At 39.4% G+C, this 57,671-nt stretch carries 48 protein-coding genes (1 of these 48 running past the window's edge); 25 read left to right on the top strand and 23 right to left on the bottom strand.

The features are described from left to right. The 3 genes from JCM15074_RS16040 to JCM15074_RS16050 all read left to right on the top strand — a co-directional run. The coding region (locus JCM15074_RS16040) for a GEVED domain-containing protein (protein ID WP_025822397.1) at positions 1–8,337 on the top strand (8,337 nt) is incomplete at its 5' end. 145 nt (positions 8,338–8,482) lie between these two features. After that, positions 8,483–11,302, top strand: coding sequence for an Ig-like domain-containing protein (locus tag JCM15074_RS16045; protein ID WP_025822399.1), 2,820 nt, complete (start codon positions 8,483–8,485; stop codon positions 11,300–11,302). Continuing rightward, entirely contained in the window at positions 11,269–13,575 is a 2,307-nt protein-coding gene (locus JCM15074_RS16050) for an Ig-like domain-containing protein (protein ID WP_037469869.1), read from the top strand. The genes JCM15074_RS16045 and JCM15074_RS16050 overlap by 34 nt, the downstream gene beginning before the upstream one ends. Before the next feature lie 47 nt (positions 13,576–13,622). On the opposite strand, the gene JCM15074_RS16055 is transcribed toward JCM15074_RS16050, so the two are convergent. Next, entirely contained in the window at positions 13,623–14,087 is a 465-nt protein-coding gene (locus JCM15074_RS16055) for a GNAT family N-acetyltransferase (protein ID WP_025822403.1), read from the bottom strand. A 470-nt stretch (positions 14,088–14,557) separates the two neighbouring features. On the opposite strand from JCM15074_RS16055, the gene JCM15074_RS16060 reads away from it, so the two are divergent. Continuing rightward, on the top strand, positions 14,558–15,223 hold the full coding sequence (locus tag JCM15074_RS16060) for a DedA family protein (RefSeq protein WP_025822405.1): 666 nt from the start codon (positions 14,558–14,560) through the stop codon (positions 15,221–15,223). A gap of 81 nt (positions 15,224–15,304) precedes the next feature. Here JCM15074_RS16060 and arsJ read toward each other — a convergent pair whose 3' ends face one another. The 8 genes from arsJ to cadB form a co-directional block, all read right to left on the bottom strand. After that, positions 15,305–16,522, bottom strand: a complete 1,218-nt coding sequence (gene arsJ, locus JCM15074_RS16065) for an organoarsenical effux MFS transporter ArsJ (RefSeq protein WP_025822407.1) — start codon at positions 16,520–16,522, stop codon at positions 15,305–15,307. 4 nt (positions 16,523–16,526) lie between these two features. Then, entirely contained in the window at positions 16,527–17,540 is a 1,014-nt protein-coding gene (locus tag JCM15074_RS16070) for an ArsJ-associated glyceraldehyde-3-phosphate dehydrogenase (protein ID WP_025822409.1), read from the bottom strand. Between the two features lie 21 nt (positions 17,541–17,561). After that, positions 17,562–17,906 (bottom strand): metalloregulator ArsR/SmtB family transcription factor, encoded by a 345-nt coding sequence (locus tag JCM15074_RS16075; RefSeq protein WP_025822411.1) that lies wholly within the window; start codon positions 17,904–17,906, stop codon positions 17,562–17,564. Between the two features lie 95 nt (positions 17,907–18,001). Further along, on the bottom strand, positions 18,002–19,129 hold the full coding sequence (locus tag JCM15074_RS16080) for a GGDEF domain-containing protein (protein ID WP_025822413.1): 1,128 nt from the start codon (positions 19,127–19,129) through the stop codon (positions 18,002–18,004). Positions 19,130–19,342: 213 nt separating this feature from the next. Then, positions 19,343–20,794 carry a winged helix-turn-helix domain-containing protein gene (locus JCM15074_RS16085; RefSeq protein ID WP_025822415.1) on the bottom strand — a complete coding sequence of 484 codons (1,452 nt, stop codon included), beginning with the start codon at positions 20,792–20,794 and terminating at the stop codon, positions 19,343–19,345. A gap of 213 nt (positions 20,795–21,007) precedes the next feature. After that, a complete protein-coding gene (gene lysS, locus JCM15074_RS16090; protein WP_025822417.1) occupies positions 21,008–22,510 on the bottom strand; it encodes a lysine--tRNA ligase in 1,503 nt (500 codons plus the stop codon). A gap of 379 nt (positions 22,511–22,889) precedes the next feature. Then, positions 22,890–25,037: a lysine decarboxylase gene (gene cadA, locus JCM15074_RS16095; protein ID WP_025822419.1), complete on the bottom strand. Its 2,148-nt coding sequence runs from the start codon at positions 25,035–25,037 to the stop codon at positions 22,890–22,892. A 100-nt stretch (positions 25,038–25,137) separates the two neighbouring features. Continuing rightward, positions 25,138–26,532, bottom strand: a complete 1,395-nt coding sequence (cadB, locus tag JCM15074_RS16100; protein WP_025822421.1) for a cadaverine/lysine antiporter — start codon at positions 26,530–26,532, stop codon at positions 25,138–25,140. Positions 26,533–27,091: 559 nt separating this feature from the next. Here cadB and JCM15074_RS24065 point away from each other — a divergent pair. Together JCM15074_RS24065 and JCM15074_RS16115 are read left to right on the top strand one after the other, a co-directional pair. Further along, a complete protein-coding gene (locus JCM15074_RS24065) occupies positions 27,092–28,168 on the top strand; it encodes a CDGSH iron-sulfur domain-containing protein (protein WP_084267045.1) in 1,077 nt (358 codons plus the stop codon). Positions 28,169–28,194: 26 nt separating this feature from the next. After that, entirely contained in the window at positions 28,195–28,503 is a 309-nt protein-coding gene (locus tag JCM15074_RS16115; protein WP_025822423.1) for a hypothetical protein, read from the top strand. A gap of 29 nt (positions 28,504–28,532) precedes the next feature. Here JCM15074_RS16115 and JCM15074_RS16120 read toward each other — a convergent pair whose 3' ends face one another. Beyond that, positions 28,533–28,991 (bottom strand): GNAT family N-acetyltransferase, encoded by a 459-nt coding sequence (locus JCM15074_RS16120; RefSeq protein ID WP_051536932.1) that lies wholly within the window; start codon positions 28,989–28,991, stop codon positions 28,533–28,535. A gap of 394 nt (positions 28,992–29,385) precedes the next feature. After that, the gene (locus tag JCM15074_RS16125) at positions 29,386–30,414 is read right to left on the bottom strand and encodes a YncE family protein (protein WP_025822427.1); all 1,029 of its coding nucleotides are present in this window, start codon (positions 30,412–30,414) and stop codon (positions 29,386–29,388) included. 171 nt (positions 30,415–30,585) lie between these two features. Here JCM15074_RS16125 and JCM15074_RS16130 point away from each other — a divergent pair, with 171 nt between their 5' ends. Continuing rightward, positions 30,586–31,155: a cytochrome b gene (locus JCM15074_RS16130; protein WP_025822429.1), complete on the top strand. Its 570-nt coding sequence runs from the start codon at positions 30,586–30,588 to the stop codon at positions 31,153–31,155. A 71-nt stretch (positions 31,156–31,226) separates the two neighbouring features. Here the strand turns inward: JCM15074_RS16130 and JCM15074_RS16135 are convergent, their stop codons facing one another. Continuing rightward, the gene (locus JCM15074_RS16135; RefSeq protein WP_025822431.1) at positions 31,227–33,002 is read right to left on the bottom strand and encodes a flavocytochrome c; all 1,776 of its coding nucleotides are present in this window, start codon (positions 33,000–33,002) and stop codon (positions 31,227–31,229) included. A gap of 118 nt (positions 33,003–33,120) precedes the next feature. On the opposite strand from JCM15074_RS16135, the gene JCM15074_RS16140 reads away from it, so the two are divergent. Next, on the top strand, positions 33,121–34,047 hold the full coding sequence (locus JCM15074_RS16140) for a LysR substrate-binding domain-containing protein (protein ID WP_025822433.1): 927 nt from the start codon (positions 33,121–33,123) through the stop codon (positions 34,045–34,047). Between the two features lie 71 nt (positions 34,048–34,118). Here the strand turns inward: JCM15074_RS16140 and JCM15074_RS16145 are convergent, their stop codons facing one another. The 4 genes from JCM15074_RS16145 to JCM15074_RS16160 form a co-directional block, all read right to left on the bottom strand. Then, positions 34,119–36,587, bottom strand: a complete 2,469-nt coding sequence (locus JCM15074_RS16145) for a molybdopterin guanine dinucleotide-containing S/N-oxide reductase (RefSeq protein WP_025822435.1) — start codon at positions 36,585–36,587, stop codon at positions 34,119–34,121. Positions 36,588–36,599: 12 nt separating this feature from the next. Then, positions 36,600–36,995: a hypothetical protein gene (locus tag JCM15074_RS22670; protein ID WP_506344840.1), complete on the bottom strand. Its 396-nt coding sequence runs from the start codon at positions 36,993–36,995 to the stop codon at positions 36,600–36,602. A gap of 32 nt (positions 36,996–37,027) precedes the next feature. Further along, positions 37,028–37,159: a hypothetical protein gene (locus tag JCM15074_RS25310; protein ID WP_267880194.1), complete on the bottom strand. Its 132-nt coding sequence runs from the start codon at positions 37,157–37,159 to the stop codon at positions 37,028–37,030. A gap of 269 nt (positions 37,160–37,428) precedes the next feature. After that, positions 37,429–38,271 (bottom strand): LysR family transcriptional regulator, encoded by an 843-nt coding sequence (locus JCM15074_RS16160; RefSeq protein WP_025822439.1) that lies wholly within the window; start codon positions 38,269–38,271, stop codon positions 37,429–37,431. 153 nt (positions 38,272–38,424) lie between these two features. Here JCM15074_RS16160 and JCM15074_RS16165 point away from each other — a divergent pair, with 153 nt between their 5' ends. The 8 genes from JCM15074_RS16165 to JCM15074_RS22680 all read left to right on the top strand — a co-directional run bounded on the left by JCM15074_RS16165 (position 38,425) and on the right by JCM15074_RS22680 (position 46,880). Continuing rightward, positions 38,425–40,023 (top strand): hypothetical protein, encoded by a 1,599-nt coding sequence (locus JCM15074_RS16165; protein ID WP_025822441.1) that lies wholly within the window; start codon positions 38,425–38,427, stop codon positions 40,021–40,023. Positions 40,024–40,035: 12 nt separating this feature from the next. Next, complete coding sequence (locus tag JCM15074_RS16170; protein ID WP_025822443.1) at positions 40,036–40,746, top strand: 3-oxoacid CoA-transferase subunit A; 711 nt, start codon at positions 40,036–40,038, stop codon at positions 40,744–40,746. Next, the gene (locus JCM15074_RS16175; protein ID WP_025822445.1) at positions 40,743–41,396 is read left to right on the top strand and encodes a 3-oxoacid CoA-transferase subunit B; all 654 of its coding nucleotides are present in this window, start codon (positions 40,743–40,745) and stop codon (positions 41,394–41,396) included. Before JCM15074_RS16170 ends, JCM15074_RS16175 begins: the two co-directional genes overlap by 4 nt. A gap of 11 nt (positions 41,397–41,407) precedes the next feature. After that, positions 41,408–42,736, top strand: coding sequence for an aspartate aminotransferase family protein (locus tag JCM15074_RS16180; RefSeq protein ID WP_025822447.1), 1,329 nt, complete (start codon positions 41,408–41,410; stop codon positions 42,734–42,736). Next, on the top strand, positions 42,736–43,941 hold the full coding sequence (pcaF, locus tag JCM15074_RS16185) for a 3-oxoadipyl-CoA thiolase (RefSeq protein WP_025822449.1): 1,206 nt from the start codon (positions 42,736–42,738) through the stop codon (positions 43,939–43,941). The genes JCM15074_RS16180 and pcaF overlap by 1 nt, the downstream gene beginning before the upstream one ends. Before the next feature lie 218 nt (positions 43,942–44,159). Further along, on the top strand, positions 44,160–45,893 hold the full coding sequence (locus JCM15074_RS22675) for an ExeM/NucH family extracellular endonuclease (RefSeq protein ID WP_051536933.1): 1,734 nt from the start codon (positions 44,160–44,162) through the stop codon (positions 45,891–45,893). A gap of 131 nt (positions 45,894–46,024) precedes the next feature. Next, positions 46,025–46,270 carry a GlyGly-CTERM sorting domain-containing protein gene (locus tag JCM15074_RS25030; RefSeq protein WP_051536934.1) on the top strand — a complete coding sequence of 82 codons (246 nt, stop codon included), beginning with the start codon at positions 46,025–46,027 and terminating at the stop codon, positions 46,268–46,270. A gap of 208 nt (positions 46,271–46,478) precedes the next feature. After that, the gene (locus JCM15074_RS22680) at positions 46,479–46,880 is read left to right on the top strand and encodes a hypothetical protein (RefSeq protein WP_234400258.1); all 402 of its coding nucleotides are present in this window, start codon (positions 46,479–46,481) and stop codon (positions 46,878–46,880) included. A gap of 627 nt (positions 46,881–47,507) precedes the next feature. On the opposite strand, the gene JCM15074_RS16200 is transcribed toward JCM15074_RS22680, so the two are convergent. Together JCM15074_RS16200 and JCM15074_RS16205 are read right to left on the bottom strand one after the other, a co-directional pair. Then, complete coding sequence (locus JCM15074_RS16200) at positions 47,508–48,200, bottom strand: hypothetical protein (RefSeq protein WP_025822451.1); 693 nt, start codon at positions 48,198–48,200, stop codon at positions 47,508–47,510. Between the two features lie 219 nt (positions 48,201–48,419). Beyond that, the gene (locus JCM15074_RS16205) at positions 48,420–49,334 is read right to left on the bottom strand and encodes an HNH endonuclease (protein ID WP_025822453.1); all 915 of its coding nucleotides are present in this window, start codon (positions 49,332–49,334) and stop codon (positions 48,420–48,422) included. Between the two features lie 636 nt (positions 49,335–49,970). On the opposite strand from JCM15074_RS16205, the gene JCM15074_RS16210 reads away from it, so the two are divergent. Next, positions 49,971–50,915, top strand: coding sequence for an abortive infection family protein (locus JCM15074_RS16210; RefSeq protein ID WP_025822455.1), 945 nt, complete (start codon positions 49,971–49,973; stop codon positions 50,913–50,915). 542 nt (positions 50,916–51,457) lie between these two features. Here the strand turns inward: JCM15074_RS16210 and JCM15074_RS16220 are convergent. Genes JCM15074_RS16220 through JCM15074_RS16235 form a run of 5 tightly spaced genes read right to left on the bottom strand, consistent with a single transcriptional unit; the run spans position 51,458 to position 54,908 of the window. Continuing rightward, entirely contained in the window at positions 51,458–52,243 is a 786-nt protein-coding gene (locus JCM15074_RS16220) for a cytochrome c family protein (RefSeq protein ID WP_025822459.1), read from the bottom strand. Positions 52,244–52,250: 7 nt separating this feature from the next. Beyond that, on the bottom strand, positions 52,251–53,114 hold the full coding sequence (locus JCM15074_RS25680) for a phage integrase (protein ID WP_444544580.1): 864 nt from the start codon (positions 53,112–53,114) through the stop codon (positions 52,251–52,253). Continuing rightward, positions 53,003–53,275 (bottom strand): hypothetical protein, encoded by a 273-nt coding sequence (locus tag JCM15074_RS25685; RefSeq protein ID WP_234400260.1) that lies wholly within the window; start codon positions 53,273–53,275, stop codon positions 53,003–53,005. The genes JCM15074_RS25680 and JCM15074_RS25685 overlap by 112 nt, the downstream gene beginning before the upstream one ends. Positions 53,276–53,280: 5 nt before the next feature. Beyond that, entirely contained in the window at positions 53,281–54,267 is a 987-nt protein-coding gene (locus JCM15074_RS24070; protein ID WP_025822461.1) for an FRG domain-containing protein, read from the bottom strand. Then, positions 54,267–54,908 (bottom strand): helix-turn-helix transcriptional regulator, encoded by a 642-nt coding sequence (locus JCM15074_RS16235; protein WP_159105307.1) that lies wholly within the window; start codon positions 54,906–54,908, stop codon positions 54,267–54,269. Before JCM15074_RS16235 ends, JCM15074_RS24070 begins: the two co-directional genes overlap by 1 nt. Before the next feature lie 130 nt (positions 54,909–55,038). Here JCM15074_RS16235 and JCM15074_RS16240 point away from each other — a divergent pair, with 130 nt between their 5' ends. The 8 genes in view from JCM15074_RS16240 to JCM15074_RS22690 are tightly spaced (at most 57 nt apart) and all read left to right on the top strand, a layout consistent with a single transcriptional unit that may run on beyond the window. Next, positions 55,039–55,263: a hypothetical protein gene (locus tag JCM15074_RS16240; RefSeq protein ID WP_025822465.1), complete on the top strand. Its 225-nt coding sequence runs from the start codon at positions 55,039–55,041 to the stop codon at positions 55,261–55,263. 57 nt (positions 55,264–55,320) lie between these two features. Continuing rightward, positions 55,321–55,854, top strand: a complete 534-nt coding sequence (locus JCM15074_RS16245) for a phage regulatory CII family protein (RefSeq protein WP_025822467.1) — start codon at positions 55,321–55,323, stop codon at positions 55,852–55,854. Between the two features lie 33 nt (positions 55,855–55,887). Continuing rightward, positions 55,888–56,370 carry a hypothetical protein gene (locus JCM15074_RS16250; RefSeq protein ID WP_025822469.1) on the top strand — a complete coding sequence of 161 codons (483 nt, stop codon included), beginning with the start codon at positions 55,888–55,890 and terminating at the stop codon, positions 56,368–56,370. Then, positions 56,357–56,593, top strand: a complete 237-nt coding sequence (locus JCM15074_RS16255; RefSeq protein ID WP_025822471.1) for a hypothetical protein — start codon at positions 56,357–56,359, stop codon at positions 56,591–56,593. The genes JCM15074_RS16250 and JCM15074_RS16255 overlap by 14 nt, the downstream gene beginning before the upstream one ends. Further along, a complete protein-coding gene (locus JCM15074_RS16260) occupies positions 56,590–56,796 on the top strand; it encodes a hypothetical protein (protein WP_025822473.1) in 207 nt (68 codons plus the stop codon). The genes JCM15074_RS16255 and JCM15074_RS16260 overlap by 4 nt, the downstream gene beginning before the upstream one ends. Then, positions 56,789–56,974, top strand: a complete 186-nt coding sequence (locus JCM15074_RS16265; RefSeq protein ID WP_025822475.1) for a hypothetical protein — start codon at positions 56,789–56,791, stop codon at positions 56,972–56,974. Before JCM15074_RS16260 ends, JCM15074_RS16265 begins: the two co-directional genes overlap by 8 nt. Then, positions 56,965–57,228, top strand: a complete 264-nt coding sequence (locus JCM15074_RS16270; RefSeq protein WP_025822476.1) for a hypothetical protein — start codon at positions 56,965–56,967, stop codon at positions 57,226–57,228. Before JCM15074_RS16265 ends, JCM15074_RS16270 begins: the two co-directional genes overlap by 10 nt. After that, positions 57,228–57,671, top strand: partial view of a replication endonuclease gene (locus JCM15074_RS22690; protein ID WP_025822479.1) — the 5' portion only. 1,740 nt of this gene lie beyond the right edge of the window; the window shows 444 of its 2,184 coding nt (coding positions 1–444); its start codon is at positions 57,228–57,230; its stop codon lies beyond the right edge, outside the window. Before JCM15074_RS16270 ends, JCM15074_RS22690 begins: the two co-directional genes overlap by 1 nt.

Below are 57,671 nucleotides of genomic sequence, written 5' to 3' on the forward strand. Positions count from 1 at the left end.
TCAACGAGTTTCGCCGAAGCAATCGTCGCAGATTGGGGCTGGCATGATAATGGCACCAGTTGTGGTATTGAAAGGCAGGGCTTTATAGAGGTTAAAGATAACTCTGCTAATGGTAATGATAAAAAATTCGATTTTAATATTAATTTACCTGTTGGTATAACTATTTCATCTTGTTGGGATGCAAGTGGAAGTGGCGCAATCCAACAAGTAAACTGTTCGGGTAATAAAATTAAAGGTCGGATAAAAAATGATGTAATTAATGCGACACTTGATTTTGAATTAACGGCTTCTAATAGTAGCCAAAATAATTTTGATTCATATTTATATAATATTGGTGGTAATACAAGCGCTAATAATTGGTCTTCTTTTTGTGATGATTTTGGTGATGCTCCAGCGAGTTACGGTAATTCAAGACATACTTATAATAATGAATCAATTACCATGTGGTTTGGTTCAACTAAACCAGATTATGAGGGAGAGCAGCAATATAGTGATTTAGCTGACCAAGATGATCTTACTGGATCTGATGATGAAAGTGGTATTAATTTACAGCCTTGGCAAGCCGGATTATCTTGTACAGGTTTAACTCAAGATTTAAGTTCAGGTGCTTTATCTAGTCATACCATCATTATGGATGCATCAACATATTGTATTACAATCCCTGTTACTAATGAATCCGATACTGATGCATTGGCTGCGGCATGGTTAGATTGGAATAATAATGGTCAATTTGATAATACTGAGTTAGCTAGAATTGCAACAGGCTTTGCAAATGTGAATGCAGGAGAAACTAATTCGCTCGTCTTTTATTGGGATGATATAACTGCTGCTCAGTTGAATAGTTATATTCGTTTAAGAATAACTAACCAGTCTCAATTTATAAACTCACCTAATCCCACAACTACCTATGAGCTAGGTGAAGCTGAAGATCATTTTTTTGAACGTGCCGATTATGGTGATGCGCCAGACACCTCTATAGGGACTAGCCCCAATAATTATCAAACGATAAACAGTGATAGTGGTGCTAAGCATTTAGCCTCATTTGTTAATAATGTTTATTTAGGCTCACAAAAACCAGATTTTGATTCGGGTATTTTACAATCAATATCAGCTTCGGCTGATAATAATAATGATGTTAATGATGAAGATGGTTTGGTAAGTGCCCCGCCATTGAGTTTATCGAGTGATAGTTATCAGCTAACAGTGATCTGTAATGATTATGACAGTGGTAATGGTGGCGATCAAAATGCAGTTGTTTATGGTTGGGTTGATGCTAATGTCGATGGTGTTTTTGATTCTACCGAAAGAGCCAGTGCAGAATGTATTGATACTTCAGATAATGCGGATGGTAGCGCATCGCTAAGCTTCTCTGGTTTATCTATGACCACAGAAACGGCGACGAGTTATGTTAGGTTACGAATTTGCTCAACGAATGATTGTGATACTGCTATTGGTCGTGCTGAAAATGGTGAAGTTGAAGATTATGCGATGCTTATTAGTGAAGTCGATTATGGCGATGCGCCGGATGATGGTGGCCAACAAAGTTATCATACATTAGCCAGTAATTTAGGAGCTTCACACATATTGGTGGATGATATTTACCTAGGAAATATCGCTCCTGATGCTGATGAAGGAATCTACCAAAGTATTGCGGCAGATTTAGATGATGATAATGAGAATAATGATGAAGATAGTATCACTGCTAATTTAACCTTTCCAAGTTCACGCTCAACTTATACTGTCAATGTAATATGTAATGATAATAATGGTACTGATTTAGGGGCAACAGTACATGCATGGATGGACTTTAATGGCGATGGCTATTTTGCTGTTGATGAATATACTTATGCTGCTTGTATTGATAATAGCGACACTGCAGATGGTAACGCCCGATTAACATGGATTGGAATCAGTAATGTTGTTGCAGGTGATAGCTATTTACGATTACGGATCTCAACAGATACTAGTGTTACTGATGATACAAGTACGGTCTGGGATGAACGTAGTTCTGGATTAATGCTTGATGGGGAAGTTGAAGATCATAGTATTAGTTTTGAACAAGAATATGATTTTGGTGATGCGCCAGATAGTTATTTAAGTTTATTAGCGAGTGGTGGTGCTAGGCATCAACTTGGCGCAAATCGTTATTCATTACATTTAGGCAGTATTGCGGCAGATAGTGAAGATGACGCTTATCAAACCCCAAATAATGCGACCGGTGATGATATCAATGATACTTCAGGAATTGCCTTGGGTAATGATGAAGATGCGGTTATCTTGCTCCCAGGAGTATTTCTTGACAGTACCAGTTATTCGGTAACGTTAATTTGTAATGCACATGATGAGTCTACTGCAATTGATGCACAGGTTTATGGTTGGGTCGACTTTAATGATAATGGTCAATTTGATGTAAACAACAATGAGTTTGCTCAAGCGACTTGTATCGATAGTAGTTTTGCTGTGGATGGCTCTGCTACACTGAATTTCTCAGGATTCACTGTTGCCACGAGTCCAGCTATTAGTTTTGCTCGATTTAGAACAACAACAGATACGCTAACAGATGCTGATTTTGCAGGCGTTGCTAGCGATGGTGAAGTTGAAGATCACCGTATTATTATCGGTTTTCGATTAAGTGGAACAGTATTTGAAGATAGCGGCACTGATACGAGTTTAGGTGCCACAAGTCCATTTTATAACGGTGTGCAAAACGGTACAGAAGCTGGTATTGCGGATGTGGTTATCACTTTATATGATGAGACTGATGGTATTTGTTACTCAGCAGCTACTGATAGTAATGGTGAATATGAGTTTGCAGCATTAGGTGGGCATGAATATAAATTATATGAAACCACAAACGAAGTTGTTCCCATCCCTAGCGTGTGTCCTCCTGCACAAGGTTCTATCAATAATGATGGATTATTGGTTGGTAATACCATTGTTGATCCGCAAGGATATACCTCAAGTTCAGTGAATATTATTGATTTAGGTGTAGTGAATAGTGATCGACCTAATAATAATTTTGCTGATTTTAGTGCTGTCGAGTTTGCGGCTTGTGCAGCTGATGGCTATTTGGCTGTAAATGGCCCTGCTGATTTATATACGGTAGATCTTTTTACTGGTAATACCACAGAAATTGCCCCTAATATTACTAGTACGGCTAATGGTTTTGCTAACTACAATATACATGTCGGTTATTTGATGCAAAAAAATCATTTAGTCGGTGATGTTCGTACTAATAACAATCGTATTATTGCTTTAGTTGATGGTAGTTATAATGTTCATCTACTACCAATTCAGTTGAACAATGGTAATTTAACCTCTTTTGATTTTCATAATGCTGCGATAACAAATGATGGTATTTTATACCTGATGAGTAGTGGTAATTTTATGCTATTGATTGATGTCAATCCTACCAGTGAAAATTACCTACAAGAGGTTGGTCGTCCTACATTAAATTCTGGTTGGGGCACCGCAGATATTGCCATTAATCCAGTGAATAATATTATGTATGGTATGCGTAGAGACGGCCGGTTAAGACGTTTTAATACAGCGACTATGACTGAACTTAGTACCAGAAGGGTAAATCGAGTTCAGCACAACAACAATACTCGCAATTACAATACCAATCATTTTTCTTCAGGTTACGGTGCCTTGTACTTCGATAAGGTCGGTAACTTATATGCGGTTAATAATGGTCGATATAGTCCGCCTAATCCAGATGTTCAAGCACCAGTGTTGCAGATCCCTATTGGTAATGATACTCAGACTAATTATACCGCAACAGTCTTTTCTAGTTTAGGTTTTACCATGGGACTTAATGATGGTGCTCGCTGTCGTTATGCGCCATTAGGCTTAGATTATGGTGATGCGCCAGATAGTTATCAAACTCTAGATGCAAGCGGTGGCCCTTTCCATATTACTCGTAATAATCCTGTCTCGATTGGTGATTTAATTGCTGATAACGATGTTGATGGTCAACCAAATGATACTGCTTCTGGTGATGATAATGGTGGTACCACGCCGGATGATGAAGATGGCTTTGACAATCAAATACGAGTGTTTGTCAATTCAGGCAATAGCACGCTTACTGTTCCAGTCAATAATACGGGTAATAATAATGCGACGTTATATGCTTGGTTGGATATTAATCAAAATAATATATTCGATGCCGACGAGCGAGCGAGTGTCAATGTTCCTGCCAATTCTAATCAAGCGGTAACATTAAATTGGACTGGTTTTACTAATGTTGTTGAAGGAAACTCATTTGCCCGTTTTAGAATATGTACGAATAACGCATCATTAGGCTGTAGCACGGTTGGTGGTCAATCAAGTAATGGTGAGGTTGAAGACCATTCAATTAAAATTATTGAGGGTGTGTTCCCTAATTTAACCTGTGATGGTGCCTTTGTAACGAATAGTAATAACGCTACTAATTATAATTTCCAGCAAATATTAACCCATTCTCTCCCATATGATACGAGCAGTATTACAACGAATTTAACCGGTATGCCGCAATTAAATGCTACCGCATGGGATCCCTCTGCTGGTGTCTTTTATGGTAGCTTTATTGACAGTGATAATCGATTGCATATTGCCACATTTGATAGTCAGGGTAATTTTGTTGATTTAGGTTTACCCGTTGCGAGTGAAAATTTTAGCTATATTGAAGTGGATTCAGGTAATAGTACCTTAGTTCAATCTGGCCAAATAGTGACTGCGCCTACTTATAATGTAGGAGATGAAAGTAAGCTTGCTGAGATGGGAACCATCAGTGAGGATGGCCAATATTACTATATAGGCCATCCTAATATTGCTCAAATTTTAGTTGTGAACCTAAATGATTTTACCATTAATAAAGTCAATTTAAGATTACCCGATATTGGTTTAGTTGTGGGCAGCGGTGCGACTTTACCTTTTGATTCTGATTGGGCTTATGATTCTGATTTAAAACAATTATGGACAACAGATCTTAAAGCGAGAACATTATATAGAATTGATCCTACAACGGGTGGAATTACAACTAATGCTTTAGATTTTATCACCACAATCCCACAGTCGAGTAGTTTCGGCATGATTATGGGGCAAGATAACGATTTTCTTTATCTCTATGCTAATGGCATGTATGACAGTGACTATAATGGCAGTTTAGATACCGATGGTGATGCACTTTTTCAAGTTAATGTTAATTCAAATAAAACATTACTATTAGGCGGTATTAATAATCTAAATTCAGAACATGCTGATGTTGCTGGTTGTATGGTTAGCCCAGCAAGAGATTATGGTGATGCACCGAGTAGTTTTGGTACAGTAAGCCATTTCTTTACTCCTAACGCATTAGGTGAGGTGGAATATTATCTTGGTCAATTATGGGACAGTGAGTTATCACAGTTTTCATCTAGTGATGCGACCTCGGATAATTTAATTAGTTTAGTTGATGAAGATGGTGTTGTTTTCCCTGGTGCCTTATCAGCGGGTAATAACACAATTAAATTAACAGCGAGTCAAAATGGTGTTGTTAACCTTTGGTTGGATTATCAAAATGGCGGGGCTTTTACCAGTGACGAGCAATTATTGACTAATTATAGTGTTGTTGCTGGTGAGCAAGATATTATTATTAATTTAGATAGTAGTAAGCTTGGAAGTTACAGTGGTATTAGTAATGTTCGTATACGCTACTGTGAACAAGACAGTCAATGTGATCAATTTAATGATAGTGAACAAGGTAACTCAGCCGTAAATGGCGAAGTTGAAGATTACCAAATCTGGGTATCAGCAACTGCAATTTCAGCCTTAACTTGCCAAACTAATATCATTATTGATCAATCAGGTACCGATTTTAATTTGTATAAACTGCGCCCTGATAGCTTACCTTTCGCCATTGATACTTTACAGTCACCAGTAACCATCGCTACGTTAACTAGCTTTTCTCATTTTTCTGCACTCGGTCAACACCCAATTAATCACCTTATTTATGGCACAGTCGTTGATACGTCAACGACTGATGGCTTACTTAAATTGGTGATGACAGATCAAAGTGGCAGTAATATTGTCGATTTAGGTCAACTCTATTCAGCAGAAATTCAGCAATTTAATCATGCGATAATGGGGAGTATTGATTTGGCTGAAAACCAAGGATTTGCGACCATTATTGGAGGGACTGATATTGGTGCTGCAACCAGCGCAACAATTGATCCAAGTGGTGATTATCTATACTTACACAATCAAAATTGGCATGACTTTCTGCAAGTCGACTTAATGACCCATCAATTTAAAGTTATAAGTTTTAGTTCGCCATTAAGTGCTATGGGGGGCGATATTGCATTTGGAGCAGATGGCTTAATTTACAGTGTTGATTTACTTAATAATCAATTATTTAGTTTGAGTCCATTAACAGGTCAGATTAATAGCGAAAATTTAGATTGGTTAGGTTCGCTTTCATCATCTAGTCAGTCTGTTGGTTTATTTAGCGATACAGGTGCATTCCTTTATGTTACCAGTGCTGATGGTAATCATGATTTAGATGGCGATGGTGTTGCCGAATATACTGGCTCTGCTATGTATAAAGTGAATGTTTATAATCGTCATATTGTTGCAGTTGGTGCTATGGCGCAGGTTTACTCTAATGCGGCGGACAGTGCAGGTTGTTTTGTGTCAGCTGATTATGGTGATACTGCATTCGATACTGATGGCGCTGCAAGTCATTATTATTTCGATGAAAATAAAGATGGCTTTGCTGATTTTTATTTAGGTAATGCCATTGATACTGAACTTGTTACCGCTAATTCGACCGATGCAACTGGCGATAATCTACGTCAGTTAAACGATGAACAAGGTGTGTCTTTGCCTAATAGTATTACGGTCAATAGTTTAACTTATGTTGATGCTGAAGTAACCGGAGACGTTGGCGTACGTTACAAACTCAATGTTTGGGTTGATCTTAATGGTAATGGTAGTTACCAAGATGCGGGTGAGCAGGTTTTAAATGAGTATGACGTTGATACTGGGCCTAATTCAATACCACTATTACTGCCAGCAGGGCCAACGTCAGGTTATAACGGTGATACCACTATACGCTTTAGATTATGTCAATTAGCTAATCAATGTAATAAACCTGATGACGAAAAACTAGGAGACATTGCACCGAATGGTGAGGTTGAAGATTATCAATTTGAATTAATTAACCAGATTTTATTGAAAGGTTATGTGTTTGAAGATAATAGCCCTACTGCAGGTCAAGCTCATAATGGTATTAAAGATACTGATGAACTTGGCATCGGCGCTATGCTAGTACAAGTACTATACCAAGGTTCAACTCATCCAGATTACAGCTTAGGGGATTTAATTGCTGCAACAACGACCGCTGCCAATGGTGAATACAGCATTACCGTTCCATTAGCATTAGCGGATGATGATGTTGATCTAATTGTGGTTCCACAGGCTAAATGGATTGATATAAGTGAAACATCTGCTGCTATTTTTCCTCAAGTTACAAGTACTTCTGTTACTGATGCAACTTTATCAATTAGGGCTGCTGCAGGTGTTATTTTGACGGGACTGAATTTTGGTAAAGTGCAAGCTCCAACCATGGAGCCGGATCATTTTACCGAAGCTGAGCCCGGTAGTGTAATTGATTATCCACATCGCTTTAATGCATATACGACGGGGACTGTCGATTTGAGAATTGAAAATCGAGTTGCAGCACCTGTCAATGATGATTGGATTGCTAATATTTTTGCTGATGACAATTGTAATGGCGTGATAGATGCTGGTGATGAGGCGATCTCTGCAATAATCAATGTCGATAAAAATAACGGTGAAATTTGTATTATTTCAAACATCAATATTCCGAGTAATGCAACCATTAATAGTCAATATAGTTTCCAAATTGTTGCTGATATGGATTTCGACGATCCCGATTTAACGGGTCACGGGATTACAAGACAAGCGACAAATAATGATGGCGTTAGAGCTTCATTTGCTGGGGCAGGCTCGTTAAAGTTATCCAAGACGGTTGAAAATATTACCCAAGCTACCGGTGTCGGAGTGGTTAATATGGGGCAGCCAGGTGATATTTTGGAGTATGTTATTACTTTTGAAAATCTAGGTTCTGGCGCTATAACTCAAGTTGAATTATTTGATGCAACCCCCGAGTATACAGAGTTGGCGAATATTGTTGATTGTAGTGATACCCTATTACCATCGGGCGTTGGTTGTATGATTGAAACTGGTGATGGTAATAACGAGGTTGGTTATCAAGGAAAGATCAGGTGGGTTCTTTCGGGGGCGGTTATTGCGGGCGCATCAGGAAAATTAGCTTATAGAGTAAAAATCTTATGATTTTATTTTAGAGTATTAATAGCCAAAAATTGACAACCTCTTAACTAGACTTTTAGGGGATGTAAGCTATAACGGTAATACGTTATATTGACAAGTATTAAACCAATTATTTATCAGTATTAGATCCATAACAGGGACGTGTTATATGCCTAATCTACACTCATTACGTGCATGGATAGCACGTGTCTTTATATTGACGCTAGCCCTGATATTAAGTGGTTGTGATAGTGGTTCATTCCTTAATGAAAACAAGCCTATCCCTCCTGAGTTTGCCGTTGATAATATTCAAATCACCCCGATTAATCGCCTTAAAGGCACAGATAAGTTAATGACCCATATTGGGTTTGAACAGCAATTTATTGCCACTAGTCGTATTGACGGTCAATTGCAGTTGATTACAGATAAAGTCACTTGGCACTCTACTAAGGTAAGTGTGGCTCAAATCAATCAAGGTAAGGCGCTTGGCATACAAGTTGGCGATACCATGATTTATGCGAGTTCTGGTGAGGTGCAAAGTAACCGCCTGCAACTTGAAGTGGGTGATGCCACTTACTTTAAATTACAAATTGCGCCTGATGCTGAAGCGCACCCCATAGGTACGCTAGAAAACAAGTTGATTATTGGCGCTCAGCAGCCGTTTACCGCTACAGCTTTGTTCAATGATAATACCAGTTTAAATGTGACCCACGATGCTACTTGGTCCAGTGATGCCGTAGAGATTGCCAGTATAGAGGAAGCTCATGCAACTGCTGTGAGTGAGGGACAAACACAAATTTCAGCCAGTTTAAAAGGGATCAATAGTAATGATATCGCGTTGATTGTGACGCCATATAAGCTAGTTGAGTTACATATTACGCCAGTGGCGACTAAAGTGGCCCAAGGCTCTTATACTGAATTTCATGCCGATGCACGTTATAGCGATAATTCGATGCAGGATGTGACAGGGCAAGTGCAATGGCAAAACAGTAATAGCTCTGTGGCCCAATTTAATGGCAATCAATTAATTGCGCTCAAGGCCGGTGAAACTCAGGTGACCGCGACCATGTTAGGTATGACCAGTGCAGAACAAGCGCAAGTAACGGTTACCGATAGTCCGATGGTGTCATTACAAATTACGCCAGCTAAAGAGAGTGTCGGGATTGGCGGGCAGTTATTTTATTTTGCTAAAGCCACCTATGCTGATGGCTCGACTCAAGATGTGACAAGCCAAGCTGACTGGCAATCATCCGCGCCAGAAGTAGCAGAAGTGATTGCGGGGTATGCGCATTCAATTAGCGCGGGTAGTACTCAAATTACAGCCAGTGTTAACGACATTCGCAGTAACATTGCGGAGTTGGTCGTTAATGATGCCCATTTAGTGGATTTACAAGTTTCACCAGCGAGTCTTAATCTTGCAGTTAATACCACTAAAGATATTGTGGTACATGCCATATATTCCGATGATTCGATTCATGATGTGTCTGATTGGGTCACTTGGAGCAGTAGTGATATTGCGGTGGCTGCAATGGTATCCCATGAAGTTCGCGGGTTGGCTGTCGGCGATACGATTATAACGGCCCACTTTAATGGCATTAACAGTAACACTGCCAGTATAAGGATCTCTGATGCGTTAGTGACAGCTTTGCAAGTGACTCCTGCGCTGCATACGATGACCACTGGCGATAAAATTGATTATCAGGTATTAGCTACTTTTGACGATGATACCAGCCAAGATGTCAGTCATCAGGTCGCATGGTTGGTTGAACAAGTCCATGTTGCAGGTGTTGAGCATGGCCAAGCGGTAGGTCAAGCTGTAGGTAGAACCCCTATTCATGTTCATCTGGATGGTGTTACGAGCAGTGCAACATTAAACATTGCTGATAAATATATTGAATCGATTCAAATCACTCCAGCACAAGCCACCATAGCAGCAGGTACGCAGGTGCATTTTGATGCGATAGCGCATTATAACGATAATAGCTTAGCTGATATTACTGCTCAGGTTAATTGGGTGACCAGTGATACCCATATCGCGACAGTTCTAAGTGGTGATGTTGTGGGGGTTAATGCGGGACAAGTCAATATTAGCGCCAATTATCAAGGGATTAATAGTAATAATGCACAATTAGTGGTGACTAATGCGGTACTGACGGATATTACCGTAACCCCTGCATTATCACAGTTAAATCTCGGTATGACACAAGTTTATCGAGCTTTAGGAACATACAGTGATGGGCATACTCAGGATGTGACTAATGTAGTGCATTGGCAAAGTAGTGCAAGCCATATCGCGACAATCACTCAAGAAGTACAATCCTTAGCTGAATTATCAACAACAGAGACGATTGAGAATAGTCCATTAGGTGATGATGATCATGCTGGCAATGGTGCCGTTGCGACAGCTATTGGCGTAGGTGAAACATTAATTCAGGCTAACTTAGCGGGTATTTACAGTAATCAAGCAAGATTAATGGTTGATGATGCAGTTTTGCTGAGTTTACAAGTGACTCCAGGCTCTGCTGTTATCGCCAAAGGAACTGAGCAATATTATCAGGTGACAGGCGTTTATTCAGATGATTCCAGTGAAGATGTTACTCATTTAGTCAGCTGGTTAAATACCACCCCGAGTGTGGCGACCATTGTTGAAGATCATGTTGTTGCGATTAATGTGGGAAGTACACAACTTACTGCGGTACTGAATAATATCAAGAGTAATCAAGTGGTTTTAGAAGTAAGTTCTGCCGTGATAACCGCATTGCAGATCACCCCAGCCCAAAGCACGATCCCAAATGGAACTGAGCAGTTATACCAAGCGATTGCCTCGTATTCTGATAATAGCACTCAAGATGTAACAGAGCAGGTTGCATGGCAAAGTTCTAATACAGAGATAGTCACCATTCATAGTGGCGATGCACATGCCGTTGCTATAGGGGCTGTGAACATTCAAGCTTTATGGCAGGTATGGTCAGTAATGTCGCAGAGTTAACCGTGTCTTCTGCAACATTAACGTCATTACAATTGACTCCCGCAGAGGTGACGGTGGCAAAGGGCAGTCATCAAGGTTACCACGTGATTGCAACCTATTCAGACTTGTCACAACAAGAAGTGACAGAGCATGTTGATTGGCAGATTAATAAACCCGAGTTAGCCGTAATGGATAACGGTGATCTGCAAACCTTGAACGTAGGACAAGTTGAAGTGGTTGCGAGTGTTGGTGAAATATCCAGTAATATGGCGCAGTTAACCATTAGTGATGCGCAAATGCTAGGGTTACAAATTACGCCATCGGAGAATCAAATCGCCAAAGGGACAGACTTAGTTTATAGCGCTCAGGCAGTATTCAGTGATGGCAGCGTTCAAGATGTTTCTCAATCCGTATCATGGATATCGTCAACGCCACAGATTGCAACAATTAATCAAGGTGTTGCTCATGCAGAAATGACTGGAACGACTGAAATAGTTGCTAAGCTTGATGGTAAGACAAGTAACATTGCTCAGCTTGCTGTGACACAAGCCACACTTGATAAAATACAAGTTTCGCCAGCTAATGTCAGTATTGCGTTAGGTGTAGAGCAAGATTTTAGTGCAATAGGAACATACAGTGATAATAGCACCCAAGATCTAACTGATGTAGTGGCATGGGATAGTAGTCAAAATATCATTGCGACGGTAGTTGGGGGGCATTTGCTCTCGGTGGCGAAAGGACAAACTCTAGTTAGTGCAAATTATCAAGGTGTGGCAAGTAACGATGCCAATGTGACTGTCACCGATAAAAAAGTGATTAAGTTACAGCTAGCACCAACGGATATCAGTGTGATTAAAGGACGGAGTCAAGTGCTCGAAGTGAAGGCCACTTATACCGATGGCAGTACTCGTTTTATTACTGATGAAGTGAGCTGGAATGTGAGTTCACCTAACGCAATCAGTATCATTAATGGCATTTTAGTTGGAACAACCGTTGGCACTACAACTGTAACGGCTTACTGGGGACAAGATGATATTTCCAGTAATAATATTGAGGTTAGTGTCACCGCTGCAGTATTAGAGTCGCTTTCGGTTTACCCTGAAACAGAAGTGGTAAAAATTGGCACTGAAAAACGTATTACAGCAACAGGTCTATATTCTGATAGCAGTGAGGTAGATTTGACGGATAGCGTAAGCTGGACCAGTGATAATCCCTTAATCGCTACAGTGGTTAACGGTCGAGTTAATGGTGTGAAAGTGGGTGATGTGACTGTGCATGCCGTTATAGGCCAGTTATATGCACAGGCACAACTGAGTGTTGAGCACGATATCTTGGTTGATATTATCATTTCACCTAATTTAGTTGATATTCCATTAGGTACCGAACAACAATTTGTCGCCACTGCAGTATATAAAGGCGGAGAAAGTGAAGTCTTAACGGCCGCAGATGGTATTTCATGGTCAACAGATTCAGCTCATTTGAGTATCAGTGCTGATGGTGTTGCCGTGGCAAATACGGCAAGTGCAACGCCTATTACGGTTTCAGTAACGAAAGGTAATATTGTTGGTCACACTACAGTGAATATTACTAATGCTGTGGCAAAGTCTGTTGAAATACGACAGACATTGCCAACAACTACGAAGATTTTAACTGTTGGTAGTTCTCGAGAAACCTTAGCATTTGCAACGTTAACTGATGATAGTGTGATCGATGTCACTCGCACAGCTTATTGGTATGAAGACTCTAATTCGTCATATACCACTGTGAGTAAAGGACAGGTTATTGCTGTTGCCCAAGGTGTCAGTAGAATTACAGCAAAATATCAAGGTGTTATGTCATCTAACCATCTTGAAATGACCATTGTAGCACCTCAAAATCTACCTTGTGCGACACCTGAAATTACGATTGATGGTTTAACTTTTATGTGTATGCCGAGTTTTGAACCTGCTACATACCCTATAGTTGGTACAGGATACCCATCACCGAATGGCATGATTATCTCAAGAGATAATTTACAAGCGGCGAAAAATAATTGTGCTTCAATGGGGGCTCGATTACCGACTATGTCGGAGCTGAATAATTTTAAAATTAAATCAGCACCGAGAATTAATAAGAATTACGGTAACGTATATAGTCGTTATGGCTGGCAAACGGATGTATGGTATTGGACATCAACGCCTTATAGTGAACAAAATCAAGGTGTTCATAAAGTATTAAATATGTATACAGGTTCACAATACGTGCGCTCTATTTATGAAAATAGATTTGCATGGAGTTGTGTCAAAGAAAACTAGATAGTCATTATTATGAGTAATAGCCGATAGTGATATCGGCTATTTTTTTAGAACAAGCATTTAGTCATAGGGATGCAGTCTAATTGAAACCCTCTTGGGGATTGATATTGGCTAACGGTATCACCAATAAAGCCGCACTTTCTATAAAATGGTGCAGCATTTAAAGTAGCCTCTAGACTGATTTGTTTAATGCCTATAGCGATGGCTTGTTGTTCCAAAAATGTAAGTATGGCCGATGCTATACCTTGTCGCATAAAATTGGGATGTACGAAAATGGCATCAACTTTACCCTGTTTGAGATCGATCATACCTGTTGCCGAAATCTGCTCGTTTACCACACATAGATAATAATGCTGTTGTACATCGGCAATAAACTCAGGACTCATTTCGCCTGCTGTCCAACATTGTAAAAGCTGATTATCATAATGGTGAATACAATGTGCCCAAATAGCTTGATGACGAATTTGATAAGCAGACTCGGCATGGCTAGCATTGGCTTTAATTATTTTCATAAAACCTGCTTATGATACATGTTGGTACATTTGTGGCTTATTTAAGTGATTAACGTAGCATGTTTTTTATAAGATATCTTAGCGATCACGAATATAGTAAATGTTTACATAAATTAGATTGACTTCAAAAAAATACACTGCATAGTTATACCCAAACTACTTGAGGTTGCAGTATTCAGTGGGAATTTAACGTACTTTAGACAAGGCATTGATTGCCGTTAATGGTTATTCCCTTATCAAAATCAATAACACAGTATAAAGCATGTTAAAACCCATCAAAGAAAGCTTTAAGCAAGTCCACTTCGTTGTTGCATCGATTTAAAAGGGAATGCCATTCCTGCATAGATGCGCCTATAGTTGAACTTGCTTAAGTGCTTCTGAAAGTCGCAATTTCAGGTCGTTTGGGTATGATCTAGTAAATTTGCAAATGATTCGATAGTCACTGACTGACTAGTTTTTCGGAGCGTTAAATGCTTGACTCAATTTCGACAATTTTGATGGCTTTATGGCATCAAGATTTTGCCGCATTATTAGCACCTGGCAGTGCAACGTTAATCTACATGGTGGTTGGTGGACTGATACTACTTGAAAGTGGTTTTATTCCAGCAGCGCCTTTCCCTTGTGACAGCGTCGTCGTGCTATCAGGCACACTTGCTGCGGTAGGGGTACTAAATCCACTCGCAATCTTGGCGGTGATCATTATTTGTGCGGCACTAGGTAGCTGGTTAGCTTATCTACAAGGTCGTTGGCTTAATCGTTTACCTAGAGTACAGAGTTGGGTTAATGCTGTACCATCTAATCGCTTAGCAACTGTTGATAAGTTATTAATGCGTCATGGATTAGTGGCATTATTTACGGCTCGTTTCATTCCTGTCGTACGCTCATTATTACCGTTAATGATGGGAATGCGTGTGAGTGAAGCGCCTAAATTCCACTATTTTTCATGGTTAAGCGCGGTTTTATGGACATTTTTATTGGTCGGCATAGGTTTCAGCTTACCGAGTTTACCAGAGCCAATCAGTAAAGCGGTCACCATGGGGCTAATGGCGGCACCCGTCATCACTTTAACTATTGCTGTATCGAGCGCTATTATCTTTAAAGTGCGTAAGATGATGCAAAACCGCTCAGTTCAATAGCGTTTAAAAAATAAATAGAAAAAGCCAAATACGAGGAATCATATTTGGCTTTTTTGTTTAGTGCAATACGGTTTGGGATTGTCAATCTACATGATGTAAACGCGGCAGTTTAATTGATAGAACAGCCGCGAATACGATAAATGCCGTCGAGATCCACAAACAAGCTGTTAATCCATAGGTTTGATAAATCCAGCCAGATAATACCGTGCCGATTAATCGCCCCATCGCATTAGCCATATAATAAAAGCCCACATCAAGCGACACTCCATCTGCTTTTGCATAACTGACAATTAAGTAACTATGCAGTGATGAGTTAATCGCAAATACAGCGCCAAACAGCAGTAGTCCGATTAATAAAGATGACTCTATATGCCATTGCAGTGTTAATAGGCTAGCCATTAGTGCCGGAATAAAGGCCAGTAGGCTAGCCCAATTGAGTGCACTTTTGCCATCAGGAATACGGCCTTGTCGTTTGCCGGTAAAGTAGGGAGCAAAGCTCTGTACCAGTCCATAGCCAATTACCCATAACGCCATAAAACCACCGACATACCAGTGATTCCAATCAAATATACTGGCTAAATAAACGGGTAAGGCGATAACAAACCAGACATCACGTGCCCCAAATAAAAACATTCGTGCTGCTGAAAGGTAATTTATGGCACTGCTTTTTGAAAAAATATCTTTGAATTTGGGCTTGGATTTAGCCTGACCTAGCGATTGCGTTAGCGTTAAGATGCTAAATAACCATATCATCACCAGTGCGATTAACATAGCGAGAATAGCATATTGGAAGCCGACTAAACTCAATAACGCACCGCCAACAAAAAAACCACCACCTTTAAGGGCATTTTTAGAACCCGTAAGTAGGGCTATCCATTGATACAGCTTACCTTCAGCATTTTCTGGCACTAATAATTTGATACAACTTTTAGCACTCATCTTGTTGAGATCTTTAGCGATCCCTGATAATGCTTGAGCTGCCATGACCCATAAAACCGTTAAGCTGGTGGCAGGGACGAGTAGCATGGCTAAGGCGACTATTTGCAAAAATAGGCCAATATTCATGGTACGGTTTAAGCCCCATTTTGCGCCTAAGTAACCACCAAATAAGTTAGTGAGTACTCCAAAGACCTCATAAAATACAAATAGCATTGCAATGTTAAGTGGACTATAACCCAGTTGATGAAAATGCAATACGACCAGCATACGTAATGCGCCATCAGTGATTGTGAAAGCCCAATAGTTGCCCGTAATAATCATATATTGACGGATTTCATTTGGTATTTGGGATAGTTGCATAGCGTTAGTTTGCTTGGTCTTGTAAGCCAACTAATTTGGCCAGTTCTGCTGCACGATTGGCATAGCCCCACTCATTGTCATACCAAGCATAAATTTTGACTTGGGTGTCATTAACAACCATGGTTGATAATGCATCAATGATACTTGAGTGCGGATCAGTTTTATAATCAATTGAAACTAAAGGTCGTTCTTCATAGCCTAAAATGCCGTTTAATTCTGTCATAGCGGCTTGCTTGAGAAGTTGGTTTACCTCTGCAGCTGTAGTCGCTCGTTTAACTTCAAAAACACAGTCTGTGATTGAAGCGTTAGCTAACGGAACCCGGATGGCGTGGCCATTTAATTTCCCGGTTAATTCAGGGAAAATATGAGTAATTGCGGTGGCAGAACCTGTCGTAGTTGGAATTAAGCTTGTACCACATGAGCGGGCGCGGCGCAGATCTTTATGCGGCGCATCTAAAATAGTTTGGGTATTGGTAATATTATGAATAGTGGTCATTGAACCATGCTTAATACCTAAGCTTTCATTAATGACTTTTACAACGGGTGCTAAGCAGTTAGTCGTACAAGATGCCGCTGTGACGATGGGGTGTTTAGCTTTATCATATAAATGTTGATTTATTCCCATTACAATATTGAGAACACCATCTTCTTTTACCGGTGCAGTGACAACAACGCGTTTTACACCTTGATCAAGGTAAGCTTGTAATAAGGCTTTGGTTTTCATTTTACCTGATGCTTCAATGACAACATCGCATTGAGACCAATCTGTTTCATTAATGGCGCTATTTTGGCTATAACCGATAGTGTGATCAGCAATGATAAGTTGTTCATTAACGGCGTCAACTTGATGGTGCCAGCGGCCATGAATTGAATCAAAATTAACTAAATGAGCGAGAGTTGCTGCATCACCGGCAGGATCATTAATATGGATAAATTCAACTTCTGGCCAATCAAAAGCCGCTCTAAAGGCTAATCGCCCCATTCGGCCAAAACCATTAATTCCGATTTTAATTGTCATCTTATTTTTCCTTTAAATGAATTAGCAGCAGCTTTGTCTGATTTCTGAACGTGAGCCCATTTGCTTTAAACGTGAGTTATCTTCATCAATAAACCTTACGTTGTGCGCTAGCGTGAGCTCAATGACTTGTTGCGCCCATTGGCTTAATTGCGGATCGATTTGATAAAAAATCCAGATGCCTTGGCGGCGATCTTTTAGTAAACCGCATTGCCTGAGTTGAGCAAGATGTCGCGAAACCTTGGGTTGGCTTAATGCTAATGCAGTGGTGAGTTCGCAAACACATAACTCTTGATGTTGCTGAATTAACAACAATAATTTTAAGCGAGTATTGTCAGCTAAACATTTATAGAATTGCACGCAGTCCATTAGCTTTCCATGTTGGTTATGATGCAAATATCATATATGGAAAAACGTATATGTAAAAGGTAAAAGTTATCAACTTCAAAAAATGATGGATCAGGCTAGTTCTGCTCTCCATAGCCATTACCACCTTGCCTTTTAATCTTGTACATAGCGCAGTCTGCATCATGTAACAGAGTATCTGGATTCGTGTATTCTTCATCAGCGAAGGCGATGCCTATACTTAGAGATGGCTGCCAATAGATATTTTTTTCAGACTTAAATGTCGGACATTGTGTTTGTAAGTTTTGGGCCAGTTTATGTACTTGCTGTTTATCTTTATTGCAGCAGATAATGAGAAACTCATCGCCACCTAAGCGACAAATAATGTCATCAGGATGGACTGTCTTGCAGAGGTGGGCGCTAATGTGTTTAATGAGGTCGTCACCAATGGCATGGCCAAATTGATCATTGACCTGCTTAAATTTATCCATATCAATGATGATAATGGCCAGTAGATTTTCAGGCTGAATGGGAAATTTAGTTTGCAGATAACTCATTGCAAAACGGCGGTTATATAAATTGGTAAGATAGTCGTTATTAGACCAGGTCTCTAGGTTTTTATTGAGCCGCTCTAATTTTGCAGTACGCTGTTTAACGCGTAATTCAAGTTTATTATTGAGCTCGGTAAGCTCATTATTACGACTATAAATCACACTAAAAAAACGCTTTAAAGTCACCAATAATGGATTGTAATTATTGGGATAGTATTTGGCGTCAATGTCGAAAGATTCTTTGGCACTGTGACCACTAGTTATCAGAGATATTTGACGCGACATTTGTATGTCGACAGTCAAAATATGTTCAATTAGCCAAGTAATTAAAAACTCGGCAACTTGATATAAAGATTGTTGTTTAATATTATTAATGTCTGCATTAAAGAATTGCGAAAGTACTGCAATAAAATCTTGATGAGCATTGACATGGTTCTCATAATGGCGAACGTCAATGCCTTCTTTGAGCATCAAGTCTTCTTCATCTTTAAAGTGTGAAAGGGTGTAATCTTTCAGAGAGTGTTGTAACGTTTTTATACTTTCACGATCAATTATATTATCTGAAAAAATGGCACAAACCAGCTGATTAGTTAGATCAACTAGGTTTTTATGTTGGTTATCAATAACATCTATATTGATGATGAATTGCTCATCCCATTTAAAAATATCTTCATGTTCTAATTGGTTGTTATGCATGGCAACTCTTTTAATGTACTAGATAATAAATGTTAATGGTCAGTTTTATTTTCTGAAGTTAATTTATTTTATAAATTAACAGAGTGTTATTTTATATTGATAACAATAAGCTGTTAAAGGTGATATTGCTTTATGATAGTGATGTTTATCACGTATCGTCTTATTAAAGTTAGAAAGATAGAGTTGTTAGCGCAAGGCTAAATTAGGTTGTTATTATATAGTCACTTTATCATTAATATAAGCCGCTTGTTGGCACAAATCATTCGCTATTTCTTGATGTGATTTTATATTTAACTGACAAAGAATAAGATAACCTAATGCGGAGCGGTTATGTTGAATAGATTTTGCTTGTTGTAATGCATTATAGCTCATTTGAATATCACCTTGGCTATATGCATACAAGGCTAGTGCATCATAAAATAATGCCGTATGTAAGCCCTTAGCTTGACTTAATTGATATAGCTGTTGGCCATATTGTTTGAGTAAAGCATTCGCCTCTACACTATTGAATTGTTTATTTTCACTGAGTAGTTTTCTGTATGCAATATAACGTAGTGCTAATACATTCGTATTATTAGGAGAGTTATCTAAAATTTGGTCCAGTAATTTAACACCATTACTTACCTCATCCGCAGAGGATTGTTCGATATAATATTGAGAAAGTAGGTATAACATTGCTTCAGCATTATTTACAGGCATACCAGTTAAAATGTCAGGCAATTCATCATTATCAAGTGGGGAACCTAATTTTGTGAGTAATGAACTGACTGTTTCAGTAATAATTTGAGGAAGCTGTTCCTCGTTTATAGCGATTTTTTTTTGATATAGATAATGATAAGTATCAGGATTAAATAAGCTAATACTTAATATATTATGTTTATCTAAGCGTTCAATATTAATGTTAAGTATTTTACTGTGTGCTGGTGGCGTTAAATTTGAAAATCGCGGGAAATAATTAGTATATTTTTGTAGGTTAAGTGCTATTTGGTTGGCAATACCGGTTTCTAAATGAGTTAATGCAATTGGAACTTGTTTATCTGCACTGGTTGTAATGGTGATTATATCACTATCAAAACGGATAGACTCATGGGTACTTGCTTGATATTTTAGTATGTTACCAACAATTAAAGCTAACATTACCAACATAAATATATCAAAAATATGTCGAACAAATATCTCCTTTAATTTTGCATAAAGTGAATGTGTTGCGTCATTAATTGTTGAGCCTTGATTAATTGCACGAGTGAGCGGTGCAGAAGGAAATGGTACTGTAGATAAGACTATTTCAGCTTCATTTTCAGTTATTGAGACAATTGGTGGACTAACATAGTCAGGCGCTCTTTTTTCAGTTTGAGTTGTGACAACTGCATCCAATTTATAGCCCCGTTTGGGGATAGTATGGATAATATTATGGCTATCACATTCGGTGAGGATTTTTCGGCATTCGAATACCGATTGAGTCACTACTTGATCAGTGACAACTGCGCCGTCCCATACTTGTTCGATTAACTCCTGACGACTAAATACGGTATTGGGGTTATCTGCTAAAAAACAGAGTAGGTTAGCTAACCTAGGTTCAATAAATATTTCTTTATCTTTATATTTAATAATGTTTTCTGTTGCATTTAGTTGAATATCATTAATCATATAAATTAAACATTTCATGTCAGCACCAAATTTAATATAGGTTAATAATTAAAATTAAATTGTATTTAGATTACTATTGAGTAAACCATGCCATTTAATGTTTAAATATAAATTATCATGATATAAAACGGCTCCTTAGTTCATGTTATAAGAGGGGTGTTTTTTTTTAAAACAAGATGGATCAGGTAATGTATTTACCTAATCCATCCCATTTTTTAGGGTGATAGATGTTTATGCTATTGGTCGTAATGCAGGGAATAAAATAACATCACGAATAGTATGGGTATTAGTAAATAACATCACTAAACGGTCAATACCAATCCCTTGACCTGCTGTTGGTGGTAGACCATATTCAAGTGCATTAATGTAATTTGCATCATAGAACATGGCTTCGTCATCACCAGCATCTTTTGCTGCAACTTGAGCTTTAAAGCGATTATCTTGGTCTTCAGCATCATTTAATTCACTAAAACCATTGGCGACTTCACGACCACCAATAAAGAATTCAAATCGGTCGGTTAAGAAATGGTTTTCATCATTTCGTCTTGCTAACGGCGAAATATCAGCCGGATAGCCAGTAATGAAGGTTGGTTGCATTAGTTTGAACTCTGCGGTTTCACCAAAGATCTCTTCAAGCAATTGACCACAGGTCCAGAATGATTCAAGTTTCATGCCTAAGCTAGAGGCTAGTTTACGCATAAACTCAAGATCTTTAACATTTTCATAAGTCATATCTTGAATCGTGGTGTTGTCTGGGTTGTGAACCTTAATCGCCTCTAACATACTCATACGGCAAAATGGACCACCAAAATCAACAGTATGTTCGCCATAAGGTAAAAGTGGACTACCTAATAAGTCAGTGGCAACAGTGCTCAACATCTCTTCAGTGAGATCCATTAAGTCGTGATAATCAGCGTAAGCCATATAGAATTCCATCATAGTGAACTCTGGATTATGACGTGGTGAGATCCCTTCATTACGGAAGTTACGGTTAATTTCAAATACCCGCTCAAAACCGCCAACCACAAGGCGTTTTAGGTAGAGTTCAGGCGCGATACGTAGATACATATCAATGTCTAATGCATTATGATGGGTAATAAAAGGTCGTGCAGAAGCGCCACCTGGGATGACATGCATCATTGGTGTTTCAACTTCCATGAATTCTTTTTTAATCATGAAGTTACGAATGGCTGCAACCACTTTTGAACGAAGAATAAAAGTCTCACGTGAACTTTCATTGATAATGAGATCAACATAACGTTGTCTATAACGCATCTCTTGGTCAGTTAAACCATGAAATTTATCAGGCAGTGGGCGTAATGATTTTGTCAACAGTAGGCATTGATCCATGCTGAGGTAAAGATCGCCTTTATCCGATTTGTGTAGTATGCCTGTTACACCAATAATGTCGCCAATATCCAGACCTTGATAGCGCTCTTTTAGATCTTGTTGCTGCGCTTTATCTGCATAAGTTTGAATTTTTCCTGAGACATCTTGTAGTACAAAAAATGGACCTCGTTTTGCCATGATCCGGCCCGCAATGGCTGCTTTAACTTTTAATGTTTCAAGCATCTCTTTGCTTTCGTCACCAAACTCAGCTTGTAGTTGTAAAGCTTTATGAGTACGGCGGAAGTTATTAGGGTGAGCATTTGCTGGACAATGTTGTCGCACAAAATCTAATTTGGCACGGCGTTCAGCAATGAGTTTATTTTCATCTTGAACTAATTCAGTCATTTTGGATCTTCTTAATGTATGGGTAACTTATGAATAACAATTAATAAATGAGATAAAATTGAACGTATTTTTATTTGAATTAGTATTATAAGGATAAGCTAACACTAAAGGTCTGATAAAAATATTATCCGGCTATTTATTTGACGATCAAAAATAGCATTTTAAAAAGTATAAATATTAAAAGTTAAGCGTGAGATTATTTAACTCACAATTACTTTACCCTTAATTTTGGAGGTTGATATGTGATATATATCACATATCGGCGTCGTATTTTCTAGGTTAACTCAAGTTAATATATTTAATTAAAATGAACGTATTTATTTTAGATGCATAAAAGGGGCATTTAAAAATGCCCCTTAGTTAAATAAAATTAATTGAATTATTTAATCAATTTTTGTTTAACAACTTTTACAGTAGAACTACCATCTTTATGTTGATATACACCATGAATATCGGTTTCAAATCCTGGATAATGTTTACCAATTTCACATAGCATCTCTAAGAAGTCTAATACTGGGCGAGATTCTTCCGTAATCATTTCACCAGGCATAACTAGTGGTACTCCTGGAGGATATGGAAGAATCATATTGGCACTGATACGTTCTACCATTTCTGATAACGGTACCTCTTCTACTTCACCTTTAAGCTCTTCTTGCCATGCATCATGCGGTGTCATTTTCAAGGTAGGTAATACATCGAATGCATTGAACATCAATTCAGGCAGTTTATAGTGTGCGGTTAATTGATGAATATTTTGCGCTAATTCTTGAATTCTCATGCCTTGATAGAAAATTGGGTCTTCATCAAATAGATCTGGTAAGAACTCTTTAATGGTCAAGTTAAGATCATAACCGCGTTTGAATTCAGTTAAGGCTCTTAATAACTGCATTGCTTTTGGCTTATCAATACCGATAGAGAATAGGAATAACATGCTGTATGGGCCTGTTTTCTCTACCACAATGCCGTGATTATCTAAGTATTTAGCAACAATAGATGCTGGAATACCTGTCGCATCCATAGTGCCGGCAATATCCATACCTGGTGTTAAAATAGTGACCTTAATTGGGTCAAGGTACATATGGTTATCATCAACATCTTTAAAGCCATGCCAACTGTCGTGAGGATCTAATTTCCAGCATTCAGTGGTTTCAATATTGTCTGGTTGCCATACGTCAAAGAACCAAGTATTACTTTCTTGACGGAGTTTTTTAATCTCTTTACGGAAACGGATTGCACGATCGATAGAGTCTTGAATTAAGCGTTTACCTGCTGAACCTTGCATCATTGCTGCAGATATTTCTGCAGAAGCAACAATCGCATACTGTGGAGAGGTTGAGGTATGCATCATAAAGGCTTCATTAAAGCTTTCTTCATCAAATTCACCTTTAATATGGATCATTGATGCTTGAGAGAAAGCTGCTAGCAATTTATGGGTCGATTGAGTTTCATAGAAAACGCGACCTGGCATTGCTTCACCACTCATACCGCACTTACCCTCATAAATAGGGTTGAAGTTAGTATAAGGCACCCATGCACTATCAAAGTGGATATATTTAGTTGTAAGTGTTTCTTTAATAAATTGAGTGTGATAGAACAAACCATCATAGGTTGAGTTAGTAATCACTGCGTAGTTAGGGGTTGATGCACCAGGCGTTGCAGTAATTTTCTTTGCAATAACATCGGCACTAAATTCACTTTGTGGAATACCCCCTAAAATGCCGTAAGCGTTACGGGTAGGGCGCAAATAAACAGGTACAACCCCACTCATCATCATTAAGTGAGTGATCGATTTATGGCAGTTACGGTCAACTAATACAGTACTGCCTGTTGGGGCGGAAAACATACCAACAATCTTGTTAGCAGTAGAGGTACCATTGGTGACAATATATGAACGATCAGCATTAAATGTGCGGGCAATATACTCTTCGGCCTCTTTGTGTGGGCCACTATGGTCAAGTAGTGAACCTAGCTCTGGCATTGAAATCGAAATATCTGATTTAAATGTGTTAGCACCATAAAAGTCGTAGAAAATACTACCTGCAGGGCTTTTATTAAAGGCGGTACCGCCCATATGTCCTGGAGTACAGAAGGTATATTTTGCTTCTGTTGCATATTTCATTAATGCCTTAGTGAGTGGGGGCATAATGATATCTTTATATTCTTCAGTTGCTTGGTTAATTTTAATGACAATGTCTGCAACAGTATCTAAAGTATATTCAAAGAAATGAATGTTAAGTTGAAGATCCGTTAAGCTAATATCGAGTGTTGATTGATGATTAGCAAAAGTATAAAGGGGTAAATACTCATTTAGATTATTTATCTCTTTGCATAACTCCATTGAATACATATCCCAGTCGAAAATCACACCACAAAAGCGTGGGTTCATTTCAATAAGACGTAATAGATCTTGTGAATCATTTGGATAAATAACTTGGTAACCTTGTTGTTCCAATAAACCTTGTAATTTATTAATGGGTTCACGCTTAAATAATGATTCGAGATTATTCATTATCGCGATAATATGCATATAGAATTTCTCCAGAGTGAGTAAAGGCGCTCCACTAAAATGAAGTAGAGAAGAGAGCGCCAATATTAAAAATTAAGTTAAATATATAATTGAATAACAACTAAGCTTTATTTGTTGCTGTATCAGTGGTTTCAGTTTTATCGGTTTTGCTAGTAGAAGACTTGGTTAATTTGTCTGATAACCATTTTGCGTGTTGTCTAAAGCCAAGTTTACGGCCGTAGAAGGCAAAGATAGCAAGTGAAACAATGAAGGTTGCACTCAATGCTGATGGGTCTGCACCGATAAGTGCGACAAAACAGAATACGCAAGCAACGCCTGAGAACAACATTACAAATGTATTACGGGTTGTCATGCCTTCATAACGGATCATGTTCACTGCTGAGTAGAAGTAAGGCAGCATGGTTAATAGAACCGCATCAGTGGTTAAGATATTAAATAGACCAGAAGCATGACCATCACCTGAGCTAAAGACAGTAATCGCAATCATTAGAATGGTCATCATTACTGATGCTGCAAGTAAGCCTTTTTTAGGCACGCCATTTTTATCTGACTCACCAAACATTTTAGGGAAGTTACCGTCGTTAGCGGCACGTTTACCAGCCTCACCAACCAACATCATCCAAGAACCCAGTGAAGTAAAACAGGCTAAAGCGGTAAATGCGGCTACAAACGGTGCGGTCCAAGCGCCAAAAATAGCAGTGGTTGCTAGCGCAAATGGCGCACCAGAATTAGCGACTTGCTCAGCAGGGAACATACCTGCAATAACCTGAGTGGATGAAATATAAACTAAACCAGCAACGGCAGTACCAATCATGGTTGCTAGCGGTACGGTTCTGCGTGGATTTTTAACTAATCCAGAAGATACTGACGCAGATTCCACCCCAACGAATGCCCATAATGTCAGTAAAACCGCGCTAACAATGGCGTGATAGTCACTGCCGTGTGAGGTATTCCAGTTTTGCATGTAAACTTGTGGACTAAATTCGCCCCAACCTATAACGGCTGTACCTATAATCGGAATTAAAATAAGTACCAAACCAATTGTGGTTAATCGGCTGACCCATGTGCCACCGAGTAAGTTAATTAAAGTAAAGATCCATACTGCAGCTACAGTAGCGATTGCAGCAGGAATCGTCTCATTTAATACAGGGAAGAATACTGATAGATATGACACACCAGTGATTGCAATCGCAAGGTTACCAATCCAGTTCGCGTGATAATAGAGCACACCAGTTTGGAAACCAAACGCAGGTGATAATTCGCCTGCATAGGCAATTGGACCACCTTGTTGTGGGTTATTCACCCCTAATCTAGCGTATACAAAAGCTAAACTTAATGCACCCACTGTACAAATTATCCAGCTGAAAACTGATATTGAACCAATTTTTGCTAGTGTGGCTGGTAATAGTGCAATACCACTACCCATCATGTTACCGGTTACAATACCAATACAGGCAATTAAACCAATTTTTTTTGCGGCTGATTCTGTTGACATAAGGTCTCCATCTCTTGCTCAATTCACTTTTTAAATCTTCAATTAAAGAAATAATTTGTTGCTTGAGTAGTGAACGACGTAGGTCTATTCAAGTTCGAAGGCAAGCAGCAAATTACTTAAAGTTCAGGAGCGGCTAGAGATAGTGACAGACATCGACTGAGCAGCTTCCTGGTTTGCAGAGCCAGCATAGGAGTGAAAAATCTGTCTGTATAATCATGATTTGCTCATGAAAATATCCCCATCTAAACATGTGTATTGATTTTATCTTTATCATAAAAAAATCATTTAAAACAATGTGTTGATATTTATTTATAAAATATCAACATTTTATAAATTGATAGAAATAGAATATTTATGAATTGCTCACCTGCGATTTACTCAACTTGATAAAAGATTTAATTGTCCGGTATTGATCACGTGCTGCATAAACTCAGCGACGATGTGCTTATGACGACAAAAACATTTAAAGGTTAATATTTGAGCTTATTTGTATTAACTGTTAGCTTCATAAATAAGAGTGGACGTGACCTGATACTGGCTTGCATAAGGATCATTAATAATGAAAATAAAAATTCATGCATTGGCAGGTGTGATTGCTTTTTTGACCATACTGAGCTTTTGGACATCAACCATTATTACTGAGCTTTTTACTTCAGTTAGTACTATTGCAACGGTAAAAGGGCTGATCTTACAAGGTATGTTTATTTTGATCCCTGCAATGATTATTACAGGGGCATCTGGTATGTCATTAGCAGGCAATCGGCAAGACACTTTGGTGTTATTAAAGAAAAAAAGAATGCCAATTGTGGCAATTACAGGTTTAGTTGTATTACTACCAGCCGCATTTTATTTAGAGATGAAAGCCAGTGCAGGTGATTTAGATTGGCGTTTTTATACGGTACAAGTTATCGAGCTAATTGCAGGCTTTTCTAATTTGAGGCTGCTTTTTCTCAATATGCGCGATGGACTTCGTTTAACGGGCAAACTTGCCAGTAAAACAAGCGATGAACAAGTTGAGGCTGGCCCACATATTAAGTTATTACCAGCAGGCTCGATGGTCGTTGAGGGTTTTGTGGCGATTAAAGACAGTTTTGGTGAGCAAGTGCCAACCAAAAAAGTGACGGCATTATGTCGCTGCGGTGCTTCAGCAAACAAGCCTTTTTGTGACGGTAGCCATAGCAAGATTAACTTCGATAGTGCCAAGCAAGCTGATCATACGCCAGATCAAGTGACTTGCTATCAAGGCCAAGCAATCACCATTCATTACAATAAACTATTATGTTCGCATGCATCTGTTTGTGGGGGGCAGCTCAAGTCCGTTTTTAATAGTGATAATCAACCATGGATTAATCCTGATAACGCCTCCCGTGATGAGATTATTGAAGTCATTAAGCAGTGTCCTTCTGGCGCATTAAGTTATTCACACAATAATGATTCGGTTATTCATGGTGAAGGGGATGAGATTAGCATCAACATTGCTAAAGATGGCCCATACTATATTAACAATTTGAGATTAGTCGATACCGAATTTGGGCAAGGTGCTAGCCTACAAAAATATGCACTTTGCCGATGTGGTGCATCTAAAAATAAACCTTTTTGTGATGGTCGGCATCTTGATGCTCATTGGCAAGATTAATATTAATTTTAAACGTAGGAGAATATATGCGTATTTTATTTGCTTTTGCCTTGGTGACTCTTGTGGTTGGTTGTGGTCCGAAGCCTGATCCTCGGATTGCATATCAGCCGTATAGTGATGCACAAAAAGCAAAACTATTAGCACAAGTTAATGCGCTACAGGGCGCGAAAAAACAGTGTGTGAATAACTACCTTAGTGAATACCAACAGAAAGTAAAAGCGCATTGCCAAGATGCGGGGTATGCTCAAAATATTAGAGGCAAGTGTCAGCACATAGCTAAACATGCACTGCACACTGAAGTCTTACAAATGGCATATAATCAATGTAATCAGTAGAGTATTACAACACTACTGAACGCTATTTTCTACAATGCTAACCCATATTGATCAAGTGTGGTTAGTTCGTCAATCTGGCTGTTATTGTGTTCAAAACTAAAGCCCAGCTTGGTGAGTAACTTGATGCAGGCTTGATTATCGGATTGGGTAATGGCAACAATTCTTTTTAAGCTTAATTGTTCGTGTGCAAGCGTTAAACAAGCTGTTGCTGCTTCAGTGCCGTAACCTTGGCATAAATACTCAGGTAAGTAACCATAGCCCAAATCAATATCTTGCAAACTGTCTCGTTTGATTAAACCGCAAATCCCAATCGCAGTATTGTCATTTTTTAAACTGACTTTAAGTAAGCCCATAAAAGGCTGTTGGTACATGCTAATAAGATTGTTCGTTAGGTATTGTTCACTATCCGTAATTGTCACAAGTTGTTTATCACCGACAAATTGTTTAAAAAGAGGCGTGTTGTAAAGCGTTAATAGATATACCCAAATAACTTGAAGTTGCTATTTCAGAAGCACTTAAGCAAGTTCAATTCTAGGCGCATTTATGCTGGAATGGCATTCCCTTTTAAATGGATGCAACAACGAAGTGGGCTTGCTTAAGGCTTTCTTCGATGGGTTTTAGCCTACTTTATACTGTGTTATTGATTTTGATAAGGGAAGAACCATTAACGGCAATCAATGCCTTGTCTAAAGCAGGTTAAATTCCCACTGAATTCAGCCACTTTAAGTGGTTTGGGTATACTGTGCATCAGCAAGTGTGAGTTTTGTAAGAATTAAACGTGAAGTTTCAATAGTAAGCATATGGGACATAAACAATAATAAACAGAGGCATGAGTATATCACGTAACAAAATCCCACCATTATTCTGTTACGTGATTTTCAATTAATGTGGAATAAAGGCGATACCAAATGGATTATTACCTACTTCAATTTCCTGTTTAAAAATGGGGGTGTGCTTAGGTCCATAAGTATCAAATACACTGACACTATTATTACTGCCTGAATGAGTAATATAAATCTTTGAACCGCCAGAAGTAACGACAAGATTATGGGCAACACCCGATAATGTATTGTCTCTGTCGATCACTTTTAAGCGTTTAGCATTAAGGGTGTTTAATGCATTTTGACCACCATCAGTAATGTTGGTTAGATAAAGTCGATTAGCCACATTAAATACACCATGAGCGCCTGTGACTTCGGTACTTTTTATAAAGCTTAAATTACTTTGACGTACTTTAGTGACGCTATTGGCTTCTTGAGACACAATAAATAATTGATGTTTATTGGCTGCAGATAAAAATAAGTGGGGATCACCTCCCACTTGGCTACGTGCGAGTTCTTGGCCATTTCTCGTATTGATTTTTATTACATAATCTTGGCTTGGTTGGCCATCAACAAAACTAACAAAAGCCTGTTTACCATTATCAGTTACCACAATGTCATGGGGTTTATAACCTTGGCTCACAATATCATCAGGAAGCGTTAAGGTTGAGATTAAACTAAGGTTATTGGTATCAATAACACTTACCGTATTGTCAATATCATTATTTACCAGTAATAAATTTGCCTGTTTAGCTGCCCACATATGGAAGGCGCCTTGACCAATATTGATTGACGTTAAGTGATTAAACCCGTAGCTGTCATACACATGAACTTGATGGTTCGTCCGGTCACCAACAAAGACGCGATTATCTTTGTAAACAACATACATTGGCTCAGCGTTTTGGGGTAATTGAATCGTACGTTCGACTTGATCGGTATTGGTGTTAATGACTGATAATTGGCCGCTGGCTCGGTCAGCACTAACAATATGGCCTATATCATAATTTGTTACATTATTAGCTTCAGCATTGAGGTTGATGCTGGCACTAAAAAATAGTGATATAGCCGTCGCGTAAATGGTCTTTAGCATAGTCTATCCTTAGGAATTATAAACAAACCTAATAAAAACTAGTGGCTAATTATCACGAAATTATCACAAAAGTAAGACTTAAGTATGGCGTTGCAGTTGTCTAATTGATGCGTTATGTTGTCATCCATTAGAAAATGTTAATGAGATTATCACCTTAGAAGGATAACTAGAATGCAAGTTGATACGAAACAAAAACTCTCTAGCACATCGGTATGGTTGCATTGGATTATTGCCATTATGATCATTGGATTATTAATCGTTGGCGTCTATATGGAAGAAAACGAAGTGTATCGTTTATACCCGATCCATAAATCACTTGGCGTTATCGTATTTGGTTTTGTTATTCTCAGAGTCATATGGCGTATTAAAAATGGTTGGCCACAAACGATTGGTCAACAAGCACAGTTGCTGCAGTTAGTCTCAAAAATTGTACATTATGTATTGATTATCGGCACTGTGTTGATGCCTATTTCTGGCATGTTGATGTCAGGTATGGGCGGTCATGGTATTAATGTATTTGGGCTTGAGTTATTGGCAACTAATCCCGATCCCCTCGATCCTAATAAAGTACTTCCTTTAAATGAGGAATTAGCTAAGGCTGGCCACAGAATGCATGGCGTCGTGGGTAATATTATGTTTGCGGCTATTGCACTGCATATTGCCGGTGCGTTAAAACATCACTTTATTGATAAAGATGGCATTTTAAAACGTATGCTAGGCAAGCAGGTTGACGATAAATAGGTCACGGTAGATATAGCGCCCTAGTACACCGTGGGTGTGTACTAGGGCTTTCTTGTGGAAGTTGGATCTTGTTATTGCTTAATAAAGTTTGCTGCTTGTTCACCAGCAATACGACCAAATACTACGGTATCGGCAATAGCATTACCTGCTAAACGGTTACCGCCATGAACTCCGCCAGTCACTTCACCTGCTGCAAATAGCCCCTGAATAGGTTGATTTTTATCATTCAATACTTCTGTCAGTGGATTAATTTTCAAACCGCCCATTGTATGATGCACCGCAGGTTTTACATTAACAGCGTAAACTGGGAATTGCAGATCGTCAGCCATATTTTTACGACCAAAGTCCGCATCCTTATGGTCAGCTTGAAACTGATTGTAGCGAGTTAATGCATTCGCCGCGGTTGTCGCATCCATTTGGGTTGCCTGTGCTAATTGTTGTGGATTGTTCGCTTTATAAATTACGCCTAAATCCAGCATACCTTTTAATTGGCCTAAACGATTTAATACGGTTTCATCAAATACCAGCCATGCTGATTTGCCTTTTTGCGCCCAAATAGCTTCAGATACTTTATCCCGTGGGCCCATCTCATCGCAGAAACGTGCGCCATTGCTGTTAAGTAAGATTGCACCAGCGCCGCGAGCTGTACCCGAAATTACCATCTTACCTGCAGCAGCCGTTGGGAACGCTTGGATCTCTTTGATATCAACGGTAGCTGCACCTACTTCAGGCGCAAAGGTGAGAGCATCACCTACGTTGCCTGGGTTGTTAGTTGAAGCGACACCTTTAAGATCTGGGCGATATTTACTGACCAGTTGGTTATTTCGCGCAAACCCGCCTGAAGCGATAACAATGGCATCAGCATTTAGCATATGCACACCTGTGTGTTTGCCTTGCACCAGTAAGCCCGTAATTTTGCCATTTTTATCTTGCAGTAACTTCACCACTTTACTGTTAGTACGAGTTTCAACGCCAAGTTTATGGGCTGTATCTTTTAAAGTATTAATAATTGCTGGGCCAGCTTTCGCACCGCCATTAGGGCGATGTAAACGTTCTGCGTTATGACCACCTGCACTTGATGCAGAGCTTAAATCTGTTCCTTGTGCTTGAAGCCAATCAATGCCAGCACTGCCATTTTCGGTCAAGGTTTTGACCAGCGCTGGGTTATTAATATTATGGCCGCCCTTCATGGTGTCGTTATACCAAAGTTGTTTACTGTCTTTATAACCAAGCAAGGCTTGGGTTAGGGTTTCTGCCGCAGCCATACCGCCAGCAGCAAGCATACCGTTACCGCCAATATAGGGTTGTTTTTCAAGAATAATGACATCTTTTATACCATGTTGACGTGCAGATATTGCTGCTGTATGACCCGCTGCACCTGCGCCAATCACGATTAATTGATGTTGTTCTAATGGTCCCCGTTTAAGCGCTTTATCGATCATTGCTTGCGTCACTTTAGGGTATTGATAAGTATCTTTAATGGTTTTGTCATTGCCAAATGGGATTTTGAATTCAGTTTTAAATGAATCATGGCAGGTTTGACAAACCAGTACGGGTTGCTGGTGGCCAGAGTGACAACTGGTACATGAAATATCAATAAGATGACTCTTATGAGGTGACAAGGTATTTTTAGATTCAGCTGCTAGCTCAGCTAAATTACCATGACAGCTTTGACAAGCCGCATTTTCATGGGCTTCGGCATCCGTCACTTCAATTGGTTTGGTATGACAACTTTGACAATCGTTACCTAATTGCTTGGTATGAAAGTTTGCCAAGGTGTCTGCATAGCCTGAGCTCGATATTAAAAAGATCGATACAGCTAACGGAATTAATTTCAGCTTTAACATTATACTCACCATTGTATTTATTTGTGTCTGAGCATAATTGTCAAAAAAACTGTTACTGACAAAGCAAGAATATTGCGTTGTCAGAATAGAAAACATCACTTTAGGAATATAATGTCGCATGAGAATCATTCCACCTATTAAATCTATCATTTACTTTGAGGCGGCAGCGAGATTACAAAGTTTTAAATTAGCGGCAGTTGAATTAAATGTCACCCCCGGCGCTATTAGTCATCAAATTAATGCATTAGAGCAATTTGTCGCACAAAAATTATTTGTTAGGGGAAGTCGTCAGGTTAAGCTAACTAACTGTGGAATAAGATATTATTCTAGAGTTTCAGTGATATTGCAGGAGATGGAAGAGGCCACCACAGATTTAGGTGTTGCCAGTAAAAGACCATCAATAAAAATAGCTGTACCGCCTTCATTACTTAAAAATTGGTTATTACCGCACTTATTAACTTCACCGATTGATAATATAGAAAGTAATATAGAATTTATTGATACATTAGATTATCTTGATTTTGGCAAGTGTGATTTAGATCTAGCAATTAGATATGGTTATGAAACATGGGATAGCCTTTATTCCGTTTATTTATTTAATGAACAGATGATCCCAGTTTGTCATCCTGATTATTTAGAGACTAATTATATAAATTTAGAACAAGAATTTATTGATAACCATACGCTGATTTATACCAATAATAGATTAGTGCAGTGGGATGTGGTTATGCAAAATCTTGGTTTAATTAGAAAGTCATGCCAGCGTAAATTAATATTTCAAAACTCAATTCAGGCGATAGAGGCTGCATTACAAGGTGCTGGAGTTGCTTATATTAATCGTACTTTAATTCAAAAAGAGTTAGCGACGGGCCGACTTATACAGCCTTTTAATATTGAGATGCCTGAACATAAGTCACCCGCGTATCATTTAGTCAGTACCTATGAGCATATGCAAGATAGTTCAACTGCTGCGGTCTATCAGGCGATTTTGAGTTTTTGTAAGCCGATGCGATTAGTCACATCATCTGCCGTTGCCACGGCATAATAAATGACGCAATAAAATAAAGGCCATTAACGTTATCATTAATGGCCTTTATAAGCTGGAGCAAGATTCTATTATTGATGAATACTCATCATCATTGCACCTTTCGGTGGAGTGAAAGCATCCATCGTTAATTCAGGACCAGTGTATTTTTCAATCACCACTAATGAAGAGTTAGGCGCGCAGCCATTGGCTAAGCGCGAAGTGGGAATGTCGCTGGTTAATACGTTGCAATTACCATTTTTACAAATGTCGTGCTGTTTATCCATGTTGAGCCATGCCCCTTCATGGACACAAACGGTGCCTTGCTTAATACCATCTGTGACTAACGCGCCAGTTAAAATCTTACCTCGGCTATTAGAGACGCACACAAGATCGCCTGACTCAATTTCATGAGCTTTAGCATCATCTGGATGGATGATGATAGGTTCTCTATCGGCAATGGCGTACTGTTTACGCAAGCGTGAATAGTTGAGCTGACTGTGTAATCTATCTGCCGCATGAGAAGTAATTAAGTGCAGCATGTTGGGATTATGATTTTGTTGCCATTCAGTTGGCACTAACCAAGTAGGGTGGCCGGGACAATCATCATAGTGGTAGCTTGCAATGGTTTCAGAAAATATCTCGATTAAGCCACTTTCGGTGCCGAGAGAGTTCATCATTGGATCTTGGCGGAAGCTTTCATAAGTGACAAATTTAGCACTCTTTGGATTCCATTTCATGGTCAATATTTCATGCTTAACCCAGAAGTGCTCAAAATCAGGCATGTGAACACCTTGGGCATCAGCCATTTTTTTAGCGCGGTTATAAAACTCTTGAAGCCATTGAATATCGGTTTTATTTTCACGGTAAATTTGACGACCATTTTTGACCAATAACTCTGCTAAATCGGCAAAGACATCCATATCGTTACGAGACTCAAATAGTGGTTCAACAATCTTCTGCATCGGCACGATATTTTGATTACTGTAATCTCCCGTCATGGTCATATCATCACGTTCATATGAGGTCGTAATCGGTAACACGATATCAGCATAACGAGTCGTAGAGGCCCAATAAGGATCTGAGACTACAATTAATTCAGGTTTTTGCCATGCTTTGATTAGGCGGTTGAGGTTTTGATTATGGGTAAATGGCGAACCACCGGCCCACCAAATCATCTTGATATTAGGCCATTTTTTAATGGCACCATTATTTTGATATTCTTCACCAGGATGCTCAAGGGCTTCAATAATTGAGCCGACAGGAATGGTATTTAAGGCGCCGCCCATATCCCAGTTATTAGCACCGGCGGTGGCTTTATTAATGACAGGTGAAATGGTTGGCAGAACGCCAGCAATACGGGTTGGATTACCACCATTAGCATAGTGATACGACAGACCAAAACCACCACCAGCAAGGCCAATTTGACCAACCATTGCCGCAAGCGTTACGAGCATCCAGTGGCGCTGTTCACCATATTGTTGACGCTGCATGCCCCAACCAGCCATCAGCATGGTTCTGTTTTTACAAAATAGCTCGGCTAATTGTTCTAATTGACTGGCTGGTACTTGGCAGATCTCTGCAGCCCATTGTGGTGTTTTAGCAATACCGTCACTTTTACCCAATAGATATTGTTCAAATTTAGTATAACCAACGGTGTATTTTTTTAAGAAAGCTTTATCGTGTAGATTATGTTTGACCATATGGTAGGCAATGCCTAGCATCATCGCCACATCGGTATTTGGAATGGGGGCAATCCACTGCGCTTTATCACCAAAAAAGTCAGCTGTTTCATTACGTAATGGGTCAATAACCAATATTTTTTTATTGGTTTTTTTCAGTTCGTTAAAGAAAGCTAAGCCACTTTCATCAGAACTGGTCCAAGCAATTCTTAAGGTATTAAGTGGGTTGGCGCCCCAAATAACCACCACATCACTCGATTCAAGTACGACAGGGAATGCTGTTTGCTGGTCATATACCGCAATTGAGCCTACCACGTAAGGCATAATGACTTGCGCTGCACCAGTTGAATAATCACCAAAGTGGCTAGAGTAACCGCCAGCCATGCCCATATAACGACTCAGTAGCGTTTGTGCTTGATGAAGAACACCGCTTGAACGCCAACCATAAGAACCCGCATAAATGGATTCGTTGCCATATTTTTTACGAATACGCATGTGATGCTGATGGATTAATTCCAATGCCTGTTGCCAGCTCACTCGAACAAATTCGTCATTACCACGGTTACCATCGGGTTGCTCAGGGTTGGCCAAATAGCCTTTACGCACCATTGGGTATTGCACCCTTGCTTGAGTATAAACTTGATCATGCACGACAAGTTGTAGCGCATTAGGCATATTAGATGGTAAGGCGCCAGTAGAAGATTGAATACCTTGTTCATTAACTTTGACAATAAGCGGTCCCCAGTGCGCCGCATTGATAATGGAACGGCCTGGCATACCTTCAGCAAAAGAGGTGACAGGGATTAAGCTCGATATAGTGAGGCCACAAGCGGTTAAGCCGACCCCTTTAATAAAATCACGACGAGAGAAATTTTGCATAACTAAACCACTCTATTTATGGATAGCGTTGTATTGGTAATATGAGGTTAATAATTGCAATTGAGCTTGGGTTAAATCGGTTCTGCCTCCCATACTTTTAACCACTGAAGGCCATGCGTTAACAGACATTTGAGTAGGTACTGGTGCGGCGTGACAAACAGAGCATGATCTGTCTTTGAGTTGAGCTGCTTCAGTCCATAATTGTTGTTGCTGAGCAGTGACTTGATTAGGTATTTGGGCGGTTAAGGTGACAGAGTGCCATTGATTGCCATAGGCATCCGTAAAAGCTTTACCTGTTTTAAGTGCTTTTACACCATCAGCATTAAGTGTGGCCAATACAATACGTTGCTTAGCACCTAAAAAGATGACTTGGTTATTACCAGCAGGTTGTACTCCAGAGATCTCAATTTTTAGTTGTTGACCATTTTTGGATAATTCAGTTAATGGCGCGCAATATGAATAGTACCTACGTTAGCAAGTGTCATATCTGTCATCGGATAAACGGTAGTATTGGTTGAGGCAACCGCGGCGCCAGAGAGCAACATGGTCAGTAAAAGAAGCGATGGTTTCATAGAATGCCTATCAATGATGGAAGTGGATACATGGCAGTTAACCGATGCTGTATTCCACTAAAAGTTGTATCAATATCAGGATATTGGAACGATCAATGGCATCATTCAATGAGAATTTTATTAAATAAAGTCAATGGTAATAGGTAATCTTTAACGGGGAAGATGAGAGCTTTGTCACGCTTAAAATATCGGTAGAGTGGTATGGGAAATCGCCGTGTTATAACTGCAAATGATTAACTTCACTTCATTAATTTACAATATCGTCTTACTTATTGCAGTTGGGCAAAATCATGACAGCAATTTATCACGGATTGGATCATCGGATTACTGCTATTAGGTTTAATGACTAAACCAATAGCTTGTTTAAAACGAAAGTGATTAATTGGTTTTAAACTTAATTCAGTTGATTTTTTAATTTCATCCCAATCCGGAACGAGTGCGGCACCAACCCCTGCGGTGACCAATGGCCAAGCATAATCTAGGGTACGAATATTAGCTCTGACTGTAAAACTGATCCCTTGTTGTTGCATTAATTCCTTTAGCTGATCCAATGCTTTACAAGGTTCGCGGTTAATAAACGGTAATCCAGCTAGATCGCTAATCTTGATGGTGGCTTGATGGGCTAACGGCCAGTGTTGAGGAAGGGCGAGTTGATAGGTGTCTTGCCAAATAGTAACAAATTGGTCGCTGCTACTCAGCGCGCTAGAGGACATAAATTTAGCATCACAAGGTTCATCTGGGTCAACTAAGGTTAATTCTAGATTTTCGATGTGTTGCGCTAAATATTGCAGTAATCGACTCATTCGAATTGCGCCCATTGAGCGCATAATGCCAAGTCTTAATGGGGTGGTGAATGTTTGCTGCTGGAATTGCTGCATGATCTGTTTTTCTTGCTCTATTAACGCTTTAGCTTTGGGGTATAACTCAGTCGCAGCGGGGGTTGGCAATACGCCGCGGGCATGACGGATAAACAGTTGGCAATGAAGAGATTGTTCCAAGGTCTGAATAGCCGAGCTAATTGAGGGCTGTGAAATAAAGCAATGTTTTGCTGCTGCGCTCACACTGCCTTGCTCATATACGACTAAAAAATATTTTAGTGCACGTAACTCCATCGATACCACCCTTGTATATGCAATATATAGCGATAGTTATTAAGCTATAGTCTTAGTCTATACATAACATAAAAATAACATATTTCACATTAAGCCATATAATTATTAAGGTTATTGCTGTTTATTTTCTATTCAATATTGGCAGGAAACAGCATGAATTCGATCAATCCCTCAAACGTTATCGTATCTGATCAACCAGAACGTTCACACCTCGTCGTTAACAATCATGATGTGGCTAGCATGTGTCTACGTTACGGTTATAGTGATGAAACCCAAGCTATTATCAATAATGAAAATTTATTACCAGCAGGGGTATTAAGTCGGCTTCATGCGTCTTTTCCACAACATTCAGGTTTTTTAGAAGATAGGGGGTTTCTGTTTACGGGGAAAGATCACTACACAGGCCTATCTGGTTTTCGTGAGGTCTGTGCAGTCCTAAAAGAGCACGGTATTGAGATAGGTAATATTGCCGAGCGTGAATTATTTGTTGAGGTATACCGCTTCTTAGCGACCAAACATACTCTAAACAGTATTAACTGGGATGACTATATTAATGATTCAGTATTTCAGTTGGTGTTTCCGCAGCCAAATATGATAGCGGCCGATGCCACCCAAGCTTATTTAGCAACAGAGTCAGCTGAGCAGCGCAGTCAAATTGCTATCGATTATATGGCGCGCACTAATCCCCATGATGGTAATCAGCAACTCAATAAACCTTGGTTTAAGAATGAACAAGGGGAATTAGAGATTCTGGATGGTAGTCAGCATAAATATCCGCAATGCCAATTAGTCTTTGATAAAACCACCCAAAACTGTTTTTCATTTTGTACTTACTGTTTCCGCCATGCGCAGGTACGTGGTGATGAAGATATGTTTATTCAAAAAGATATTCAGCAATTACATGAGTATCTGCGACGTCATCCTGAAATTACCGATATATTAATTACCGGCGGTGATGGCGGTTATATGCCAGTAAGTCGTTTACGCCAATATGTGAAGCCATTAATTGAAGATCCAACACTGCTACATGTTAAAAATGTACGCCTTGCTACGCGGGCACTGACATTTCAACCGGAACTCGTATTGACTGAAAAATACAACGGCATGTTAGAGCTGTTTGATGAACTGCGAGACAACGGTATTCAATTAGCGTGGATGGCACATTTTTCAACGCCGCGTGAATTATTAAATCCAAGCACCATTGCTGCTATTCGTCGCTTACAAAATCACGGGGTTAATATTCGAAGCCAAAGTCCAATTATGCACCATATCAGCTTGTTTACTGATGCACAGGGCAATGTTGATGTTGAGCGCTCAGCGCAAAATTGGATAGATTTAGCGACCGTACTTGGCATGTTATGTCTTGGTTTCCATTCCATGTATTGTGCTCGACCAACGGGAGAGCACCACTATTACACTGCGCCATTGGCGGATATCGAGCGTATTTTTAATCTTATTTACCGCTCATTGTCATCAATTAACCGTCCATCTCGTCATATTTCAATGACCATTTCAGCGGGCAAACTCGCTATTTTAGGCACATCAATTATTGGCGGTGAGAAGTGCTTTGCACTGCAGTTTACCGAGGCTCGTAATATGGTGTGGATGGATAGAGTCTTTCACGCTAAATACGATGAGCAGGAAAATAAGATTGATCTATTAACTCCACTCGACACTGATAAGTTCTTTTTTGAAGACGAATTAAAGCAGATTGAAACTGAGCTAGAAGCGGCCTTAATGGCGCATATGTAGGAGAGTGACTGCATGATAGATAAACGTATTGCCTCCGTTGCAGAGGCAATTGCCGATATTCAAAACGGAGCCACCATTATGGTCGGTGGTTTTGGTGAGGCAGGTAGTCCGATTGAGTTACTGCATGCCTTAATTGACCATGGCGCAAAAGATCTGACGGTTATTAACAATAATACTGGCAGTGGTCATGTCGGCTTAGCGGCTTTAATTAAAAACCGCCAAGTCAGTAAGATGATTTGCTCATTTCCGCGTACAGCCAACTCGACGGTGTTTCCAGAGTTATATCGTGCTGGTGATATTGAATTAGAACTCGTACCACAAGGCACATTAGCTGAACGCATTCGTGCTGGTGGTGCAGGTATTCCAGCATTTTATACCGCAACGTCAGTGAATACCCCTTTAGCGGACGGGAAAGAGCATCGCAGTTTTAATGGCAAACAGTTTGTTATGGAAACGGCGTTAACGGCTGACTTTGCGTTAATTAAAGCATTGCAAGCAGATCGATATGGCAATTTAATTTATAACAAAACGGCGCGTAACTTTGGCCCGATTATGGCGATGGCCGCCACAACGACAGTCGTGCAAACCGCTGAATACGTTGAGGCGGGTTCAATTAATCCAGAACATGTGGTTACACCGGGCATTTTTGTTAATCGCATTGTGACCGTACCCAATCCCGTTTATGAGTCTGATTTAGTGGCAGCCAATAGGAGTTACCCATGAACTCAAGTGTAACCAATAACATTGGCTGGACAAGGCAACAGATGGCGCAGCGGGTAGCACAGGATATTGAAGATGGTTCATACGTTAATTTAGGTATCGGTATTCCTGAACAAGTGGCGCAATATATTCCCGCAGGGCGAGAAGTCATTTATCACACTGAAAATGGCCTGTTAGGTATGGGGGATACGCCAAGTGAAGCGGAGCGTGATCCAGAGTTAATCAATGCAGGCAAAAAGCCAGTAACAGCCATTGCTGGGGCGGCTTATTTTCATCATGCAGATAGCTTTGCCATGATCCGCGCCGGCCATATTGATATTTGTGTGTTAGGCGCAATGCAAGTATCAGAGCAAGGTGACCTTGCTAATTGGTCTACAGGTGCCAAAGATGCCATTCCTGCTGTTGGCGGCGCAATGGATCTTGTAGCTGGGGTTAAGCAGATATTTGTGATTAGCCAACACACCACCAAAACAGGTGTTTCTAAAATTGTGCAATCTTGCAGTTATCCATTAACCGGTAAAGCGGTGGTGAGTCGGATTTATACTGATTTAGCGGTGATGAAAGTGACTCAAGCAGGGTTAAAAGTGGTCGAGTTAGCTCCAGGTGTTGATTGGGATTATTTACAAGCACGTACCGACTGCAAACTCGTATAGTTGGGGAATTTATGAGACAACAAACACAAGCAGAATTATATGCCCGAGCTAAGCAAGTGATGCCGGGTGGTTGTAGCCGCAATACTATTTTACGCAAACCCCATCCCGTTTACGCTAAAGCAGGTAAGGGCTGTTATATTGAAGATATTGATGGTAAACAATATATTGATTTTGCCAATAATATGGCATCACTGATACATGGTCATGCTCATCCACAAATTACTCAAGCCGTTACCGAACAATTAGCTAAAGGCAGTGCCTTTACCTTTGCAACAGAGGTCGAGATTGAGTACGCCGAACTGCTTTGTCACCGTAATTCAGCCTTTGAGAAGCTGCGTTTTGTTAACTCAGGCACAGAGGCGGTAATGAGCTGCATTAAAGCTGCACGTGCTTATACGGGGCGTAGCAAGATTGCCAAAGTTGAAGGAGCCTACCATGGTTTATATGACTTTGCAGAGATTAGCCAAACCGCTAATCCCCATAATTGGGGTAACGCTGAGCAACCGCAAAGTGTGCCCGTTGCTTACGGCACGCCAGCAGGGGTGCTTGATGATGTGGTGATTATCCCCTTTAATGACCCCGAACTAGCGCTACAAATCTTAAATCAATACGGTGATGATATTGCCGCCATTATTGTTGACCCGCTGCCGCACAGAGTCGGCTTATTTGCGGCATCAGATACGTTTATTCATACGTTAAAGCAGTGGACACAGCAGCAGGGAAGTTTACTGATTTTTGATGAAGTGATCAGCTTTAGAACTGAATTTGGCGGTGCGCAAGCACACTATGGCGTTACGCCAGATTTAACTGCGTTAGGTAAACTCATTGGTGGCGGATTTCCAGTTGGCGCTATTACGGGCAAGCGTGAAGTGATGCAAGTGATGGATCCGCTATCATCGTCTGTGCGTTTCCCACACTCAGGTACTTTTTCAGCTAATCCGATCACCATGACGGCGGGGTTAACGGCGATGCAGCTGTTTGATCAAACAGCAGTCACTAAGCTTAATCAATTAACTACAACCCTAAAATCACAGCTTGAACAGGCGATTGCTAATGCCGATGTTCCCGTGTGTGTGACAGGAAAAGGCTCGATGTTACGGCTACATATGCAAGCCAATACGCCACAAAATTATCGTCAAACTTACCTTAGTCCACTGCAAAGCCAAATAAAAGATCGCTTACTTGATTATTTGTTTGAGCAAGGCTTTGCCATGATCAATACCTGCTCGTTAACGTTATCAACTGCTCATCGTCAGCAACAGATTGATCAGTTAAGTGATGCTGTTGAGCAAGGCTTAAAGCAGTTAAAACCGATGTTTAGTCAACAAGAGGCCAGTTAATGCAAGCTGTATATATTTGTGATGGAGTACGCACACCTATCGGCCGTTATGCTGGTGGCCTCGCTTCAATTCGAGTGGATGATCTCGCCGCATTGCCATTAACCGAGTTAATGCAACGCTATCCGCAAATTGATTGGAACCAATTAGATGACGTCATTATGGGTTGTGCTAATCAAGCTGGGGAAGACAACCGTAATGTGGCGCGAATGGCAGTATTGTTAGCAGGATTACCGCAAAGTGTCCCCGCAGTAACCGTTAATCGCTTATGCGGCTCAGGTTTAAATGCGGTAGGTGATGCAGCTAGAGCCATTGCTACAGGTGAGGCTCAGCTAATGATTGCCGCGGGTGTTGAGGGTATGAGCCGCGCCCCATTAGTGATGGCTAAAGCCGAGCAAGCATTTGGTCGCACTCAAACTCTATTTGATACCACCATGGGGTGGCGTTTTGTGAACAAAAAACTGGCCAAGCAATATGGGGTGGAGGTGATGCCGCAAACTGCAGAAAACTTAGCTGACCATTATAATATCAGTCGCATAGCGCAAGATAAGTTTGCTTTTGCCAGTCAAACCAAAGCCGCAGCAGCAATAAAAGCAGGGCACTTTGAGGCTGAAATCGTACCCGTGACGATTCCTGTTCGAAAGGGCGAGCCGATAGTTATTCAACAAGATGAGCATCCAAGGCTTACCTCACTCGAAAAACTGGCTCAGTTAAAACCACTATTTGCAGGCGGAACCGTGACGGCGGGGAATGCCTCTGGTATCAATGATGGTGCCGCTGCGGTATTACTGGCATCTGCAGCGATGGTTGAGCAATATCAATTAATGCCTAAAGCTAAAGTGTTGGGTATGACGACTGTTGGTGTTACCCCGTCAATGATGGGCATTGGCCCAGTTGCCGCTACTCAAAAATTACTGACAAGGCTTGGCTTAACATTGGCCGACATGGATATCATCGAACTAAATGAAGCTTTTGCTGCACAAGCATTAAGCTGTATGCAGCAGTTAGGCATTAGTGAAGATGATACTCGAGTTAACCCTAAAGGTGGTGCGATTGCACTTGGGCATCCGCTTGGCATGAGTGGCAGCCGATTAGTGATTACTGCTATGCAACAACTGCAACGTAGTCAAGGGCGTTATGCGTTATGCACCATGTGTATTGGCGTTGGTCAAGGTATCGCAATGGTATTGGAACGTGTCACAGACTAAATGCTGTTTATTATAAATTGCTAATAAGGAGGTTGGGTTTAAGGTCAAATTAACAGGTGCTAATTGAGTAAATAATTAAATGCATTAAGGTTGATCTAAAGCATGTGTGTAAATTGTTAAGTGAGAGTCTCATCATATGTGAATGTTAGTAAGTTTGTAAAAATACAAGCGCTAATAAATTCAGTATTAGTAATATAATTATAATACAAGGTTTACGGATGAAGACTTCATATCAATTAAGCGCCATTGCTGGTGCAATCAGTACAATTTTTGCTACGTCAGCGCTAGCTGCCCCTCAAGTCGCAGTTTTTGATTGTAATGCGGCAGATTTAACGCCAATTTATGCGGTGCAAGGTGACTCATATAAAAGCCCGATGGTGGGGCAGACCAAAACAATTAGAGGCATAGTTACTGCTAAAAATGAAAGCCTATTTAAAGGGTTTTACTTGCAAGATGCACAAGGTGATGCCAATCCCGCTACGTCTGACGGTATTTTTGTTTATACCGACAAATTGGCGACTGACAATATTAAGCTAGGCGTTGAAGTATGTTTGCAAGGCCAAGTGGACGAATTTTATAGCCTGACACAAATGAAATTAGCATCCAGTGCAGATTATCAAGTGTTAGATCAAGCGACAGAGCTAGCTGCTACGCCAATCGTGGTTAATGAAGGCGAGACCTTAGCGCAGGCACTTGAGCGTTATGAAGGCATGAAAGTGGTTCTCGATCATAATAATGAGCTGGTGATTACACGTTCATTTAGTTATGACTACGGCGGCAAACGCAACAATATGGTGGTATCACACCAAGCACCATTAATGAATCCAACTCAGCTACACCCAGTATTGTCTGAAGCAGCCATTGCCGCTAAAAAATTTAATAATGACAACCAGTTATTTATTGAAACAGATGCAAAGCCCGATAATGGTGAAGTGCCATATTACGCCGACTTTAATGCGCAAGATGGCTATCTTCGTATTGGCGATAAACTGGTGAACTTTGAAGGTGTAATTGGTTATAGCTATGGCAAATACCGTTTTGTCGCCACCAATAATATCAGCAAAGCAGACATCATTAGCGGTAATGACCGTACCGATGCACCTGCGATTGCCAACAAAGGTGATATTCGCGTTGCCAGCTTTAACGTATTAAATCTATTCAATGACGCAGTTGGTGGTGATAAGAATCCATTAGAGAGTAACCGTGGCGCCAAAACCGCTGAAGAATACCAGCTGCAAAAAACAAAAATCGTGAATGCGATTATCGCGATGAATGCTGATATTGTTGGTTTAATGGAAATTGCCAATAACGGTTATGGTGAGAACAGCGCCATTGCTGATTTAGTGCGCACACTTAATGCTGAACTGCCAGCAGAGCAGACCTATCAGTTTGTTGAAATTAGCGATGCTGATAAATATAAAGATAAATTTATCGGCTCAGATGCCATTGCCGTTGGTATGTTATATCGCTCAGCGAAAGTAAAACTAGCCGGCGCAGCACAAGTGATTGCGATGCCAGAGCAACATGTGGTTGCAGGGCAAATAACCCGTACCCTTGATGGTGTGACCGAAACTAATCCAGAAGCTATTGATAAATACCAGCGCCATAGTTTGGCACAAAGCTTTAGCTACAATGACCAGCCATTAACGGTAGTCGTAAACCATTTTAAATCTAAAGGTTCACAGTGTGCTGAAGACTGGTTAGATGATGGTGATGACGCAGATATGCAAGGCAGCTGCCCACAGTTTAGAGTGTCAGCGGCCAAAGTATTGGGTGATGCATTAAAAGATGTGGTGGGGGATGTGTTAATTATTGGCGATACCAACTCATATGCGATGGAAGATCCTATGATGGTATTAACCGGTGATGACTTAACCCAATCAAGCCGTAAAATTTATAGCGCATCATGGACCAGCATTGGCGGCACCAGCTATGAACACAAGGCAGTTTAGTTGAACAAGGCTATGGATATACCAACCTTGTCAGTCACTTTAATGATGGCAAAGGCTACTCATATAGCTATAACAGCGAGATTGGTAGTTTAGATCATGCACTCGCTAACGACAGTTTAGTTAAGCGTGTAGTGGCGGTAGAAGACTGGCACATTAATGCTGCTGAATCTAAATTATTTGAATATGGCAGCAAATATACAGGTGATCTTGCTAAGTCAGAAAATGCCTTTTCATCATCAGATCACGATCCTGTGATTGTGGCACTGAATTACAGCAAAGCCCCTGTAACTGATGAAGATAACGATGGTGGCTCACTTGGTTGGTTAGCGTTAATGGGACTGGCTTGCACGGCAATGTTACGCCGTAAGTTTCGTTAAGCAGCTAATACGTAGATAAGCGTTAACGACTAAAAGAGGCGTAATGCCTCTTTTTTGATATTTGGTAATTAACTTATTGAGGCGGTATAAATTATTTTTATAGATAAGTTGTTATATGTTTTTGCTCACATGTTCCCTTTTAAACTTTAAATATAATAGTACGTTGATTGGCGTTGATAAGTAATACTTCATATAAAGGGATTGATACATGAAGAAAGTAATATTAGCTTTTACCTTATTAATTATTTCAGGTTGTTCAAGTAATGGTTTAACAGCGTTAAAACCAATGCCTGCAAATTTTGATAAGCAAATCGTACTCACAAATGATACAAAGCAAACCGAAAATGTGCGAGATATTGTGACCACTTGGATGGTGACAAATGGTTATGATGTATCGAAAGAAACAGCAAATCCAACAGCTAAATTAGCTGATAATCAGGTGATGTTTGAATTTAATGCTAATTGGTGGTGGGATATGGCTACCTATATGCGTTTTGTTAATTTAGATGTTACAGACAACCAAGGAAACAAGGTGCTGAACTTGATTTTGATTCTGTACGATATGGTGGTTTTGATAAGTTTGGTAATGCAGAAGAAAGGCTTAATTTGATTATGAATGTCTTTTTTCAAAAGATATCGGTACAAGATGCTGAACGTCAATTAGAGCATGGTAAAGATAAAAACGTTAGCTTATAAATAAATGATTATTTGAGTGATGAGATTAATGCTGTTTGTTTTTTTGCTCAATAGGCGGGTAATAGTTCAAAAGACACTTAGAGGTGTCTTTTTTCATTTTACAGGGAGGGTGGGACTTGAGCCCGCGTCCAGAAAGCCAACATGATTTGATAGTTGCAACCAAACCTTATCGGTCAATAAAAGAACATTTTGGATTGTAAGTTATTGATATTAGTAAATTTTAGACAAGAAAAAAGACATCCGAAGATGTCTTTGTTCTTATAATTGGTGGAGGCGGCGGGACTTGAACCCGCGTCCAGAAAGCCTACATTTTATCAGCGCCGTTTGAAAACAAAGACTTATAACTAAATCAATTAGTTAAGTAAGCCATGTTTGCCTATGTTGCGCTAAAATCCCCCCCTCTGTCGCCACTTTGTCGCCACTAATCAAATCAACTTGATTCACAGGTTATTGATTCAGTTTCTGGGGCGGGAACTGAACCCGCGTCCGTATGGCTAAAATTGTGCTTCACATAAAGTATATTCGTTCAGGTATTTTAAGGCTAATAATTGGGCGTTTTCCAATAAGAAGTTCCTTTAGCCAAACCGTTATATTTATTTTCAGGGTACATTTCCAGTAGAATCTGACTACTATCGCTACCTATAATTGCAGTGGATCTAATCCAATCTGTAAGGTAGGTATTAAAATTAGGATGGATAAGTCTTCTACTTACGTAACAGTCTGCAGCAGATCTATAAAAATGTCCTAAACAAACAATTAGAGCACCAACGGTCCTTTCTTCGATACTACCAAATTCTATGAGTTCATAACCCATATCTTTAAGACTTTCTTTATCTATACCATAGCGACAGACTGACCAATCAGCACTAATATTTACCCCAGTATGATTAATTCCATTATCAAAAATTTCTAATAGTTTAGAACGTACAAGAGAATGAATGTCTTCAGCGTCGTTATGATTTTTAGAGATTATGTGTCCTTCGACATCAATCTCTTTACGGTTGTATTCGCTATCAATAATTTCAGTTAAAGCTTCTCTTATAAATGAATCTAGATTTGTTGGAGTCTGTATTTGTTTTTTATATGCGGTAATCAATGCGTGATAGGTTGGATAGCCAGCTTTTTGGGAAGCTAGATCAAGGGCTTCAGAATGTGGAATATTTAGGTTTTTTTTAAGTTTTTTAGCTGATTTTTTTACGTTTTCGAAAAACGTTGAGGTAATGTGCTTTGACATATCTTATTTCTCCAAACGAGATTATTCAGTAATTCACCCCTAATTTCTGTAGTCTCATACATTGGTTTATAAGATAAGTTGAGTAATGATTTTATTTGGTTCTCGAAAGAATTCGCCTAGTTGGGGTGGGCAGGCTTCCAATAAGCTGCGGCAAATTTAAATCAGTCTTACATTTATGTCAATACATTTGTATCATTCGTATCAAGAACTTAGGTGTTATCACTTAAATATATTCTTTCTGTGATAATCCAGGTATTCCTTTTTTGGTGCATTTTTTCGGGATACCTTTAGCTTTTTGCCATCAAATGGGGCGAGAAGAGCTGATAATGTGGAGTCATGCTTTACCTGGTCAGAAAGCACTAAAGCAAGTTTGTCTGTGAAGGTAATGAAGCCAGTATCAAATAGCTTATCATGCAATACACATAAAGATATTCCATTGGCGGGGTCGAGTCTGCAAGTCTTATCCTTAGACCATGGGATGATGTGTGAGCCAACAAGTAGAGCACGTGTGTTGATGCCACAAATTCCGCATTGGTTTTCGTAGTTGTTTTTCACTTGGTTTGAAAATGAGGCTTGTTGTGCTCTTACTTTTACTACACTCACTTGGTCCTCGACAGTATACGAACCAGTTTGAATGAGCTGAAGTGCTTCAGTTGCAGCAATGGGGTCATACTCATCTTGATTTATTTCAGATAACGCAATAATTTGGCAAAAGTCATTTTTAGTGATTTGATTCATGCCATATTGGTTAAAGAAATACTCCCAAGAGTCTGGCGTTCTATCTTTGAAATCCCACTGATAATCTTCTAAATCACATGGGTGAAGATGTGATTTAAACGGGTATGGCGATAGGATTTTAGCTTCAACTCTTTTTTCTTCTATTTCACCAAAAGAATTGATCGGACCTATCTCGCCCGCCCCAAAGAAGTAAAACTTACCTGTTTCAGATGCTTTACCCGGTCTACGATATAAGAACAAATCTCCAGCTCTTACTTTGCCAAATTTGTTGGTTTGCCAACGGTACTGCAGGAAGTCCGCATCACCATGGTTAGAGTCTGAACCTTTGGTATCCAGAATAAAGTAGCGTGTGTCAACATTCTGTAGTTGAGTGTTAAAGAGTTCTTGGTAATTCATGTCATACGTAATCTTTTAGTGATGACGTAATATATCATTTTTACGAGTATAGAATTGGGCTTACTCTAATGTTTGGTTAACAAATAGTAGTTAGTTTGACTTATATTATTGCCCTATAAAAAGGTACTTTCATTGATTGATAAATAAGAGCATGTACTTTTATTACGTGATACCTGTTATGTCCTTTGGTGGCGCTCAATATTCTGTGACATGATAATTTAGTAGCTTGCCTGTGGATGGGTAAGATCAAGTACAATTTATTATTTTATAATAAGTATTTGTTTAATTAGGCTTTTCATTGGAATGGTTACAAATAGATGCTTTTGTGATTGCAGGGTTATCAATTATATCAACGCTTCTTTATCTAACGTGATGATTATCACGCTTTACTCATTGATTCATTTTCTTGTTAGCTTGCTTGCTATTATCGGTCAACTGACGCTCATTTTATTATGGGTGTCATCATGATAAATATTGATTATAGCTAATAATAACATAAACTTATTGTTTTATGTGAGGTGGTTCACACTTTATGTCTATGCTGATTTTTTCTGTTTACGAGGGAGTATTATCTGTTTGAGGATATCTGCAAGTGTGTGGGTGTCATGATAAATATTTTCAGTGAAAGGAAAATAAATGGCAATTTATGAGTTGTTCTCATCAAGACAAAAAAAAGCTCGTGGTGATGTTCCAGATGTTTATCAGTATAAAGAAATTCCAAATAAGCTAAGAGTTCAAATTATACATATTATTAAAGCAACTATTGGTGTGCGAGAGAACAACTCGCATTTTGGTGGGCCTACAGCCTCTCAGGTTGCCTATCAAAAAATACACGAGATTTTATGTAAAGAGTACGGTGTTTTTTCTTTGTCAAAGCAACAATACAAAAGTGACTTTGAGGCGGTTTATGATTACTTTTTGCAGTCTAAAAACGTAGAAGAATGCTTGGATATTATAGAGCTGACATTTAAGTATATAGAATTATATATAAAAGAGAATCAATATCATTTTACGCATGATTGCGGTACTACACAAAAAGCTGATGATGCAATTGAAGAGTTAAATAATAGATTTAAAGAGTCTGCTGTTGGATATGAGTATCTCTCAAGGGAAATTGTAAAAATTGATTCTCAATTTATTCATAGTGAAGTAGTTAAACCTGCTCTGATGATATTGCAAGGTGATAAAATATATAATGGTGCAAGAGATGAGTTCCTTTCTGCACATTCTCATTACCGTAACCAGCGGTACAAAGAAACGTTAGTTGATTGTTTAAAGTCATTTGAAAGTATGATGAAAGCAATATGTGATAAACGAGGTTGGCAGTATGGTAAGACAGATACTGCCAAGAAACTGATAAATGTTTGCATAACTAATAATCTAGTCCCTGACTATATGCAAGAACAGTTTAGTCATTTTAGAGCATTGCTTGAAAGTGGTGTCCCAACTGTTCGAAATAAGGAAGGTGGTCACGGGCAGGGGGCTGAAATAAAAAGTGTTTCAGCAACTATGGTTAGTTATACACTTCATTTAACTGCAGTCAATATAGTATTTTTAGGTGAATGTGAAAAAGAACGTTAATAAATTCTTTAAAGTAACAGCTAACGTTTGGCATTTCGGATTGGTTAAGACCACTGATTAAGGTGGTCTGCTTTGATGATGTTATTTCCTATGATTTAAATTTAATTATTAATAATGCCTTGTTTGGTATATATAAAGTGCTAATTGATTAATATAATTGATATATCATACTGTTAATGTTACTAAATTCTTGAAAATCAATCTTTTTAATCGATTGTAATATTCCATTTGATTCTGAAGTTAAGTTAATTAAATCTTTGGTGTTCTCTTCTGTTTTTGAAAAAATATCAATACCAATTATATGCTTCATTTCATTGTTGAAATTGTTGATTGAATCTCTGTCGTTATTATTTAAATTTTCAAGTTTTAAATTTCTAGTGTTATGATATGTTTTTATCATTGCTTTTATTAGGTTGTCTTTATTTGTTATATGTAGCTCATGTTTATGTAGATTAATTTTAAAGTTATCGCTAAATGAAGTTAATATCATTTCGATAATGAGTTTGTTAGTCGGTTTTTCTAAGGTTAATGGCTCACTTTTTTCATTTTTTGAACAAAAAAAATGTTAATTGTTCTAATACTTGATGTAGTTGGTTTAGCTGTTTTTTTACCATAAAAATATTAAGGCTTGGAAATGCTGTACCATAATAGATGGATCCATTGTCTTGAACGGCATCATTGAATTCAATATACATATACGCTGACAGACAGTATATGTCATGTATTAAATTATTTATTTTTCTATTACAAAGTTCATTTTTTTCGAAATTGGAGTTTAGATATGTTATCTCTTTATTTATTGCTTCGAAAAATTTTATAAAAAGATTAAGTTTAGAGTTTTTATCAAAAATAGAAACGGTATAGTCTGTGTTTTTATAACTGTTGTCATAGAATATGTCTTTATATAAAGTGCGTTTGTATTTCATTTCTAATTGGTTTAATACGATACCCTCTATTTCAATACAGTTTGAGATAAATGCGGCTAAATGTTTTTCATGCTTTTCAAATGCTATAACTTCTAATTGTTTAGCTGCTAAATATTTTTGATCTGCAGTGACCTTTTCTTGTAGAGTCATAATTTCTTTATGTTGTTTGGCTATATATAATAAAGTGAATACAGTTGCCATTGCAGATACAAAACCAAAAACACCAGAGATAAATGAGCCAAAATTTCCCCATTCAGCATTGTCACGTGATAGTGGAATTGGGAGAGTAAAGGGGAAGTCAGCATAATAAAAATTAAAAAAATATGCTAAAAGCATTAGTACTGAAAATACAATTGTTGTAGAAAAACCGTAAATTATCCATTTGGTTATTTTGTTGCTCATTTAATTTCTACCACTTCACATTAATTAATGGGTTTTTGGTGAGGGCGTCGTCAAGGTGGTCTGGGCTGAAGTGGGCGTACTTCATGGTGTCCTTGATGTCGGCGTGGCCAAGTATGCGCTGTAATACCAAAATGTTGCCGCCGTTCATCATGAAATGGCTGGCAAATGTATGGCGTAGTATATGGGTCATTTGTCCTTCAGGGAACTCTAGTTTTGTGCGCTTTATCGCACGTTGGAACGCTTTGCGGCAGTCTGAGAATAGGCGGCCACGTTTTCTTGGTATCTGTGCTGCGAGTTCTGCAGTGATGGGTACGGTGCGGTTCTTCTTGCCTTTAGTCTTGATGAAGGTGATGCGGTTGTTGGCAATTTGGCTGCCGGTCATCTTTTCGGCTTCAGACCAACGGCAACCTGTGGCTAAACAGATAAGCGTGACGGTGCGGACATCTTTGTTTTTTGAGTTGGCACATTCGTTCAATACTAATGGGATTTCTTCGGGATAGAGGAAGCCCATTTCTTGATCCGGTATCTTGAACGGTGGAAAGCCTTCTAACGGGTTCGGGCCAGCCCATTCACCTAAGCGTTTGAGTTCAGAGTAAACTGCGAGCAAATACGATTGTTCAATATTGACCGTACGGGCTTTGACTACTTGTTTGGTACCACGTAAATCAGCTACTTCACCATCTAATCGTAACTGACGATAGTTGGCCCAATCATTAATAGTGAGTTTACTGGCAACAGGATTGCCGAGTCCTTCACAAATTAACTGCAGTTTGCGCTTTCTACCGCCACCATCATTAAGTTGGCGGCCATGTAATTCATACCAACGCTCACATAACTCAGATAAATAACGGGGATCGTCTCTTTTGCCCAGCCAGGTTTATTTTCCACAATACGCATAGTGAAATTTTCAAATGCTTGGGCTTCACCACGTGTGGCAAACCATTTGCGAATGCGTTTACCCGAGCGACCGGTTGGATAGCACTCGCATAGCCATGGTTTATCACTGTCGTCTTTGAGGTTACGTATTGCCATAATCGTTAGTCGTCAAAACAGTGTTGTTTCAGAGCTTCTGTTTGATATTCTAGCTCAGGGAAAAGAGTTTGTTTATTAATACCACAATAATCTAATTCGTTTAATATTTGTTGTTTATGATTAGCAGGGATTATTATTTCAGTAATCGCAGATGTAGAAAACTTTAAATAATCAAAGTTTATAGTATAGTTGTCTATAATTTTCCCCATGTGTATTGTGAAACATCCATGTTGTGCTTTTAATCTTGAGTTTATCTTGGGAGGAATATATATTGAAAATTCAGGGATGTTAGAGTGAAATTCTTGTTTTTCAATGTCTTGTGGTTCATTTGTGATTGATAATTGTTTTATTGAAGATAGTAAGGAGTATGTTTTAGCATCATAATTGATGTCAGTTTTATTTAAATCTATAAAGCGATCATTTGATATGGCACTGAAATATAAATTATCATTTCTAGATAATAATTGAATTTTTTGGAATAAGTCGAATTCATTATGTGAAGTAATAATGGCATTTTCTAGACTGTATTTATTCAGTGAATGTAGGCTATGTTTATTAAATGCTTCTAAACAAAATACTTTACCTTCTTTATTAGTTTTTGTCCTCCCTTCACATGCAAAGTAAATTGCGACTAAAAGATTGGTTGTCCAATCTAATAGCCTTGTTGGAAGACCGTAGTGCTGAGCATATGATAGTAGTTCTAAGTTTGTTTTATATTTATCTTTTGCTGAAGGTTCTTCTATGAGAAATTTATCAATTAAAAGTGCTTCGTTATAATATTTACCTGATTCGTTTGGTCGCCATAGGGAGGGTAATAATTCATATGATGCGTCATTTTGCCCTCTAAAAAGCAATTTTTCGTTAGTTTTGTAAAATTCAGAACTCGCTTTTATTTGGGTAATTGCGTGGAAAATATCCGCCAGTGAAGTTATTCGCCCTTCGAATATATTTCTTTTTGTTGTAGAAAAAACAGATGTCATGATTGATTTCATTATACGGCTTCCAATACGGCGGTGACTTTGCCTAATACCTTGGTGATGTCAGTGTTGATCGGGTATCTCTCATTATCATCGAAATAGTACACGTTACCATCTGGTAGTAAGCGGAGTTCTGCTATTTTTTTAGAGTTATTAATAGAGATTAGATATCTACCGTTAGTAACGGTATTCTCGCTTGAATCAATAAATAACATTTCATTTTTGATCTGGATAGCATAATCACCATCATCAATATTGATGTTATATATAGCCAAAAAATCAAAGCTTGTTAAATTTTGCGATTGTTTAGTTAATTCACCATTTTCAATTTTAAATAGATCAATCTTGTTTGTAGAATATGATGTCGTACGTTCAGATAATTCATTTGACTTATCAAAGCGAGATAGATCAACTATTGAGTCATCGTCGTTAATTCCAAAGCATAAATATTCCATCGGTACGCCAGTTGCCAAATGAACTCTAATCAGAATTTCATATGGTGTACTATCACGTGTCATCCATGTTGAAAGCGTTCCCTGTGTCACTCCGAGTAAGTCTGCAAGTTGAAGCCGATTACCTACACCAAACAAATGGATCAATCTTTTTATTATATTTTTTCCTCCTTGATATTCAGGGGGTTGATTCAAATCAATCATAAAATCACGTTTATGCTTATTTACAAGGTAAGTCATATGGATTATATTCCAATTCGTACGAATTATTTATTTATCTAAATATCACGCAATATCTGCAAATATTGCGCACTTGAATACGAGGGTATCACAAATGACAGCGATTACAGTGCAAATTGCATCCCCTTATGTGACATTTGAGCAATATGAACAAATGTCAGGTATCAAAAAGGGCATGATTCAAAAGATGGTAGCTGCAGGTCGGTTACCTATTCGCCCCAAAGAATGTAAGAAAGAAAAACCATTAATCAATATGTTAGCGTTATTTAATGAAGCCGCTGATATGAGCGAACGCTACTATTATCCCCCTTGTAAATAGCCATTCTGACGTCATTCATTTGACGTGCAGAGTGTAGCAATATGAAAGATCACGGCTATGTATAACGATGATTTGAATAAACACAAAGCAGAACAACCGTATGTGGCGCGAGCATTACGTCAATTTGCATTGAGCGAAACACTGAGTGAGCTGGCTGTTAAAAGTAAAATAGCGGCGCAGATGTTACGTAATAAGTTGCTGTTGAATCAGCCACATCAATTGACGGTACATGAGTTGGTGCGTATCACCAAGGTCAGTGGCAATCGTGCCATTGTTGATGGCATTTTGCGTGAGCTTGATTGCTTGCCCTCAGTCAGACAGTCGGTGAGTGCCGATGAGGCCAAGGTGCCATTAACTGAGCGAGCATTAGAGATCAGCACCAATGCCGGGGTGTTAGGAAGCATTGCGCTCGATATTAAAGCGCAAAATCGTGTGACCGAACGCACCCGCAACAGTGCCGTGAGCCGCGCGACGGTGGTGTTTAATGAACTTGCGTTGTTTATTCATGATGTAGAGCAGAAGTTTCAAGCCGTTCCTGTGCTGAGCGTAGCCTCAGACACCTTGCAAACCTTGCCAATGCCGGGCATGTAACTGGCATTGCAAATAAGAAAGGAGGGCCACTTTATGGCTGCCACCTCTGTTCAACCTGTCAGTTTGCCCCACGCTGATTCGGGCGTCTACCATCTTAGATATATGCGAGCCATGCTCGGTAAATGTGCCATTGCCAGTGCTTATGATCGCATGAGTGATGCGCAAAAAGTGATGGTACTGTATGGCGCGAAACTGTCTCCCCATCACTATTTACGTACCGCATTTAATGCGTTTGATGATGAACAACGCGAACAATTACGCGTCACCTTGATCCAACTACTCGACATTGCCCAATTATTTAAAGGTAAGCCCATCGGGCGTGGTGATGTTATTCCGCTAAAACGGCCTGTGGCTAAACCGCTTAAATCGCCTGCATCCCCCTTTCATTATTCTTCTCCCAAAACATTGATATGCCAAGGTCACAATGACGACTTACTTGCAGATGTCAGTTCGGTCGCGGCTGAACTCGCCGCTGAAAAGGCATTGCCGCGTAGGAGGGGATATGCAAAGTATTAGCCCGATGATTAGTCATGTGTCGATTAATGCCTGTTTACGTGATGAAGCTAACCGCGCCATTGTCGCGCTGAACAGTGGCTTGATATTGCCCGTAGTAGCCGAGTCTATCTTTGAAGCGTTAATTGGCATTGCCGAGCAATTACAGTTACCTATTCGTCAGCGTTTACATGTGCGCCTTGTGGCGATTCGCAATCATATTGAAGTCAGTGGGGTGTTGTTATGATGGATTACCTCACCGTTGAGCAATTAAACGCAGATGCTCAACCTTATATGGCGCCGTTTTATGCGCACCAATGTCGATTGTGGTTGTTTATTGCTAAAACACGGTTACGTCATGGGGCGATAGTTGATGCCCTGAATGCTTACAGTATTAGTGCCACCTATGCCGAGCTTGCCATGCGCATGCAAGGAGCCCGCTATGGATGATAACCCATCATCGTTTAATCGTTATCCTTTTGGGGATGGCGCACCCTCTCTGAATGCTCGCCCACCATGTGCGGATGAGCGTATGCAATGCCAGCGACGCCGCCGCATTGAAGATATTGAACAAGCGCAAGCATTAGGGTTATCAGTCAGTGAGTATTTGGAGGATGTATGCAATTAAACGTACCCCATCAATGTGAAATTAATGTGTTGTGCGAAGTGGAGTGCAGACACTGTTTTGTGACTTACCAAATACCTGCAGATATTCATTTTAATCTGAATGATATTCAGCAGCGGCTACGCGATGCAGGCTGGGTGAGTTATGAAACTGAATATGAAATTGTGTCAGCCGCTTGCCCCTGTTGCCTTGAACAAGTGCAGCGTGAACAAGCGCTAGAACTGTCATTTGAAGAAACACACAACATGCCACTGTAGTGGAAATATGCCAGCAAGCCGAGGTTGATACCTCGGCTATTTTTGTTTCATACGCAGCTAAAGCTGATTTACGTTGGGCATACAAACAACTTGAACAAGTGCCAGATGATGTGGCGGTTAACTTATTTAAGGAGTATGCAAGGCGGCATCGACAGCGGGCGCGTTCTGCCAATATTTGGTTGCGTCGACGTGTGGCTGCTATGCAGTCAATGTTGCATCAATTCCCTTTGCCATTATGGCACCTCCAAACTGAAATCAGACGTACAGCCATTGCAACCGAATGGGCTGACCGCTGCGCCAGTGTATTGCATCAAATGACGGAATTTGGCCAGACTCAAGTAGATGCTGTTGTGTTGCTGCGAGCCGTTAAAGTACCGGCAGACCAATGGGGATTTGAACCCGTGATGCCTTGTTTATATGACTACGAACAACGTAAACAAACG

The organism is Shewanella marina JCM 15074 (assembly GCF_000614975.1).
In the GTDB taxonomy this organism is placed as follows: Bacteria; Pseudomonadota; Gammaproteobacteria; order Enterobacterales; family Shewanellaceae; genus Shewanella; species Shewanella marina.

Excerpts from the sequence above, each read along its gene's own strand:
- JCM15074_RS16070 (WP_025822409.1), bottom strand. The coding sequence starts at position 17,540 with ATGACAATTAAAATCGGAATTAATGGTTTTGGCCGAATGGGGCGATTA.
- JCM15074_RS16180 (WP_025822447.1), top strand. The coding sequence starts at position 41,408 with ATGAGACAACAAACACAAGCAGAATTATATGCCCGAGCTAAGCAAGTG.
- JCM15074_RS16135 (WP_025822431.1), bottom strand. The coding sequence starts at position 33,002 with ATGTTAAAGCTGAAATTAATTCCGTTAGCTGTATCGATCTTTTTAATA.
- JCM15074_RS16045 (WP_025822399.1), top strand. The coding sequence starts at position 8,483 with ATGCCTAATCTACACTCATTACGTGCATGGATAGCACGTGTCTTTATA.
- JCM15074_RS22675 (WP_051536933.1), top strand. The coding sequence starts at position 44,160 with ATGAAGACTTCATATCAATTAAGCGCCATTGCTGGTGCAATCAGTACA.
- JCM15074_RS16080 (WP_025822413.1), bottom strand. The coding sequence starts at position 19,129 with ATGCATAACAACCAATTAGAACATGAAGATATTTTTAAATGGGATGAG.
- JCM15074_RS16145 (WP_025822435.1), bottom strand. The coding sequence starts at position 36,587 with ATGCAAAATTTCTCTCGTCGTGATTTTATTAAAGGGGTCGGCTTAACC.
- JCM15074_RS16055 (WP_025822403.1), bottom strand. The coding sequence starts at position 14,087 with ATGAAAATAATTAAAGCCAATGCTAGCCATGCCGAGTCTGCTTATCAA.
- JCM15074_RS16160 (WP_025822439.1), bottom strand. The coding sequence starts at position 38,271 with ATGGAGTTACGTGCACTAAAATATTTTTTAGTCGTATATGAGCAAGGC.
- JCM15074_RS16130 (WP_025822429.1), top strand. The coding sequence starts at position 30,586 with ATGCAAGTTGATACGAAACAAAAACTCTCTAGCACATCGGTATGGTTG.
- JCM15074_RS16260 (WP_025822473.1), top strand. The coding sequence starts at position 56,590 with ATGATGGATTACCTCACCGTTGAGCAATTAAACGCAGATGCTCAACCT.
- JCM15074_RS16205 (WP_025822453.1), bottom strand. The coding sequence starts at position 49,334 with ATGAATTACCAAGAACTCTTTAACACTCAACTACAGAATGTTGACACA.
- JCM15074_RS24070 (WP_025822461.1), bottom strand. The coding sequence starts at position 54,267 with ATGAAATCAATCATGACATCTGTTTTTTCTACAACAAAAAGAAATATA.
- cadA (WP_025822419.1), bottom strand. The coding sequence starts at position 25,037 with ATGCATATTATCGCGATAATGAATAATCTCGAATCATTATTTAAGCGT.
- JCM15074_RS16075 (WP_025822411.1), bottom strand. The coding sequence starts at position 17,906 with ATGGACTGCGTGCAATTCTATAAATGTTTAGCTGACAATACTCGCTTA.
- JCM15074_RS16050 (WP_037469869.1), top strand. The coding sequence starts at position 11,269 with ATGGCAGGTATGGTCAGTAATGTCGCAGAGTTAACCGTGTCTTCTGCA.
- cadB (WP_025822421.1), bottom strand. The coding sequence starts at position 26,532 with ATGTCAACAGAATCAGCCGCAAAAAAAATTGGTTTAATTGCCTGTATT.
- JCM15074_RS16175 (WP_025822445.1), top strand. The coding sequence starts at position 40,743 with ATGAACTCAAGTGTAACCAATAACATTGGCTGGACAAGGCAACAGATG.
- JCM15074_RS16245 (WP_025822467.1), top strand. The coding sequence starts at position 55,321 with ATGTATAACGATGATTTGAATAAACACAAAGCAGAACAACCGTATGTG.
- JCM15074_RS16235 (WP_159105307.1), bottom strand. The coding sequence starts at position 54,908 with ATGATTGATTTGAATCAACCCCCTGAATATCAAGGAGGAAAAAATATA.
- JCM15074_RS16270 (WP_025822476.1), top strand. The coding sequence starts at position 56,965 with ATGCAATTAAACGTACCCCATCAATGTGAAATTAATGTGTTGTGCGAA.
- JCM15074_RS16085 (WP_025822415.1), bottom strand. The coding sequence starts at position 20,794 with ATGAAATGTTTAATTTATATGATTAATGATATTCAACTAAATGCAACA.
- JCM15074_RS24065 (WP_084267045.1), top strand. The coding sequence starts at position 27,092 with ATGAAAATAAAAATTCATGCATTGGCAGGTGTGATTGCTTTTTTGACC.
- JCM15074_RS16200 (WP_025822451.1), bottom strand. The coding sequence starts at position 48,200 with ATGTCAAAGCACATTACCTCAACGTTTTTCGAAAACGTAAAAAAATCA.
- JCM15074_RS16125 (WP_025822427.1), bottom strand. The coding sequence starts at position 30,414 with ATGCTAAAGACCATTTACGCGACGGCTATATCACTATTTTTTAGTGCC.
- JCM15074_RS16265 (WP_025822475.1), top strand. The coding sequence starts at position 56,789 with ATGGATGATAACCCATCATCGTTTAATCGTTATCCTTTTGGGGATGGC.
- JCM15074_RS16220 (WP_025822459.1), bottom strand. The coding sequence starts at position 52,243 with ATGAGCAACAAAATAACCAAATGGATAATTTACGGTTTTTCTACAACA.
- JCM15074_RS16255 (WP_025822471.1), top strand. The coding sequence starts at position 56,357 with ATGCAAAGTATTAGCCCGATGATTAGTCATGTGTCGATTAATGCCTGT.
- lysS (WP_025822417.1), bottom strand. The coding sequence starts at position 22,510 with ATGACTGAATTAGTTCAAGATGAAAATAAACTCATTGCTGAACGCCGT.
- JCM15074_RS25685 (WP_234400260.1), bottom strand. The coding sequence starts at position 53,275 with ATGGCAATACGTAACCTCAAAGACGACAGTGATAAACCATGGCTATGC.
- JCM15074_RS16170 (WP_025822443.1), top strand. The coding sequence starts at position 40,036 with ATGATAGATAAACGTATTGCCTCCGTTGCAGAGGCAATTGCCGATATT.
- JCM15074_RS16250 (WP_025822469.1), top strand. The coding sequence starts at position 55,888 with ATGGCTGCCACCTCTGTTCAACCTGTCAGTTTGCCCCACGCTGATTCG.
- JCM15074_RS16240 (WP_025822465.1), top strand. The coding sequence starts at position 55,039 with ATGACAGCGATTACAGTGCAAATTGCATCCCCTTATGTGACATTTGAG.
- JCM15074_RS16140 (WP_025822433.1), top strand. The coding sequence starts at position 33,121 with ATGAGAATCATTCCACCTATTAAATCTATCATTTACTTTGAGGCGGCA.
- JCM15074_RS16060 (WP_025822405.1), top strand. The coding sequence starts at position 14,558 with ATGCTTGACTCAATTTCGACAATTTTGATGGCTTTATGGCATCAAGAT.
- JCM15074_RS25310 (WP_267880194.1), bottom strand. The coding sequence starts at position 37,159 with ATGAAACCATCGCTTCTTTTACTGACCATGTTGCTCTCTGGCGCCGCG.
- JCM15074_RS16115 (WP_025822423.1), top strand. The coding sequence starts at position 28,195 with ATGCGTATTTTATTTGCTTTTGCCTTGGTGACTCTTGTGGTTGGTTGT.
- JCM15074_RS16210 (WP_025822455.1), top strand. The coding sequence starts at position 49,971 with ATGGCAATTTATGAGTTGTTCTCATCAAGACAAAAAAAAGCTCGTGGT.
- pcaF (WP_025822449.1), top strand. The coding sequence starts at position 42,736 with ATGCAAGCTGTATATATTTGTGATGGAGTACGCACACCTATCGGCCGT.
- JCM15074_RS22680 (WP_234400258.1), top strand. The coding sequence starts at position 46,479 with ATGAAGAAAGTAATATTAGCTTTTACCTTATTAATTATTTCAGGTTGT.
- JCM15074_RS16165 (WP_025822441.1), top strand. The coding sequence starts at position 38,425 with ATGAATTCGATCAATCCCTCAAACGTTATCGTATCTGATCAACCAGAA.
- arsJ (WP_025822407.1), bottom strand. The coding sequence starts at position 16,522 with ATGCAACTATCCCAAATACCAAATGAAATCCGTCAATATATGATTATT.